The sequence below is a fragment of the Serinicoccus kebangsaanensis genome (assembly GCF_008919445.1).
GTDB classification, from domain to species: domain Bacteria; phylum Actinomycetota; class Actinomycetes; order Actinomycetales; family Dermatophilaceae; genus Ornithinicoccus; species Ornithinicoccus kebangsaanensis.
This window is the reverse complement of record NZ_VSLG01000011.1, coordinates 56,184-113,854: the sequence shown is the minus strand read 5'-3', so window position 1 is coordinate 113,854 and position 57,671 is coordinate 56,184. Positions and strand designations below refer to the sequence as shown.

Annotated in this window: 47 protein-coding genes (1 of these 47 only partly in view); 21 read left to right on the top strand and 26 right to left on the bottom strand. The window is 71.6% G+C overall.

From position 1 onward, the window contains the following. Positions 1-545 precede the first annotated feature (545 nt). Positions 546-839 carry a hypothetical protein gene (locus tag FXF60_RS12220; RefSeq protein WP_151526251.1) on the top strand — a complete coding sequence of 98 codons (294 nt, stop codon included), beginning with the start codon at positions 546-548 and terminating at the stop codon, positions 837-839. A 326-nt stretch (positions 840-1,165) separates the two neighbouring features. Here FXF60_RS12220 and FXF60_RS16980 read toward each other — a convergent pair whose 3' ends face one another. From FXF60_RS16980 to FXF60_RS12205, 3 genes are all read right to left on the bottom strand, one after another. Beyond that, entirely contained in the window at positions 1,166-1,504 is a 339-nt protein-coding gene (locus tag FXF60_RS16980; protein ID WP_151526250.1) for an SEC-C metal-binding domain-containing protein, read from the bottom strand. 1 nt (position 1,505) lies between these two features. Further along, entirely contained in the window at positions 1,506-2,315 is an 810-nt protein-coding gene (locus tag FXF60_RS12210) for a DUF6602 domain-containing protein (RefSeq protein ID WP_367889966.1), read from the bottom strand. 384 nt (positions 2,316-2,699) lie between these two features. Then, entirely contained in the window at positions 2,700-6,113 is a 3,414-nt protein-coding gene (locus tag FXF60_RS12205; protein ID WP_151526248.1) for a type ISP restriction/modification enzyme, read from the bottom strand. Between the two features lie 1,536 nt (positions 6,114-7,649). Between FXF60_RS12205 and FXF60_RS12200 the strand changes: the two genes are divergently transcribed. Next, positions 7,650-8,495 (top strand): sigma factor-like helix-turn-helix DNA-binding protein, encoded by an 846-nt coding sequence (locus FXF60_RS12200; RefSeq protein ID WP_238335837.1) that lies wholly within the window; start codon positions 7,650-7,652, stop codon positions 8,493-8,495. Positions 8,496-8,647: 152 nt separating this feature from the next. Here FXF60_RS12200 and FXF60_RS12195 read toward each other — a convergent pair whose 3' ends face one another. After that, a complete protein-coding gene (locus FXF60_RS12195) occupies positions 8,648-9,076 on the bottom strand; it encodes a hypothetical protein (protein ID WP_151526246.1) in 429 nt (142 codons plus the stop codon). 63 nt (positions 9,077-9,139) lie between these two features. Beyond that, positions 9,140-9,937, bottom strand: coding sequence for a GNAT family N-acetyltransferase (locus FXF60_RS12190; protein WP_151526245.1), 798 nt, complete (start codon positions 9,935-9,937; stop codon positions 9,140-9,142). A 128-nt stretch (positions 9,938-10,065) separates the two neighbouring features. Between FXF60_RS12190 and FXF60_RS12185 the strand changes: the two genes are divergently transcribed. Further along, positions 10,066-10,674, top strand: coding sequence for a PGPGW domain-containing protein (locus tag FXF60_RS12185; protein ID WP_202879625.1), 609 nt, complete (start codon positions 10,066-10,068; stop codon positions 10,672-10,674). Between the two features lie 23 nt (positions 10,675-10,697). On the opposite strand, the gene miaB is transcribed toward FXF60_RS12185, so the two are convergent. Continuing rightward, a complete protein-coding gene (miaB, locus tag FXF60_RS12180; RefSeq protein WP_151526243.1) occupies positions 10,698-12,233 on the bottom strand; it encodes a tRNA (N6-isopentenyl adenosine(37)-C2)-methylthiotransferase MiaB in 1,536 nt (511 codons plus the stop codon). 52 nt (positions 12,234-12,285) lie between these two features. Beyond that, complete coding sequence (locus FXF60_RS12175; RefSeq protein WP_151526242.1) at positions 12,286-13,032, bottom strand: sulfite exporter TauE/SafE family protein; 747 nt, start codon at positions 13,030-13,032, stop codon at positions 12,286-12,288. Between the two features lie 95 nt (positions 13,033-13,127). Between FXF60_RS12175 and FXF60_RS12170 the strand changes: the two genes are divergently transcribed. Together FXF60_RS12170 and FXF60_RS12165 are read left to right on the top strand one after the other, a co-directional pair. Then, positions 13,128-13,544 (top strand): hypothetical protein, encoded by a 417-nt coding sequence (locus FXF60_RS12170; RefSeq protein WP_151526241.1) that lies wholly within the window; start codon positions 13,128-13,130, stop codon positions 13,542-13,544. Positions 13,545-13,606: 62 nt separating this feature from the next. Next, positions 13,607-16,912, top strand: a complete 3,306-nt coding sequence (locus tag FXF60_RS12165) for a S41 family peptidase (protein ID WP_151526240.1) — start codon at positions 13,607-13,609, stop codon at positions 16,910-16,912. Between the two features lie 12 nt (positions 16,913-16,924). Here the strand turns inward: FXF60_RS12165 and FXF60_RS12160 are convergent, their stop codons facing one another. From FXF60_RS12160 to FXF60_RS12150, 3 genes are all read right to left on the bottom strand, one after another. Next, positions 16,925-17,539 (bottom strand): regulatory protein RecX, encoded by a 615-nt coding sequence (locus FXF60_RS12160; protein WP_151526239.1) that lies wholly within the window; start codon positions 17,537-17,539, stop codon positions 16,925-16,927. Next, positions 17,539-18,567, bottom strand: coding sequence for a recombinase RecA (gene recA / locus FXF60_RS12155; RefSeq protein WP_437440866.1), 1,029 nt, complete (start codon positions 18,565-18,567; stop codon positions 17,539-17,541). The genes FXF60_RS12160 and recA overlap by 1 nt, the downstream gene beginning before the upstream one ends. A 318-nt stretch (positions 18,568-18,885) precedes the next feature. Then, positions 18,886-19,968, bottom strand: coding sequence for an NYN domain-containing protein (locus tag FXF60_RS12150; RefSeq protein WP_151526237.1), 1,083 nt, complete (start codon positions 19,966-19,968; stop codon positions 18,886-18,888). 254 nt (positions 19,969-20,222) lie between these two features. On the opposite strand from FXF60_RS12150, the gene FXF60_RS12145 reads away from it, so the two are divergent. Next, positions 20,223-21,494 (top strand): aspartate kinase, encoded by a 1,272-nt coding sequence (locus tag FXF60_RS12145; protein WP_151526236.1) that lies wholly within the window; start codon positions 20,223-20,225, stop codon positions 21,492-21,494. A 14-nt stretch (positions 21,495-21,508) separates the two neighbouring features. Further along, positions 21,509-22,642: an aspartate-semialdehyde dehydrogenase gene (locus FXF60_RS12140; RefSeq protein ID WP_192796727.1), complete on the top strand. Its 1,134-nt coding sequence runs from the start codon at positions 21,509-21,511 to the stop codon at positions 22,640-22,642. A 24-nt stretch (positions 22,643-22,666) separates the two neighbouring features. Here FXF60_RS12140 and arr read toward each other — a convergent pair whose 3' ends face one another. Genes arr through FXF60_RS12120 form a run of 4 tightly spaced genes read right to left on the bottom strand, consistent with a single transcriptional unit; the run spans position 22,667 to position 24,651 of the window. Next, on the bottom strand, positions 22,667-23,101 hold the full coding sequence (arr, locus tag FXF60_RS12135) for an NAD(+)--rifampin ADP-ribosyltransferase (RefSeq protein WP_151526235.1): 435 nt from the start codon (positions 23,099-23,101) through the stop codon (positions 22,667-22,669). Then, the gene (locus FXF60_RS12130) at positions 23,094-23,486 is read right to left on the bottom strand and encodes a VOC family protein (RefSeq protein WP_238335836.1); all 393 of its coding nucleotides are present in this window, start codon (positions 23,484-23,486) and stop codon (positions 23,094-23,096) included. The genes arr and FXF60_RS12130 overlap by 8 nt, the downstream gene beginning before the upstream one ends. 12 nt (positions 23,487-23,498) lie before the next feature. Further along, the gene (locus FXF60_RS12125) at positions 23,499-23,720 is read right to left on the bottom strand and encodes a DUF3046 domain-containing protein (RefSeq protein WP_151526234.1); all 222 of its coding nucleotides are present in this window, start codon (positions 23,718-23,720) and stop codon (positions 23,499-23,501) included. A 10-nt stretch (positions 23,721-23,730) separates the two neighbouring features. Beyond that, positions 23,731-24,651, bottom strand: coding sequence for an AEC family transporter (locus FXF60_RS12120; RefSeq protein ID WP_151526233.1), 921 nt, complete (start codon positions 24,649-24,651; stop codon positions 23,731-23,733). Positions 24,652-24,716: 65 nt separating this feature from the next. On the opposite strand from FXF60_RS12120, the gene FXF60_RS12115 reads away from it, so the two are divergent. Continuing rightward, entirely contained in the window at positions 24,717-26,573 is a 1,857-nt protein-coding gene (locus tag FXF60_RS12115; protein ID WP_151526232.1) for a carboxyl transferase domain-containing protein, read from the top strand. A gap of 17 nt (positions 26,574-26,590) precedes the next feature. On the opposite strand, the gene FXF60_RS12110 is transcribed toward FXF60_RS12115, so the two are convergent. Continuing rightward, a complete protein-coding gene (locus tag FXF60_RS12110) occupies positions 26,591-28,540 on the bottom strand; it encodes an ABC transporter ATP-binding protein (protein ID WP_151526231.1) in 1,950 nt (649 codons plus the stop codon). After that, a complete protein-coding gene (locus FXF60_RS12105; RefSeq protein ID WP_151526230.1) occupies positions 28,537-30,492 on the bottom strand; it encodes an ABC transporter transmembrane domain-containing protein in 1,956 nt (651 codons plus the stop codon). The genes FXF60_RS12110 and FXF60_RS12105 overlap by 4 nt, the downstream gene beginning before the upstream one ends. A gap of 106 nt (positions 30,493-30,598) precedes the next feature. Between FXF60_RS12105 and FXF60_RS12100 the strand changes: the two genes are divergently transcribed. The 6 genes from FXF60_RS12100 to FXF60_RS12075 all read left to right on the top strand — a co-directional run bounded on the left by FXF60_RS12100 (position 30,599) and on the right by FXF60_RS12075 (position 40,419). Beyond that, positions 30,599-30,820 carry a hypothetical protein gene (locus tag FXF60_RS12100; protein WP_151526229.1) on the top strand — a complete coding sequence of 74 codons (222 nt, stop codon included), beginning with the start codon at positions 30,599-30,601 and terminating at the stop codon, positions 30,818-30,820. 39 nt (positions 30,821-30,859) lie between these two features. Then, complete coding sequence (locus tag FXF60_RS12095) at positions 30,860-35,830, top strand: Lhr family ATP-dependent helicase (RefSeq protein WP_202879624.1); 4,971 nt, start codon at positions 30,860-30,862, stop codon at positions 35,828-35,830. A gap of 27 nt (positions 35,831-35,857) precedes the next feature. Further along, a complete protein-coding gene (locus FXF60_RS12090; protein WP_151526228.1) occupies positions 35,858-36,751 on the top strand; it encodes a phosphotransferase in 894 nt (297 codons plus the stop codon). A gap of 107 nt (positions 36,752-36,858) precedes the next feature. Further along, the gene (locus tag FXF60_RS12085) at positions 36,859-38,565 is read left to right on the top strand and encodes an ATP-binding cassette domain-containing protein (RefSeq protein ID WP_151526227.1); all 1,707 of its coding nucleotides are present in this window, start codon (positions 36,859-36,861) and stop codon (positions 38,563-38,565) included. Beyond that, complete coding sequence (locus FXF60_RS12080) at positions 38,562-39,569, top strand: ROK family protein (RefSeq protein ID WP_151526226.1); 1,008 nt, start codon at positions 38,562-38,564, stop codon at positions 39,567-39,569. The genes FXF60_RS12085 and FXF60_RS12080 overlap by 4 nt, the downstream gene beginning before the upstream one ends. Continuing rightward, a complete protein-coding gene (locus FXF60_RS12075) occupies positions 39,562-40,419 on the top strand; it encodes a DNA-formamidopyrimidine glycosylase family protein (RefSeq protein ID WP_151526225.1) in 858 nt (285 codons plus the stop codon). Before FXF60_RS12080 ends, FXF60_RS12075 begins: the two co-directional genes overlap by 8 nt. 33 nt (positions 40,420-40,452) lie before the next feature. On the opposite strand, the gene FXF60_RS12070 is transcribed toward FXF60_RS12075, so the two are convergent. From FXF60_RS12070 to rimO, 5 genes are all read right to left on the bottom strand, one after another. Next, positions 40,453-41,823, bottom strand: coding sequence for a DUF6395 domain-containing protein (locus tag FXF60_RS12070; protein ID WP_151526224.1), 1,371 nt, complete (start codon positions 41,821-41,823; stop codon positions 40,453-40,455). A 28-nt stretch (positions 41,824-41,851) separates the two neighbouring features. Beyond that, positions 41,852-42,187 (bottom strand): helix-turn-helix domain-containing protein, encoded by a 336-nt coding sequence (locus FXF60_RS12065; RefSeq protein WP_151526223.1) that lies wholly within the window; start codon positions 42,185-42,187, stop codon positions 41,852-41,854. Between the two features lie 87 nt (positions 42,188-42,274). Next, the gene (locus FXF60_RS12060) at positions 42,275-42,772 is read right to left on the bottom strand and encodes a CinA family protein (protein ID WP_151526222.1); all 498 of its coding nucleotides are present in this window, start codon (positions 42,770-42,772) and stop codon (positions 42,275-42,277) included. Next, the gene (pgsA, locus tag FXF60_RS12055; RefSeq protein ID WP_151526221.1) at positions 42,769-43,377 is read right to left on the bottom strand and encodes a CDP-diacylglycerol--glycerol-3-phosphate 3-phosphatidyltransferase; all 609 of its coding nucleotides are present in this window, start codon (positions 43,375-43,377) and stop codon (positions 42,769-42,771) included. The genes FXF60_RS12060 and pgsA overlap by 4 nt, the downstream gene beginning before the upstream one ends. Further along, a complete protein-coding gene (gene rimO / locus FXF60_RS12050; protein WP_151526220.1) occupies positions 43,374-44,870 on the bottom strand; it encodes a 30S ribosomal protein S12 methylthiotransferase RimO in 1,497 nt (498 codons plus the stop codon). Before rimO ends, pgsA begins: the two co-directional genes overlap by 4 nt. A gap of 180 nt (positions 44,871-45,050) precedes the next feature. On the opposite strand from rimO, the gene FXF60_RS12045 reads away from it, so the two are divergent. Genes FXF60_RS12045 through FXF60_RS12030 form a run of 4 tightly spaced genes read left to right on the top strand, consistent with a single transcriptional unit; the run spans position 45,051 to position 48,469 of the window. Beyond that, positions 45,051-45,842, top strand: a complete 792-nt coding sequence (locus FXF60_RS12045; RefSeq protein ID WP_151526219.1) for a hypothetical protein — start codon at positions 45,051-45,053, stop codon at positions 45,840-45,842. 5 nt (positions 45,843-45,847) lie between these two features. Continuing rightward, positions 45,848-47,047 carry an SGNH/GDSL hydrolase family protein gene (locus FXF60_RS12040; protein WP_151526218.1) on the top strand — a complete coding sequence of 400 codons (1,200 nt, stop codon included), beginning with the start codon at positions 45,848-45,850 and terminating at the stop codon, positions 47,045-47,047. Positions 47,048-47,072: 25 nt separating this feature from the next. Next, positions 47,073-47,339 carry a hypothetical protein gene (locus tag FXF60_RS12035; protein WP_151526217.1) on the top strand — a complete coding sequence of 89 codons (267 nt, stop codon included), beginning with the start codon at positions 47,073-47,075 and terminating at the stop codon, positions 47,337-47,339. Beyond that, on the top strand, positions 47,336-48,469 hold the full coding sequence (locus FXF60_RS12030) for a dipeptidase (RefSeq protein ID WP_238335835.1): 1,134 nt from the start codon (positions 47,336-47,338) through the stop codon (positions 48,467-48,469). The genes FXF60_RS12035 and FXF60_RS12030 overlap by 4 nt, the downstream gene beginning before the upstream one ends. A 113-nt stretch (positions 48,470-48,582) precedes the next feature. On the opposite strand, the gene FXF60_RS12025 is transcribed toward FXF60_RS12030, so the two are convergent. From FXF60_RS12025 to FXF60_RS16580, 3 genes are all read right to left on the bottom strand, one after another. After that, positions 48,583-49,305 carry a maleylpyruvate isomerase family mycothiol-dependent enzyme gene (locus FXF60_RS12025; RefSeq protein WP_192796722.1) on the bottom strand — a complete coding sequence of 241 codons (723 nt, stop codon included), beginning with the start codon at positions 49,303-49,305 and terminating at the stop codon, positions 48,583-48,585. A 1-nt stretch (position 49,306) separates the two neighbouring features. Beyond that, positions 49,307-51,937 (bottom strand): FtsK/SpoIIIE family DNA translocase, encoded by a 2,631-nt coding sequence (locus tag FXF60_RS12020; protein WP_192796726.1) that lies wholly within the window; start codon positions 51,935-51,937, stop codon positions 49,307-49,309. 227 nt (positions 51,938-52,164) lie between these two features. Next, on the bottom strand, positions 52,165-52,314 hold the full coding sequence (locus FXF60_RS16580) for a hypothetical protein (protein WP_192796721.1): 150 nt from the start codon (positions 52,312-52,314) through the stop codon (positions 52,165-52,167). A 43-nt stretch (positions 52,315-52,357) separates the two neighbouring features. Between FXF60_RS16580 and FXF60_RS12015 the strand changes: the two genes are divergently transcribed. Together FXF60_RS12015 and FXF60_RS12010 are read left to right on the top strand one after the other, a co-directional pair. Continuing rightward, complete coding sequence (locus tag FXF60_RS12015) at positions 52,358-52,741, top strand: 2TM domain-containing protein (protein ID WP_151526214.1); 384 nt, start codon at positions 52,358-52,360, stop codon at positions 52,739-52,741. A gap of 14 nt (positions 52,742-52,755) precedes the next feature. Further along, positions 52,756-53,127: a 2TM domain-containing protein gene (locus tag FXF60_RS12010; RefSeq protein ID WP_151526213.1), complete on the top strand. Its 372-nt coding sequence runs from the start codon at positions 52,756-52,758 to the stop codon at positions 53,125-53,127. Positions 53,128-53,136: 9 nt separating this feature from the next. Here FXF60_RS12010 and FXF60_RS12005 read toward each other — a convergent pair whose 3' ends face one another. Then, positions 53,137-54,822 carry a ribonuclease J gene (locus FXF60_RS12005; RefSeq protein ID WP_151526212.1) on the bottom strand — a complete coding sequence of 562 codons (1,686 nt, stop codon included), beginning with the start codon at positions 54,820-54,822 and terminating at the stop codon, positions 53,137-53,139. Positions 54,823-54,888: 66 nt separating this feature from the next. Between FXF60_RS12005 and FXF60_RS12000 the strand changes: the two genes are divergently transcribed. Beyond that, positions 54,889-55,719, top strand: a complete 831-nt coding sequence (locus FXF60_RS12000; RefSeq protein ID WP_151526211.1) for a DMT family transporter — start codon at positions 54,889-54,891, stop codon at positions 55,717-55,719. Positions 55,720-55,745: 26 nt separating this feature from the next. Here FXF60_RS12000 and FXF60_RS11995 read toward each other — a convergent pair whose 3' ends face one another. Continuing rightward, positions 55,746-57,671: the 3' portion of an alpha/beta fold hydrolase gene (locus tag FXF60_RS11995; protein WP_151526210.1), read on the bottom strand. 39 nt of this gene lie beyond the right edge of the window; only the last 1,926 of its 1,965 coding nucleotides appear in the window; its start codon lies off the right edge, out of view; the stop codon is at positions 55,746-55,748.

Below are 57,671 nucleotides of genomic sequence, written 5' to 3'. Positions count from 1 at the left end.
CGCCGAGAAGGCGATCCCGCCGACGGGCGCACTCTTGCGCCGCTTGATTGCAGCGTGGTTCGATGATCCAGGTCGCCCTCCCGGGCCCTCCGTGACAACTGAAGATGGCTGATAAGGGCCGGCAGGAACGCAGGGCACCCCAGCGCCAAGCGCCAGGTGATGAGGACCCGAGTCCAACGATGGACACGGGAGCAAGCCAAACGGGGCAGCAGATCTAAACTTCGACCAAGCGCTCCCCGGTGGGTCGTGGAACTGACAAGGGACCACATCCATGCCTCCGAGCACAGCCATCTCTCCTGCCTGGCGACAGACCAGGCTCCCCGAAAGCGACCTACAGCGGCTCCTCCGCCTGCTGTTCACAGACCTCGGCGCTGCCCCCAACGTCCAGGGCTCGGGCTGGAAAACCCCGTGCACCACTGACCGGCCAGGTCCCAGTGATGGGCCTCCTCCTGCGCCCGATGAAGTGGCATCGGGGACCTCTCAGGTGCGGGCGGCGACGAGTCGTGTGGTCCCGCCAACCGCCCACACCTGAGAACGGTCGGCGCATGATCGCCAACGACATGCCCCTCGCCGAAGTCACCTGCTACCCGGGGACCGGGGCCCACCGGTGGCTCAACAACGCACTAGCCAACAGGCTCGATGGACATGTCTTCCTCATGGACCGGGACACCGAGCCGAGAGTCGAGTACCTCGTCGACGGCATCGAGCGGTTCCTGACCTACATCTTCGAACTAGGCGACCTGCAGCACGCGTCGATCTTCCTCGTCGCCGAGGTCGTCCAGAGGTCCGCCACCTCGATAACCGCCAGAGCCTGGCTCGCCATCCACAACATCGAGTGACCGGTGAGCTCGACGCACTCCTCGAAGGCGCCGAACTGCCGATACGCACACTCCCTCGCCGCCACCCAAGCCGGAGACCTCTTCGACACCAACCGCATGAAACTCCGCACCGAAGGGCGTTATGGCCTCCAAGCAATCCGCCCGCAAGCCTTGGCGGTCGTTTCGCTCAGTGATTGATCTCGCCAAGTACCTATGCGAGAACAGTACTGTCTGATCCGACCAGTATAGCAATTTCGAATAGGCATCGCTTTAACCGAAGCTGTCATACGTCCCGCCTTAACGCTTCGCGCCCTAATGCGATGTGGCGGAGGAACGCCTCAACAATTTCAGCTTTTGGCCCCCTCAACCGTATCATTGTATGCGTCACAAGATGAGCATTTGAGAACAGTTCCTTGAATCTGTTCAAGGTTGATACCCACAGCAAGCGGCGCGCCGCAGGCAGAACAATCGTAAGAGTATGACGTCTCCCTGCCCTGAAAAATCAGGCTACCACCCTCAGTTCGCTCAAAGACGGCCCGCGTGCCCGGATCCGGCTCCTGGATAAGCGTCAATCGGACATGGTCTTTGATAGGTGGTCTACGATCTTCATACTTCTTAAAGTGGCAGGCACCGTAGGTTGACCCACTGCCGCAGGGGCAGGGCTCCTCGTGCTCGATCCGCGGCACGTCACGACTCCCTACTAATCATGCGGTTGGATTCTGGATCTAGATAAACCCCGAGATCGGGTGTCCCCAACTTCATGCGCTCAAGCATGATCAATAGGTATACGAAGAACCGCCCGAAGGAGTCTTCCCCAAGAGAATCCATTTTTATGCTGAGGACTACGTCATCAACTTCTTCTCCGTTTCTGGTCTTCTTCTGACAGAGTTCAACTAGGTCCACGAACTCATCAGTGTCAAGAAGCAAAGACCGTCGTCCCGCGATAAGGTCAGCTTTCTGATAATGAATAAGACCTTCGCCCAAGACACATACCAAGTTCGTAAAGAAGTTGACGTCGTGAACATCGTCACACTTGGCAGCATAGTTCTCCCCTAGTGACTCCAGCGAATTGTCGGCAAACCCGTACGCCAACACAATGCCGAAAGGCCTTGATGGGCGATCTGCGGCAGCATAAGATCGCGTCTGGACCAGAAAGAGGTCTCGCGGCGCGAGGCGCTTGAAAGTCTCGATCTTGTTCATAGCGTCGAGCAGTTCACTCTTGGATAGTCGAGACTTCACCTCGATAATGCCGTAGACGCCCTCAACTGGCAGTACTGCCGTACGGCTTCTGTAGAGGACAGGGCAATTGAGAGCATCGTAAATGATGACATCGGCCGAATGGCTAAGTGTTCCTGACTTGGTCATGATTTGACCTTTTGTCACGCCATACCGATTCGGTAGGTGTCGCTCTAAGAAATCGACCAGGATTTGCTCGCGATTTTCGCCTCGATCTCCAGCATGTCCGACCACTCTGGACTGAGCGAACTCCGCCCGCATCGTGGTCTCTACGGCTCTCATAAATTCTGGCAGGTCCATGGCTCACTCATCCTCTCCGACGAAGACATGCAGGAAGCCTGTCAGCCACATCAGGCAGAGGCAATCTCAGCCGACTGGTGCTATGCCTGCGGCCAGGAGTGCGTGGTCAGCCTCCCCTGACACGCTCAGGTCGTGAAAGGTCTGAGGCCAACTAGGTTGCGGCAGCTCGAAGACCTCCTCGCAGGTCACCACCCGCTCACCAGCGGGGATGGCCGCCGCCAGGCAGTTGAGCATGCTCAAGTGCGCGACTGGCCATGGGTGCAGGCCTCAACCTCCATGCTCAGTCCGGATCGCGTGCAACACGTAGGTCCGCTCGACAGGCCGCGCCGCTACTCACCCGCCGGTTCACCCGTGTCTGACCACTTCGGACTCGCCGGCGTCCTGGTCCTGCGCTGCCGCGGGCATCGATCCAGGAAGCGGCCAGGACGAGAGCAACTCCTCTATGCGATCCTGCGTTTCGATCGTTTCTGTGAGGGCGTTGACGGTGCGAAGCAGGTGTTCCAACTCGTCAAAGGTCAGAGTGTCTCTAGCTCTTGCGTCCAACCACTTGTGCAGTACTCGGTGGCCCCCGATGTGGTACTCCCAGACATCTGCAGACACGCCTGTCACGACCTGGGGCCCGCCATCCTTGGCGCCCTCCAGGTTGAGGACGATGTGGCCGACACCGTCCTCACCCAACGCCCAGCGCGTCGACAACGGGATCTTGTCCACCAGGTTGCTCCCTGCAGACACTTCCGCCGGGCCATCATCAGCATCGCTGGCCTTCAGCGTGTGCAGCTCCCTCAGACGCCTCCCGTGAGCGCACACGGCCGCGAAGGTGTCGCGATCCGACGTGAATGGTATTCGAGGATAGTCCGACCGCAAGAATGCCTCGTACCGCAGTCTGTAGGTGCGGGAGTGGACGACCCCGTAGATGTAGTCCAGGACATCGTGTGGATTCGCCGTGGTGACGAGATCCCCGGGCGATCCGTCGCTGATCAACTCAAGACCAAGTCGCTGCATCAAAACCGTCACACAGGAGCCGAGATTGGGGCGAACCTCGGACTGGCCGTCGGCTAGAATATCCAGCGTTTCGGGCGCGTCTACCCCTGGCTCCGGGAACAACCACAGCGGGAAAAGCACAGAGCCCGTTGTCGCCTCGCCCGCCTTCACCTCTGTCATCAAGTCCGTCACATAGAACTGGTCTTGCACCGGTGATTTGTTGCTCCGGGCCGAGACGAGACCGAGGTTTGCGCCGTCGAGCATATGGCGCATCACGTCGTACTTTCGCGCATCGATGGCGTCTCGGTGATACATCACGAAGCGGTTGTCGAAGGGTCTATGCGTCATCGGCTTGATCGACTCGGCTCGTGCACTGTCCCGGATGAGAGATGCCCGACGATCGGACATCGACCAATCACGATTGTCCCCAGCTAGGTAGGTGATGCCAGTAGCGGTAGTGCGGGAATTCGTTCCGAAATACTTCGCGCGCACCTGAGCGTCGGTCTGCTTCGGGTCGCAGAAGTCCTTGAGTCTACCCAGGAGGCGGTCCCGACGTGTATTAACCGCGAAGTCATCACGATGCGTAACGATGCCTGTCGAGTACACCGGGAAAATCTCGGTGAGAGAAACTGCCGCGTCCCACTCGGCCCGGATGTCTTGGTCCTCCGGGCGAAAGCCATAGAAGGGCGATGTGGGCGTGAAAGACTCCCATTGAACGTCGCGGAAGTTCGTCTCTTCGAGCCATTCATATTTCGCCTTACGGCTACCCCAGGCATCCGTGTAGTGAATGGTGGCCAGGTCCTTGGAGTCGCTGCTCTTCACAAACAGAGCGATGGCCACACCTTGCTGAATGGCATCGAAGACGTTCTCGTCCACCCCGCCATCAGGGTTCACCTCCCTTCGACGCATCGACCCGTGTAGGTCCAGGACGTAGATGTCATCAAATGTTCGGAGCAAGCTAGCGCGCATCCCGCGGAAGGTAGGCGCGTCCAAATAAGTGTGATTGGTCACGTAGCTGAGGACACCTTGGCCGGTCCTCTCGATTCGGTCCTGACCGAGGCGGATGAATTTAACGTAGTCATCCTGTAGCCACTTCGAATTGACCTCTCCCAGGGGTGCGCCATCCACCGCATAATAGTCTTCGAGCAGAGTGCCAATCGCGGTCTTGACGGTCTTGTACTGAGCAGCGCCCTTGACGGTGCGCGAAAACTCGCGGCGAGTCGAAGAGTTGGCGGACTGGCCCTGGTAGGGTGGGTTTCCCATAACTACCATGATCGGCTTCTCGCTTTTCACCGCCGAAGCAGCGTTTGCTTCATCCGTAATGAACTTGCCCAATGGAAGAGTCGTATGCGCTTCAGCTGGATCCAGTGCGTTTGTTAGATAAACGCCGATGCGCTCATCCTTCGCGAAATCGTATTCGATGTCATGTCGCTCATCCCGGGGAAGGTCCTTGCCTCCCAACTGCAGGGCCAGCTTGAGGTGAGCGACGGCGTAGGGCGCAACCATCAGCTCGAAGCCGAACATGCGAGGCAGCAGGTGCTCCGACACATATGCCGACCAAAGAGAGGTGCGCTTGCGAGCGATGAACGAGTTCCTGATGCGCGCAATAGTGGCATATAGAAACGTCCCCGTTCCAGTTGCTGGGTCCAGCACTAACACCTTATGCTGGCCGTCACTCGTCCTCGACGTGTCTGCAATCCCATCCCGAAGCGCAAAACTCTCCTTCAGGACGTGGTCCACGTTCTTCACGATAAAGTCTACGACCGGCAGGGGAGTGTAGTAGACCCCGCGTATGTCCCGCAGCGAGGGATTGTATGCGCCTAGGAATGTTTCGTAGAAATGAACCGTCGGGTCGCCCTTTTCCGCACCGAACTTGCTGAGAATGTGGTCCACATCGGCATCGCTCAACAACTGCGCCAAGTCGTCGACCAAACCTGCGTACGGCTCGTCATTGAGGGCGGGCCCGACCAGATGCGCGAAGAGCCCGCGAACGAACGGATTCGTCCTGGGGATAAGGTGGGCTGCATCCGAGCGGGTAAAAGTGTCAGCCCCCGGCGCTTGCGCTCGCGCAGCGAACAGCCCGTAGGCAATTGTTTGTGCCAGCATATCCGAGAATTGTTCATCACTGAGGTCGGGAACAAGTGTGTCCTCGAAGGCGGCTTTGAGTCCCACGGTAGTATCCGACGCTGCCCCCTTTGTCAAGGACCGGTGCACCACGTCTTGAATAATCGCAGCAAGGCCAGCCATGCGGCGAGCCAGGTTTGGCGCAGACCGGATCCGTTCAGGATCAGCCTCCAGGAAGGCCTTCATCAAGGCGTCGATGGCCGCGATACCGTCCGCGTCCGGAATGATCTGCCCCTCAGCGATCGCTCCCAGCCTGGCGGTAGCTCGAAGATCACCACGCCGATACCAGCGAAACTCCACGTAGTCTGTCAGGAGAAGATTGGCGAAGGCGTTCCGGTACCTCTTCAGTTGACGCCCGTTGGCAGTTCTAGGGGTGTCCCTGTTGGAGTCATCTTCAATTGCTTTCAGCCCTGGCCGCACACCTACGTCCTTGGCCTCGATCTTTCCGATGGAGAGGGAACCGTGGCGTCGCTGCTTCTTGATATCGAAGTCCGGCGCGTTCGACTCTGATTGTTTGGGCTCGTTGGTCGCAGTCAGCTCGTCCTTGAACGACTCGGCCCATGCCTTAAATGCAGGCCTGTGACTGTGCTCGGTGGCATCACCGGCGGTCAGTGTAGAGTTCAGGGCCGCCAAGTACTCTCCGGTCGCGCTCACGGTCTCCCTTTCGTAGGCGTCCAGGGTCAACCTAACCTGCCCGCGGTCGTGCACGGGTGCGGACTCATGGCGAAAGCAGGAGTCGCTGCGTCTTCACGGACCACCTTCCACATCTCGCCCAATCCACCGGGGTGGGTACTTGCACCACGGCAGGCGGGGCCTCCGGAGGAGCCTGCTGTTGCATAGACACGACCGCAAGCTCCGAAACGTCCCTGCCGGCGGTGAGGTGGTCACTAACGCCCTTTCCTTCCCTTGCGTCGCGAACGTGGGCAGGGACGCCATGCTCGACGAGCGAGGCCTGGACGGATGCAGCATGAGCGAACCCTGGCTCGTCCTTGTCCGCCACGACAATCACGTTCGCGCCTGCGAGTTGCTGGGAGTACCCAGGGCGCCTCTCGATCGGCCCGGGGCCACAGCAGCCCCGTCGAAGTTGCACGTCGCCACAAGGCTCAGCGCCGAGAGCGCATCTACGCCCTTCGCCCTCAACCACGTAGACCGTCTCTCCGGCCTGCCCCGCCTCTAGCACCCTTGGCAGATTGTACAGCGGCGGAACAGTCAGCGACTTGAGCGCACCTGCGGGCGCAATCCTGAACGCCTTCAGTTGGAGCCGTTCCTTCCTGAACAGCTCCCGGCCAGCTGCGGGGGGGCCAGTACGTGCTGGACGCCCCGTTCAGCCAGTGGTCCGCATCGCTTCGACTTGTCTGCCGGCACGGCCAGACCTAGACAGACCTGCTACGTCGGTGGCCCCTCCACAGCCACCCTCGTAGCCGCCTCCCGAGCCCTTGGTGGCCCGTCGCTTCTGGGGAAGACGCGCTGGGCTCCGGACAGGGAGGCACCGCCGCCCCCACCATCCTCTTCGGAGTCGGGGCGGCGCTTCGCCTGCCTGCCTTAGCTAAGACCACTAGAGGTAGGGCTCGACCCGCCCCCGCAGCTGCTCACGTGCTTGGTCCCTCAAACCCCAGTGGATCAGCCACAGCCCGATCACAAGGAGGGCCAGCAGTCCGCCCACGGTCCGCAGCAGGTCCATCACAGGGCATCCACCACCAACGTGTTCATCACCAGCAAACCTATCTCACCTGCGCATTCATCATTGGTCCTCCGCTTCCCCTCACCGTGCTGCGCACCCCGCCCTCCCGGCAGCTCCCCAGCCAACTGTCTGGTCGATCCTGACACCGGCCCCGGGTGTTTGCCAAGGCCGCGCCTCCTCGCCGTCACTGTATGCCGTGTGCCGGGAGCGCATCAGCGCCCGCGTCCGAACCTGTGGACAACGTCCGTCGGCGGGTGCCTGGTCACCCCACGATGGACCGATGAGAGTCATGGTCACCAGGCGCCGGGAGGGGCGGGTGGAGCAGCTGTCCGTGCGTGCACCCGACGGCAGCACCGTCGAGGAGCTGATGGCACACGTGGGGTGCGTGGAGACCGACAGCGCCGGTGCGGCTCGGCCCGGGCGCACACCGCTGGAGCACGGGGCGGTGGTCGGGGACGCGGCCGGACGGTGGCCGACCCCCAGGACCGGTGGGGGTGCCGTGCCTGGTCGTGGCGACCGGCCCGGACGCAGGCGGCACCGTCCCGTTGCTCCCCGGGCGGTGGGTCACGGTCGGGCGCGATCCGCGGTGCGACCTGGCGATCTCGGACGCGAGCCTGTCCCGGCGGCACCTTCGGGTGCGGCAGGACCGGGAACGCGTGACGGACATCGACAACCTGCCGGGGTGGCTCACCACGGTGACCGTGCGGCTGTGCCTGGACCGGCTGCGCGCGCGCATACCATCGCCCGTCGACCCCGACGAGGTCCAGGCACCGGCCGCGCCGGACCCGGCCGACGACGTCGTGCTGGCCGACACTGTGGGGGTCGCGCTGCAGGCCGTGCTGGACCGGCTCTCCCCTGCCGAGCGGGTCGCCTTCGTGCTGCACGACAGCTTCGCCGTCGACTTCCCCACCATCGCCGCGATCCTGGGCCGCAGCCCGGAGGCCGCCCGCAAGCTGGCCTCGCGCGCCCGGGGCAAGCTGGCGCAGCCGGTCGACCCCGACGGCCGGGCGGACGCCGTGGTGGTCGACGCCTTCCTCGCCGCCGCCCGGCAGGGAGACTTCGCTAGCCTGCTGGAGCTGCTCGCCCCGGACGCGGTCGTGGTCGGCGACGCCGCCGCGGTGGAGGTGGGCACGCCGGCCCGGATCGAGGGACGGCAGGCCGTCGCCGAGATGTTCGACGGGGGTGCCGCCGCGGCGCTGCCGGTCTACGTCGAGGAGCGGCCCGGCGCGGCGTGGTTCCACCGGGGCCAGCCTCGCGTCGCCTTCGACTTCACCGTCCACGACGGGCTGGTGCACCGGATCGACTTCCGTGCCGGGCCGGAGCTGCTCGCCGGCCTGCGTCGCCGCCGGTCCTGAGGCATCACGGTGCTGGCAGCCGGTGGGGCGGGGGCCACTCCGAGCCGGTTCGTCAACTGACCGCCTCCTCGAGGAGGCTGTCAGCTGACCTCGAGGCTCTCAGTGGACGAGACGGCGCTCAGACGGGCCGCGCGTCGCCGAGGCAGCCCGGCTCAGGCGGGTGCGGGCTGGTCGCGGTCCTCCAGCCGGCCCATGAGGAAGGCCGCGACGACCGTCGCCACCCCCAGGACCAGCACCGTCCCGGCGAGCCACCAGGGAGCCAGCGGGAAGAGCGCGATGCCCAGCGGCACCATGAGGAAGTTGAACGCGATCGCCGGCGCCTGGGACCGCGGGTGGCGACGCCACAGGCCGAGCGCGGTGTAGGCCAGCCCGATGATGAAGACCACCATCGTCACCACCGACATGATGACGATCATCAGGTCCTGCCCCTCCCCCAGCGCCAGCTCGACCAGGTAGAACACCGCCAGACCGGTGATCACCAGGGCCTCGACGGCGACCAGCGCCGCGGCGAGCCGGCCGGCCCCGCGCTGGCGCGGGCTCGGGGGCGGCACCGTCGCTGGCGGGGTATGCCGTGCAGTCACCGCTCCATCGTAGGCGCCAGGGCAGGTCGTCGGCCCGGCACGTCGGTGACCCCGGCGCGCGGGTCAGGCGGTGACCGCCGCCGGGTCCAGCTCCCGGGTGTGGAAGCGGTGGGCCGTGGCATACCCCAGCCGCTCATAGAGCCTGATCGCACCGACGTTGTCGGAGAAGACGCTCAGCGTGGCGACTCCCGCCTCTTCCACGGCCCGGGCGGTGAGGGCCTCGGTCAGCATCGCCCCGATGCCCTGCCCGCGCCGCTGCGGGCGCACCACGATGCCGGCGAGATGGGGCATGCCGGAGCCGAGCTCGTGCAGCGCCCCGACGGCGACCATCCGGCCGACCTCGTCGCGCACCGCCAGCCAGAGCGAGGCGAAGCCGTGCCCGGGGAAGCCCATGTAGGGATCCTCCCCGTGGGTGCGGCCGAAGGCGTGCAGCAGGTCCGCGTCCTCCCGGTCGTCGAGCTCCACGACCTCCAGGCCCAGCTCGCCGAGCCCCGCGGGGACGGTCGCGCAGGTCTCCTCCTCGCACCACAGGAAGGACCAGCGCCCGGACCCGGTGCTGGCGTAGGCCTCCGGCAGGTCGAGCCCACGCCGGTCCTCGGTGGAGAACCACTCCAGCGCCACCTCGTCCCCGGCGGCATCGACGATCGCGGCCAGCGCGTCGGTCTCGGCCCGGGCCGGCGCACCGGCCTCCACGACCGCCGCACCGCCCCAGTGCCGCGACCCGGGGCGCCACGGACTCACGCACGCCCATCCGTGCGGCCCCGCCACGGCCAGCAGCTCGTGGCTGGTGGCGAAGCGGACGAAGGGGTCACGGGCGGAGTGGTGGAGCAGCTCGTCACGGTCGACCTGGCGCCATGTCACGGGCGGTAGCCTGCCACATCCGTTGTGGGCCGGGGCGGGGTGGACGGGCCAGGCCCCGGCGCCCGGTCGGAGCGGGCGGCGAAGTGCGCGGTCGCCGCGGCGCGACCGCTCGCCTACGCTTGACCCTTGTGAACGCCGCCAAACGGATCGCGCTGGAGACCCTGGGGTGGGTCGTCCTGGTGGCCGGCGTGCTCGCGCTCTTCCTGCCCGGCCCGGGCCTGCTGCTCACCTTCGCCGGGCTGGCCATCCTGTCCACGCAGTACGACTGGGCCCGCCGCTGGACCACCCCGGTGAAGATCCGCGCCCTGCGCGGCGCCGCCGAGGGGGTCGAGACGATCCCCCGCATCGCCGTGTCGGTGCTCATCACCCTGGTCCTCATCGGGGTGGGCGTGGTGTGGTTCATCTCGCCTCCCCCGCCCGGGTGGTGGCCGATCGCGGACCACTGGTGGCTCTTCGGCGGGCGCACCGTGGCGATCACCATGCTGGCCTCCAGCGCCATCGCGATCATCCTGCTCGTCTACAGCGTCGTGCGCTTCCACGGCAAGCCCGAGGCGCGCGCGGAGGTGGACCGGATGGAGGCCGACTACAAGGCCGAGGTCGCCAGGGCAGAGCGCGAGGACGCGCATGAGGAGCACCTGGAGGCCGAGCACGCCGCGCGCGAGGCGGCCGAGGCGGACCGGGTGGCGGACGCCTCCGAGGCGGCGGGCGGCCACTCCCCGGGCGGCACCAAGCCCTGAGCCGGGCCCTGGGTCCTCGCCGCTCAGTCCGTCGGGCAGCAGACGGGCGCAGCCACCTCGCGGGCCGGTGGCGCACCCACGGTCGGTATGCCCAGGCTCACCGCCGGCTTCCGCACCGCGCCCGGCGTCCCGCCCTCCTGCAGCGCCGCCCAGGCGTCCCCGCCCGCGGTGCGGCGGACGGCATACACCCCGCCGTGCAGCCCGGAGTCGGCGACCAGGTGGTGCGGCGCGCCGTAGCTGACCGCGACGCTCACCGCGTCCCCGGGCCGCGGCACCTCGGCACCCTCGGGCACCGCGAAGTGGACCAGGCGGTTGTCCCGCGCCCGCCCGGACAGGCGGTGCGTCTCGGCGTCCTTGCGGCCCTCTCCCGGCGCCACCAGGACCTCGAGCTCACGCCCCTCGAGCTCGCGGTTGCCGGCCCAGGAGACCTCCTCCTGCAGCTCGATGAGCCGGTCGAAGCGCTCCTGGACGACCTCCTTCGGCACCTGGTCGTCCATCTCGGCGGCCGGGGTGCCGGGGCGGATGGAGTACTGGAAGGTGAAGGCGCTGGAGAAGCGCGACTCGCGCACCACGTCGAGGGTGTCCTGGAAGTCCTGCTCGGTCTCTCCGGGGAAGCCGACGATGAGGTCGGTGGTGATCGCGGCGTCCGGGATCTGCTCCCGCACCCGCTCCAGGATCCCGAGGAACTTCGCGCTGCGGTAGGACCGGCGCATCGCCTTGAGGACGCGGTCCGAGCCGGACTGCAGCGGCATGTGCAGGCTGGGCATGACGTTCGGCGTCTCCGCCATCGCGGTGATCACGTCGTCGGTGAAGGCTGCGGGGTGCGGGCTGGTGAAGCGGACCCGCTCCAGCCCCTCGATCTCCCCGCAGGAGCGCAGCAGCTTGCCGAAGGCCAGCCGGTCGCCGAACTCGACGCCGTAGGTGTTGACGTTCTGCCCCAGCAGGGTGATCTCGACGACGCCCTGGGCGACCAGCGCCTCGATCTCGGCGAGGATCTCGCCGGGCCGCCGGTCCTTCTCCTTGCCGCGCAGCGCCGGGACGATGCAGAAGGTGCAGGTGTTGTTGCACCCGACCGAGATCGACACCCAGCCGGAGTAGGCCGAGTCGCGCCGGGTCGGGAGGGTGGAGGGGAAGGTCTCCAGCGACTCCAGGATCTCGACCTCGGCGGCCTTGTTGTGCCGGGCCCGGTCCAGCAGGGCGGGCAACGAGCCGACGTTGTGCGTGCCGAAGACCACGTCCACCCACGGCGCACGCTCCACGATCGTGGACCGGTCCTTCTGCGCCAGGCACCCGCCGACCGCGATCTGCATGTCCGGGTTGGCCTGCTTGGCCGGGCGCAGCTGACCGAGGTTGCCGTAGAGCTTGTTGGCGGCGTTCTCCCTCACCGCGCAGGTGTTGAAGACGACGACGTCGGCGACCTCCGGCCGCTGGTCACCGGGCAGGCTGGTCAGGTCGACGTAGCCCGCGGTCTCCAGCAGGCCGGAGAGGCGCTCGGAGTCGTGGACGTTCATCTGGCACCCGTGGGTGCGGACGTCGTAGGTCTTGGTGCTGGTCGTCATCGCACCCTCCAGGATACGTGCTCCGACGCCGCCCGGTGTCCCTCCGTCGGCCTCAGCCCAGCCAGCCCACCAGCCCGCGCACCAGCGCGATCGCCCCGCCGGCGGCCGCCACCGAGATGGCCACCCGCCGGGCCGTCTGCGTCCTGACCCGACCGCTCACGACCGACCCCAGCACGATCCCGACCGGCACCATGGCGCACGCCACCCACCAGGCCCACCACGGCACCACCCCCGGCTCGGGCATGGCACCCAGGGACAGCTTGGTGATCACCGAGGCGACGTTGGCGAGCAGGAAGATCGGCTGCAGCGTCGCGGCGAAGGAGCGGTGCTCCCACCGCGAGGCGACGGCGTACACCGCCATCGCCGGACCCGCGACCCCCGACGTGGTGTTCATGAAGCCGCCGACCGCGCCGGAGACGAGCACGGCGCCCCGTCCGGTCACCCGGATCCGCTCCTGCAGACCGAGCACGGCCGCGATGGCGATGAGCACGCTCGCCCCGAGCACGATGTCGAGCGCAGCGGTGGAGGTGTGCCGGACCACCAGCGCGCCCAGGACCGAGCCGAGCACCAGCAGCGGCGCCAGCGTCCAGAACCGCCGCCAGTCCACGTCGCCGCGCAGCAGGACGGCCAGGATGGCGGCCGCCACGATCGCGGTCACGTTGGAGACCGTGACCCCCGCCACGGGGCCCAGCAGCACCGACGCCACCGGCGCCACCGTCATACCCAGGCCCATGCCGGCCACCCGCTGCAGCGCCGCCCCGACGGCGACGGCCAGCACGACGAGCAGGGCGGTGGTCACACCGCGCAGTCTGTCGCACGGCCCGCTCCGGCTGCCGCACCGACCCTCCCGGCGCTACTGTGTGCTCCATCGGGCGTGAGCGAAGGAGCACCGTCATGAGCGACCAGGCCGATCGCGAGACCATCGGCGACGACCTCGGGGTGTGGAGCGTCGACGCCGAGGACCAGCTGCAGCCGGAGGACACGCTCGACGGGGAGGGCGACGTGCTGGACCGCGGCTACAGCAGCGGTGAGCACTACTGGGGCTCGAGCGCCTTCGGCGTCACCGCGGACGAGCAGTCACGGGTGGAGAGCATCGCCCAGCGGGAGCGTCAGGAGGAGTCGCCGCGGTATGCCGAGCGGCACCGCCCGGACCACGAGGCGCGCGACATCGCCCGCGAGTGCCACACCACCAGCTGGGACTCGCCCGAGGAGTCGGCCATGCACTACCACGACCCGGACTCGAGCCGGGAGGAGCTGACCGAGGTCGAGTGGCAGCCCTCGGACGAGGAGCCGCGCAGCGAGGACGAGTAGCCGGCCGCGGCCGGACGAGAACCGTGGTGCGTTCGGCCGCCCCGCGACGTAAGGTCGGCCGCGTGAGCACCGGATACCTGCGCTACCCGCACCTGCACGACGACCTGGTCACCTTCGTCGCGGACGACGACCTGTGGATCGCCCCGGTCGACGGCGGTCGGGCCTGGCGGCTGACCGCGGACCACGAGCCCGCACGCACTCCCCGCTTCTCGCCCGACGGCGCGCACATCGCCTACGTCAGCTATCGCGACGGCCACCCCGAGGTGATGCTGGTCGAGGTGGCCACCGGTGCCGCCCGACGGCTCACCTGGTGGGCCGGCTCGGCGACGCTGGTCCTGGGGTGGAGCGCGGACGGCCGGGTCCTGGTCGCGAGCAACGCCGGTGAGAGCAACATGCGCCACGCCGTGGTCAAGGCTGTCGGGCTGGACGGCGCGGTGGAGCGTATGCCGTGGGGCAGCGCCTGGGGGGTCGCCGTCCGGGGCGACGGCACGGTCGCGCTCAGCACGGTCGGTAGCCGCGTCCCGGCGCAGTGGAAGAGGTACCGCGGCGGCACCGCCCCCCGGCTGTGGCTGGACGACCGCGGCCGCGGCGAGTGGACCCAGCTGCTCGCCGACGAGTCCGCGTCGCTGGTGGACCCGATGTGGGTCGGCGACACGCTCCTCTTCGTCTCCGACCGGGCCGCGACCTTCCCCGACCGGGCGCACGAGCAGGCCAACCTCTGGGCCTGGGAGCGGCCGGGCGGGACCACCGGCCGGCTGCGCCGGACGGCGACCGGGCCGCGCCAGCTGACGACGCAGGACGAGAGCGTCGGCTACGTCCGCGACGCCAGCACCGACGGCACCCGCGTCGTCTGGCACAGCCGCGGCGAGCTGTGGCTGCTCGACTCGCTCACCGCCACCCCGCGCCGGATCGAGGTGAGCCTGCCGGTCGGGCCGCCGGCCAGGCATACCGTGCCCGCCCCGGAGCGGCTGGACCACCTCAGCGTCGACCACGGGGGTGACGCCAGCCTGGTCGGCACCACCGGCGCGACCTTCTGGGCGAGCCACCGTGCCGGGCCGGTCCGGGCCCTCGTCGCCGACTCGGCGGTGCGCACCCGGGAGCCCGCCTTCCTCGGACGCGACGGGGCGCGTGCGGTCCTGGTCACCGACGCGGAGGGCGAGGACGCGCTCGAGGTGCACACGCTGGACGGGTCGGAGGCACCCCGGCGGGTCGCCGCCGGGGACCTCGGCCGGGTGCTGCACCTAGCTGCGTCGCCGGACGGGTCGCGGGTCGCCACGATCAGCCACGACGGGACGGTCCGGCTGCTCGACGTCGCCTCGGGCCGGACGCGTGAGGTGGGCCGCTCACCCCAGGGTGAGGCGCTCACCCCGCGGTTCTCCCCGGACAGCCGCTACCTCGTCTGGAGCCAGCCGACCAGCGGGGAGGGCGAGCACCACCAGCTGATGCTGCTGGACGTCCCCGGCGAGGGCGACGCGGTCGCGCTGACCACCGGTCGGTACCACGACCGCGACCCGGACTTCACCCACGACGGGACCGCCGTGGTCTTCCTCTCCGACCGCACCTTCGACCCCACCTACGACGCGCACGAGTTCGCCCTGAGCTTCGCGGGGGCCACCCGCCCGTGGCTCATCCCGCTGGCCGCCGACGAGCCGGCCCCCTTCGGGCCCAGCCTGCAGGGGTGGCGGATCAGCGAGGCGCAGGAGGACAAGCCGGCTGCGGAGCGGTCCGGCACGGCCGGGGAGTCCGACGGCGGGGACCCGAGCGGCACACCCGCCCAGCCCCCTGCCAGCCCGGACCTCGACGCCGCAGGTGCCGAGCAGCGGATCACTCCCTTCCCGGTGCCCTCGGCGGACTACCGTGACCTGCGCGCCGCCAAGGACGGTGTCCTCTGGGTGCGGGTGGCCGGCGAGGCCGGCGTGCTGGGCACGCGACGCTCCGGCGTGGAGGGTGAGGGCGCCAAGGACTCGCTGGAGTTCTACAGCTTCCTCAAGCGGACCCTCACCACCGTCGTCGACGCCGTGGACCACTACCGGGTCTCCGGCGACGGCGAGCGGGTCGTCGTCCAGCACGAGGAGTCGCTGCACGTGCAGCCGGCCGACCGGAAGCCCGAGGAGGGCGAGGAGGGTGCGGCCGACCGGGTGAAGGTCGATCTCACCCGGGTCCGCGTCGAGGTCGAGCCGCGGGTGCAGTGGCTGCAGATGTTCGACGAGAACGCACGGATCATGCGGGACCACTTCTGGCGGACGGACATGGACGGGGTGGACTGGGCCGCGACCACGGACCGGTGGCGCCCGCTCGTGGCCCGGCTGGCGACCCACGACGACCTGCAGGACGTCCTGTGGGAGACGGTCGGTGAGCTCAACACCTCGCACGCCTACGTCACGCCCCCGCACCCGCCCGGCGACCTGGACCGGCGGCTCGGCCTGCTGGGAGCGGACCTCTCGGCGGCCGCAGACGGCTGGCGGATCGACCGGATCCTGCCTGGCGAGTCCAGCGATCCGAACGCGAGGTCGCCGCTGCAGGCGGCCGGCGTGGGGGCCCAGGAGGGCGACGTCGTCGTGGCCGTCGACGGCCGGCCCGTCGACCCGGCGGCCGGCCCCGCGCCGCTGCTCGTGGGGGCCGCCGACAAGCCGGTGCAGCTCACCCTGCGCCGGAACGGCGAGGACCGGCAGGTGGTGGTCGTCCCCGTGCCGGACGAGGAGGTTCTGCGCTACCAGGACTGGGTCGCTTCGCGGCGCGACTACGTGACCGAGCGGTCCGGCGGACGGCTCGGCTACCTGCACATCCCCGACATGATGAGCGTGGGCTGGGCCCAGCTGCACCGCGACCTGCACCACGCCACCCGGGCCGAGGGGCTGGTGGTCGACGTCCGCTACAACCGTGGCGGCCACACCAGCCAGCTCGTCCTGTCCCGGCTCACGGCCAGGGTCGTGGGGTGGGCCCCGGCGCGCTACTACGAGTCCGCCGGCCGCTACCCGGAGCAGGCACCCCGAGGCCCGGTCGTCCTGGTCGCCAACCAGCACTCGGGCTCGGACGGCGACATCGTCAACGCCGGGGCGCAGGCCCTCGGTCTCGGCCCCGTGGTCGGGGTCCGGACCTGGGGTGGCGTGGTCGGCATCGACGGGAGGTTCGACCTGGTCGACGGCACCCAGATCACCCAGCCGCGGTATGCCTTCTGGCTGGAGGGCAAGGGGTTCGGCGTGGAGAACCACGGCGTCGACCCGGACATCGAGGTGGTCCACTCCCCCGCCGACACGGCTCAGGGCCGCGACCTGCAGCTCGACCGTGCCGTCGACGAGGCGCTGGAGCTCCTCGCCCAGCGCCCGGCGGCCACCCCGCCGGAGCTGCCGGAGCCGAAGGTCCGCTGAGCCAGGAATCCCTCAGTCGCGGTGGTTCTCCGGCAGGTCGGAGAGCGCCTCCTGGATGACCTGGTAGGACACCCCTGAGCTGTAGCCCTTGCGGGCCAGGAACCCGGCGAGCCGACGGGTCTGCACCTCGCGGTCCAGACCACGCATGGTCCGGAGCCGGCGCTCGGTCAGCGCACGCGCCTGCTCCTTCTCGTGCTCGGGGTCGATGTCCTCCAGGGCGCTGTCGACGACCTCGTCGGCGACCCCCTTCTTCCGCAGCTCCTGGCGGAGGGCACCGGCGGCCAGGCCCTTGGTCTCCTGCTTGGAGCGGACATACATCTCCGCGTAGGCCTCGTCGTCGACGAGACCGACCTCACTCATGCGGTCCAGGACGCGCGACGCGACCTGCGGGTCGCACCCCTTGTCACGCAGCTTGTCCGCCAGCTGGCTCCGGGTCCGGGGGCCCATGGCGAGCTGGCGCAGCACGATCTTGCGGGCGACGGCCTGCGGATCGGGCTCGCCGTCAGCGTCTCCGACACCAGTGCCAGGGGCCCCCGGTCGGCCTGGCGCCAGGCCGTAGGCGCTGGCGGCGTCCTCGGCCGCCGCCAGCGCCTGCCGGGCCGCAGACAGCCTGTCTGCGCCGGCCATCAGAAGTCGACCGAGACCTCACCGGTGACCGGGTCCACCCCGTCCGGGAGGTCCTCGCCGGCCGGTGCGGCGCTGACCCCGATGCCCAGCTTGGCCTTGATGTTGCGGTCGATGGTGTCGGCGATGTCCGGGTTGTCCTTGAGGAACTGTCGGGCGTTCTCCTTGCCCTGCCCCATCTGCTCGCCCTCGTAGGTGTACCAGGCGCCGGACTTGCGGACGAAGCCGTGGTCGACACCCATGTCGATCAGCCCTCCCTCACGGGAGATCCCCTGGCCGTAGAGGATGTCGAACTCGGCCTGCTTGAACGGCGGGGACACCTTGTTCTTGACGATCTTGGCGCGGGTCCGGTTGCCGACCGCGTCGGTGCCGTCCTTCAGCGTCTCGATCCGACGGACGTCGATCCGCACCGAGGCGTAGAACTTCAGCGCCTTGCCGCCGCTCGTCGTCTCGGGAGAGCCGAACATCACGCCGATCTTCTCGCGCAGCTGGTTGATGAAGATCGCGGTGGTCCCGGTGGAGTTGAGCGCACCGGTGATCTTGCGCAGCGCCTGGCTCATCAACCGGGCCTGCAGACCGACGTGGCTGTCGCCCATCTCCCCCTCGATCTCGGCCCGCGGCACCAGGGCCGCCACCGAGTCGATGACGATGATGTCGAGCGCACCGGAGCGGATCAGCATGTCGGCGATCTCCAGCGCCTGCTCGCCGGTGTCCGGCTGGCTGACCAGGAGCGCGTCGGTGTCGACACCGAGCTTCTTGGCGTACTCCGGGTCGAGCGCGTGCTCGGCGTCGATGAAGGCGGCGATCCCGCCACCCCGCTGCGCGTTGGCCACGGCGTGCAGCGCGACCGTGGTCTTGCCGCTGCTCTCGGGGCCGTAGATCTCCACCACGCGTCCGCGCGGCAGGCCACCCACACCCAGCGCCACGTCCAAGGCGATGGCGCCGGTCGGGATCACCTGGATCGGCGGCCGCTCCTCGTCACCCAGCCGCATGACCGAGCCCTTGCCGTGCTGCTTCTCGATCTGGGCCATCACCGTGTCGAGAGCCCTCAGCCTGTCGTTGTTGACCCCGGGTGCGCTCGTGGTCTTGCTTGCCTGTGGCATGTGCCTGCTCCTTCGTCTCGTGGCGGGCGCGCCTACCTTCGACCGACCTGCGGACCACCCTGGAGGGGTGATCCACCGTCTGCGTCAGACGCTAGGCGCCGCCACCGACACACCTCGGCCTCCACCACAGATCTGTGGACGACCGCGTCGACGGGCGACACCATGTGGACGACGGTAATCGAAAATCTGTACGACACGCGGGAGCGGCCCTGGGCGTGTCGGACCACACCCGTCCGGGAGCCGCTCTCAGGGGGCGGTCACGACATACCCGGAGCCCTGCCGTCGCAGCTGCACCAGGCCGGCGGCGTCCGCGCCCTTGGCGAACTGCAGGAAGGAGCCGTAGCCGAGCGGCTTCTCGGAGAAGCCCTCCCGCCGGGCACGCAGCTGGTCCTTGAGGCCGGAGAGCGCGACCCCGGACCCCTCGTCCAGCTCGCCCACCGTCTGCCGCAGCAGCGCGAAGGCGTCCTGCCGCCCGCCCTCCTCGGGCAGGGTCACCTCCGGGTCCCCCTTGGCGGGACCGGCGCTCAGCTCGATGATGTCGCGTCCGGCGAGGTGGTCCAGCAGCTCCCCGAAGGCGCGGAAGCCGTAGGCCGCCTCGGAGAAGGTCGAGTCCTTGCGCACCAGGGTCCGCTTCAGCACGGACGCGGTCACCGCGCCCCCGGAGCTGCGCTGCAGCCCGGAGACCGTCTGCGCCACCAGGGCCGCCAGGTCGGGTGTGGACTCGCCGTTGTCCTCCGTCGAGGGCTCCGGCTCCTCCACAGGAGCCGCGGCGGCAGCGCCCTTGCCGGTGGACCCGCGACCACGTCCCTTGCGCGCACCAATCCCCTTCTCGGCCGCCGGGACCGCCTCGGCCGGCACCACGCCGTCCAGGTCGTCGTAGTAGAGGAACTCGTCGCACGCCGGCGGCAGCATGGTCGAGGTGGAGTCGCGCACCCCGAACCCGATGACCCGCTTGTTGAGCTCGCGCAGCTTGTGCACGAGCGGGGTGAAGTCGCTGTCGCCGGTGCAGATCGCGAAGGTGGTCAGGTAGTCGCGCTCGTAGGCCATCTCGACGGCGTCGACCGCCATCTTGATGTCGGCGGCGTTCTTGCGGGAGGCGCCCATGCGCTGGGTCATCTCGATCAGCTCGACGTGGTTGCGGGTGAGCATCCGCCGGTCGTCGTCGAAGTAGGACCAGTCGGCGTAGGCACGTCGCGTCACGACCCGGCCCCGCTCGGCGAGCGCGTCGGCCACGGGTCGCAGGTCGAACGGCACCCCCAGGTGGTCCCGCGAGCCCAGCGCGAGGTTCTCGTAGTCGATGAGCAGCGCGATCCGGTCCTCGTCATCCATGACCACGAGGGTATGCCGCACACGGGCCGGCAACCACGCGCGACGCCCGGTGGACCGCACGACAACCATTCGCGACGCCCGGTGGACCGCACGACAACCATTCGCGACGCCCGGTGGGAGGCGGGTCGTCGACGGGGTGGATTCCCCGGCGTCAAGGACAGCCCCCGGCGACCCCTAGACTGGATCCTCAGACCTCCGGTCGGGACGCCGCCGTCCGACGACCACCCACCGGCACACCCTGCACAGGAAGATACATGGCTCTGCTCGTGATGAAGTTCGGCGGCTCGTCCGTCGCCGACGCCGAGGCGATGCGCCGCGTCGCCCAGCGCGTCGTCGCCGCCCACCGGGCGGGCGACCGGGTGGCCGTCGTCGTCTCCGCCATGGGTGACACCACCGACGACCTGCTGGACCTCGCCGGCCAGATCTCCCCCGGCACGCCGCCCGAGCGGGAGATGGACATGCTGCTCTCGGCGGGCGAGCGCATCTCGATGGCGCTGCTGGCGATGGCGATCGAGCAGCTCGGGGTGCCCGCCCGCAGCTACACCGGCGCCCAGGCCGGGATGCGCACCGACACCGCCCACGGCCGCGCCCGGCTGCTGGACGTGCAGCCGGACCGGGTGCGGCGCACCGTGGAGGACGGAGCCGTGGCGATCGTGGCCGGCTTCCAGGGCATCTCCACCGACGACGACATCACCACCCTCGGCCGGGGTGGCTCGGACACCACCGCGGTCGCCCTGGCGGCGGCGCTGGGCGCCGACGTCTGCGAGATCTACACCGATGTCGACGGGCTCTACACCGCGGACCCCCGCATCGTCCCCAGCGCCCGCCGCGTCACCCGGATCACCATCGAGGAGACCCTCGAGATGGCGGCGCACGGCGCCAAGATCCTGCACCTGCGCGCGGTGGAGTACGCCCGCCGCTTCCAGGTGCCCCTGCACGTCCGCAGCAGCTTCTCCGACCAGGAAGGCACCTGGATTCTGGTCGGGCGACCCCTCACGGAGGACACCATGGAAGAGCCGATCATCTCCGGCATCGCGCACGACACGTCGCTGGGCAAGGTCACCGCGGTCGGGATCCCCGACCGCCCCGGCGCGGCCGCCGCCGTCGTCGGTGCCGTCGCCCAGGCTGGGGTGGCCATCGACATGATCGTGCAGAACGTCTCGACGTCGAACGCCGAGACCTCCGACATATCCTTCACCCTGCCCGAGGCCGACGGCCGGACGGCGGTCGCGGCGGTGCGGGCGCTGCAGGAGCAGATGGGCTTCGCGGACGTGCTCTACACCAGCCACGTCGGCAAGCTGTCGCTCGTCGGCGCCGGCATGCGCTCCAACCCCTCGGTCGCCAGCAGGCTCTTCTCCGCGCTGGCCGACGCCGGGGTCAACATCGAGATGATCAGCACCTCGGAGATCCGGATCTCGGTGATCTGCGACCAGAGCGACCTCGAGGAGGGGGTCCGGTCGGTGCACACGGCCTTCGACCTGGACGCCGAGGAAGAGGCCGTGGTCTACGGCGGGTCGGGGCGGTGAGCGCGGTGAGCGCGGTGACCGGCACCCCGACCGGCGGGCCCGAGGGCGGTGCCGACGACCGGCGGCTGCACGTGGCGATCGTCGGGGCCACCGGCCAGGTCGGTGCGGTCATGCGGCGGTTGCTCGCCGAGCGCGACTTCCCGGTGGCCTCGGTGCGCTACCTCGCCTCCGCCCGGTCGGCCGGGAGCGAGCTGGAGTGGGCCGGGTCGGCCCGCGGCGCGGAGGGGTATGCCCACGCGCGCCAGGTCGTGGTCGAGGACGTCGCCACCGCGGACCTGACCGGCATCGACGTCGCGCTCTTCTCCGCCGGCGGTGGTGCCAGCAGGGAGCACGCGCCCCGCTTCGCCGCGGCCGGTGCCGTCGTGGTGGACAACTCCTCCGCCTGGCGGATGGACGACCGGGTGCCGCTGGTGGTCAGCGAGGTCAACCCCGACGACCTGGGGCTGGCGACCGGCGAGACCGGCCGGCGGATCGTCGCCAACCCGAACTGCACGACCATGGCGGCGATGCCCGTCCTCCGCCCGCTGCACGACCGGGCGGGCCTGGAGCGGCTGCGGGTCGCGACCTACCAGGCCGTGTCCGGCTCCGGCCTGGCCGGGGTGAGCGAGCTGGCCGACCAGGCGCGGGCCGCGCTCGGCGGCCAGCTGCCGGTGGAGGCGCTGACCCACGACGGGAGCGCGGTGGAGCTGCCGACCCCGTCGGCCTACGTCGCGCCGATCGCGTTCAACGTCCTGCCCCTGGCGGGCGACCTGGGCGCGGACGACGAGACGACCGAGGAGGCCAAGCTGCGCCACGAGTCGCGCAAGATCCTGGGCATACCGGGCCTGGCCGTCTCCGGCACCTGCGTGCGGGTGCCGGTCTTCACCGGCCACAGCCTCGCGGTGCACGCGGAGTTCCGCGACCCGATCACGCCCGACGAGGCACGCGAGGTCCTGGCGGGCGCCCCGGGCGTCGAGCTGACCGACGTGCCGACCCCGCTGGCCGCCGCCGGCAAGGACCCCTCGCTCGTGGGACGGATCCGGGTGGACCAGTCGGTGCCCGACGGGCGCGGCCTGGTGCTGTTCATCTCCGGTGACAACCTGCGCAAGGGCGCGGCCCTCAACACCGTGCAGCTGGCCGAGGTGCTGCTGGAGCGCGAGCTCGTCTGAGTCCCCGCGCCCGGCAGTCCGGGCTCAGTCCTCGATGACCGCCTCACCGCGGCGTCGGAGCTCGGCCAGGCCGTCGCGCATCGCCTGCAGCAGCTCCGGCGGGTGGCCCACCCAGTCGGTGAGCTCCCCCACCACGCGGACGGGTTCGCGGGAGCGCATCGACCGCGTCGGGTTGCCGGGGAACTTCTTGTCCGTGACGTTGGGGTCGTCCTCGAGCTCGCCGGTGGGCTCCACGACGTAGATGCGCCCGCGGCCCTCCCCGACCGCCAGCTCGGCGCCCCAGGTCGCCGCGTCCAGCGTCTCGGTGACGTAGACGTAGTTCATCGTCCGGCCCTCCTCGAAGTTGGACCCGCGGCCGGGGACGAGGAGGTCGCCGACGGCGAGATCCGCCTTGGTGCCGTGGAGGTAGACCCCCTCCTGGTAGACCTCGAAGGGCACCGGCTCCGCAGGCTCACCCATCGGTCGGCTCGTCGAAGTACTCCGGGTAGGGCTCGAGCAGGCAGAACTCGTTGCCCTCCGGGTCGGCCATGACGTCGTGCGCGACCAGGTCACCCTCCCGGACGGTGTGCAGCAGTCGCGCACCCAGCGACTCCAGCCGCGCCCGCTCGGTCTCCCGGCTCACGCCCTGGGCGGGCAGCAGGTCCAGGTGCAGCCGGTTCTTCACCGTCCGCTCCTCCGGGACCGGGCCGAAGCCGAGCCGCTGCGGTCCGTCCGGGTCACCGATCGTGGCCCAACCGGGCTCCTGCTGGCGCAGGTCCCAGCCCAGGGCGTCGGCCCAGAAGCGGGACAGCGCGAGCGCGTCCCGGCAGTCGAACACGGTGTTGTAGAGCCGCAGCGTCGACACGGTCCCAGCGCCTCAGAGCTTCCGGGGCTCGCCCGGCGGGAAGTGGTGCTCGGGCGGCACGTCCATGTCGCGGCAGACCGCCTCCCAGACCCGACGGACCGACTCGCCCTGGTGCAACGCGTCCTCGGCGGTGCGACCACCCAGACTCCCCAGCACCTGGGTCCGCGCCACGACGGCGCCGTAGCCCGAGCCGAACTCCTGCTCCACCAGCTCCCAGAACTCGCTCAACCGCATACTCGCCAGGCTAGTCACCGAGCAACGCCATGACCAGCAGCATCACGGGCAACGACAGAACCGTGGTGAGGAAGACGGCGTCCCGGGCGATCCGTTCGCCGTGCCCGTAGGCGAGGGAGAGGACGTAGACGTTCTGCGCCGTGGGCAGCGCGGCCATCACCACGACCGCGAGCACGGCGGTCGTGTCCAGGTGCAGCACCGGGCCGGCCACCACCCCGGCCACCACGGGCATGAGCACCATCTTGACCAGCAGCACCGTCAACGGCTCGGCCAGCGCCTCCCGGCCGGGCAGCGGCGCGAGCCGCAGCGAGAGACCGAAGGCGATGAGCATGCACGGCACCGCGATCCCGCTGACCAGCTCGACGGGGGCGAGCAGCAGGCTCGGCGGTCGCCAGCCGGAGAGGTTCACCGCGAGCCCCGCGACCGTCCCGAGCGTCAGCGGGTTGGTGAACGGCGAGCGCAGGACGCGGCGCCAGGACACCCGGCCCACCCGGGTGGCGTCCAGGGCCGCCAGCCAGGCGGGCTGCAGGCAGAGCAGCTGCATGAGCAGGACCGGGGCGGCCCAGGAGGCGTCACCCAGCACGTAGATCGCGATCGGGATGCCGAGGTTGTTGGTGTTGACGTAGCTCGCCGCCATCCCGCCCATGATCGCGTCGGCCCACCGGCGGCGCAGCAGCAGCCGCGCCAGGAGGAGGTATGCCGTCGCGCACACCGCGACGGCGACCACGGTCGCCACGAGGAACCCGGAGAAGATGACCTCCACCGCCGTCCGCGACACGATGAGGAAGAGCAGCGCCGGCGACCCGACCCAGAAGGTGAGGCGGGCCAGCATCCGCTGCTCCTCGCGGCCGAACAGCCCGGTGTGCGCCAGCAGCCACCCCACGGCCATGACCGCGGCGATCAACGAGAACCCCTCGAGCACGGCCACCACGGGCACCCATTATCGGCCGTGGCCGTCGCGGGATCGACACCGCCCGGCTGCTAGCGTTCGACCTCATGGCCGATCCCCGCGAGAGTCGCGACGCAGCGGACCCCGATCTCGACGTCGACGACGTCTACGGAGAGGGCGGCGTCACACCCGACCTGCTGGACCGCCGCCCCGTCGTGCCGCGCACCGTCGCCAGCCTCTACGAGTCCCGCCCCGGCCTGAACCCGACCCAGGCGGTCACCCGCTTCATGGAGGCGGTCAACCTCCAGGAGCGGTTCGGCCACCTGCGCGTCGTCGACGACCTCATCGGGCTGCAGCGCCGCGTGGGCGACACCATCGAGCGCTACACCGACAAGCTGCGCAACGCCGAGGCACGCTCCGGCACGAGCGAGTCGGCGCGTTTCGGCATCGGGCAGTTCGGCGGCGAGCGGGCGGTCGTCTACGTCGTCGACTGGTCCTTCTTCGCCGGGTCGCTGGGCGAGGTGGCCGGGGAGAAGTTCGTCCAGGCGGCCGAGCTCGCCGAGCGCGAGGGGCTGCCGCTGATCAGCATGGGCGCCTCCTCCGGCGTGCGTCAGCACGAAAACGTCCTCGGCCTGGTGCAGATGCAGCGGATGGCGGCGGCGGCCAACAAGTTCCAGCACACCACCAACCGCCCCTACATCTCGGTGCTCGCCGGACAGGTGTGGGGCGGCATGTCCGCCAGCGCCGTGCCGGTGGCCGACCTCATCGTCGCGCTGGAGGGGACCGATTACGGCTTCGCCGGGAGGCGGGTCATCGAGACCTTCGAGGGCCGGGAGGTCCCGCGAGGGCTGCAGAGCGCCGAGGCCAACTACCTGGACCGCAACGTCGACGTCCTCGTCAAGGACGTCGACGAGCTGATCGCCTTCGTCGGCCAGGTGCTCAGCTCCGGGCGCACCGGCAACCGGCTGCGGGTCAAGGAGTCCCGTGAGGAGCTGCCCGAGTCCGGTTCCCGCACGGTGACCGCCGGGCCCGAGGGCTTCTCCGCGGCACTGTGGGACCGCCAGCAGGTCGAGGACCAGGTCGAGATCCCCCGCGAGCGTCGGGACCGCGACAGCGCCACCCCCCGCGACTCGCTCATGGCGCGCTACAACGAGATCGCGGCGGGCGCCGGACGGCTGGACACGGAGTACCTGCTGCGGCACGTCTTCGACTCGGCGGTGCCGTTCTACAACCACGTCCGGTTCGAGGACCAGAAGACGTATCCGAGCATCATCGCTGCCCTGGCCTCGCTGGCCGGCCAGTCGTTCATGGTGATCGGCGACCAGCCGTCCTACTCGATCTCCGGCGGGTATGTCGGGAAGCGCCCGGCCAACCCGAGCCCGGAGGACTTCGAGTACGCCGTGCGGATGATGACGGCGGCCGAGCGCTGGGACCTGCCGATCGTCTTCTTCACCGACACCCTGGGCGCGATGCCGTCGATGGCCGCCGAGCGGCGCGGCCAGTCCCGCGCCATCGCGCAGAGCATCAAGCGCGCCGCGTCGCACCCGTTCGCCACCATCTCGGTCATCACCGGGGCGATGGGGTCCGGAGGTGGCCTGGCCACGACGCCCTTCGGGCGGGAGACGATCATGCTGGACAGCGCGCTCGGCTTCGTGTCCGAGCCGCGCTCGACCGCGTCCATCCTCTACAGCGTGGCCAACCCGAGCGTGGAGCAGGTCGGGATGACGCTGGAGACGATGAAGGCCTCCGCCCTGGACCTCAAGGCGCAGGGCCTCGTGGACACGATCGTGCACGACGCCGACAACCCGGAGGTCACCGTGCGCGAGCTCCGCGGAGCGATCGTCAAGGGCTACAACTCCCAGCACGGCCTGAACCCGCGGCGGCTGCGCCGGCAGGCCGACGACCGGCTCCGCCCGCGCACCCTCGGCAAGCTGGCCACGACCGAGGACAAGACCGAGGACTGACCGCTTAGAGCGGGCACTCAGCTGGTCCAGGCCCGCCAGAGCGCGGCATACTCCCCGCCGGCGGCGATCAGCTCGTCGTGGCTGCCCAGCTCGACGATCCGCCCGTCGGTGACCACCGCGATCCGGTCCGCGTCGTGCGCGGTGTGCAGCCGGTGCGCGATCGCGACCACGGTCCGACCGGTGAGCAGGGCGTTCATCGAGCCCTCCAGGTGCCGCGCGGTCCGCGGGTCGATGAGGCTGGTCGCCTCGTCCAGCACCAGGGTGTGGGGGTCGGCCAGGATCAGCCGGGCCAGCGCGATCTGCTGGGCCTGCGCGGGCGTCACCTCGTGGTGGCCCGACCCGAGGACGGTGTCCAGGCCCTGTGGCAGCGCCTGGACCCAGTCCAGCGCGTCCACGGTCGCGAGGGCACGCCAGACCCCGTCCTCGCCGGCGCCGTCCCGGGCGAGCTCGACGTTGTCCCGCACCGACCCCCGGAAGACGTGGTGCTCCTGGGTGACGAGCGCCACCTCGGTGCGCAGCAGCTCCAGCGGCAGCTCGGTCAGCTCCACCCCGCCGACCCGGACGGTGCCGCCGGTCGGCGCGTGGATGCCCGAGATCAGCCGGCCCAGCGTCGACTTGCCGGACCCCGAGGGCCCGACGATCGCCAGCCGCTCCCCCGGCTCCAGCCGCAGGTCGATGCCGTGGAGCACGTCGTGGCCGGGGCGGTAGGCATACCGCAGCCGCTGCCCGACGAGGGTGCTGCCTTCGGGCCGGTCGTCGCCCGCGGTGCGGTCCGGCGGCACCTCGGCGATCCCCAGCAGACGGGTCGTCGAGGCGACGCCGACCTGGAGCCGGTCGATGGTGCCGACCAGCCGGTCGAACGGGCCGTAGAACGTCTCGATGTAGAGCATCGCCGTGGTGATGTCGCCGATCGTCACCGCGTCGCGGGAGTAGAGCCAGGCACCGACGACCAGGGTGATGACCCGCGGCAGCGAGAAGGCCATGTCCATCACCGCGAAGAGCACGTTGCGCAGCACCAGCCCGTAGCGCTCGGCCTGCGAGGACACCTCGATGTCGTCGACGCCGGCGGAGCGCCGGTCCTGCTGCATCCGGTATGCCTCGACCGTCCGCGCACCCTCCACCGTCTCGGTGAGCGTGGTGTTGATGTCGCTGTAGGTCGCGCCCTCCAGCAGGTAGCCGGCCGGCGCCTGCTGCAGGTAGCGCCGGATCTGGAACAGCGACAGCGACGCGGTGACCAGGGTCGGCAGCGCCAGCGCCCACGAGTTGAGCACCATGAAGACCACGGTCAGCAGCACCGTGACGACCCCGATGATGAACTCCGGCAGCGCCCAGCGCACCGCCCCGCTCATCGAGCCGACGTCACGGGTCACGCGGGTGACGAGGTCGCCGGTGCTGGCCGACTCGACCTTGCCGAGCGGCAGCCGCAGCACCGCCCGGATGACGTGCTCGCGGGCCTGCGCGAGCACGCCCTGGCCGAGCACCGCCGCGAGTCCCTTGGCGGCGTAGGTGAGGACCGCCTGCGCCACCAGGACCACGACGACGAGCAGCACGAGGTCGCGCACCACGCCGACCGCCGGGTCGCCGCCGGAGAGGTCCACGGCGTCGACGAGACGCCCCAGCAGCAGGGGCACGGCCAGCCCGGCCGCGGCCGCCAGACCGTTGGCGAGGGTGACGAGCACGACGAGCCGGGAGCGCTCCCGCAGCAGCCCGCGCAGGTAGTCCACGACCGTGCGCGACCTCGCCACGGGCAGACCGCGGTCCGGGTCCAGCGCCGTCATGAGGTGCGCCTGTGCCCGCTCGCGACGCAGCGCGTGCCGCTGCCAGAGCAGACGGTGCCGGTCCCGGAGCCCGGTGGTGCCGGGGTCCGGTGGGTGCAGGAGGTCCGGCACGACCGGAGGTCGGTCGTCCGCGTCGCGCCAGGTGCGCGCGGACCGCGCGCGCAGCTCGGGGTCGAGCAGGTCGCTCACGGGGTCACCTCCTGGGTCGTGCCGTTCGTGGTCGTCGTGGTTGTCGTCGTGCTGCCGGCCGGCGCGGCCTCGGCGTCGCCGCGCAGCACGGTCGAGCGGTATGCCGGGTGCCCGGTCACGAGCTCGTCGTGCGTGCCGGTGGCCACCACCGCGCCGTCGACCAGGAAGGCCACCTCGTCGGCGTGGTGCAGCAGCAGCGGGGAGGCGGTCATCACCACGGTCGTGCGGCCGCGCCGGTGCGTGGGCAGCCGGTCGGCGATCCGTGCCTCGGTGTGGGCGTCCACCGCCGACGTCGGCTCGACGAGCACGAGCACCGGCGGGTCGGCCGCGAGCGCCCGGGTGAGCACGAGTCGCTGGCGCTGGCCGCCGGACAGGCCGCGGCCGCGCTCGTCGAGCACGCCCTGCCAGCCGCCGGGGAGGATGTCGTAGACATCCTCGGCAGCGGCGGCGTGCAGCGCGGCCTCGGCCTGCTCGCGGCGCAGCGTGCGGTGCGGGTCGACGGCGTCCTGCAGGGTGCCGGCGAAGACGTGCGCGGCGGTGTCGCTCACGAGCACCCGGGAGCGCACCTGGTCCAGCGGCAGGTCGGCCAGGTCGGTGCCGTCCAGGGTGACTCCCCACGCGCCCTGTGCGCGCTCGGCGTCACGGCTCTCCAGGTCGGCGCGGACCCGGGAGCGCTCCGCGGCGGCCCGGCGGGCGGCGCGGCCGGTGGCCTCGTCGTCGCCGGAGGGGACGGTGTCGCCGGCGGGCAGGTAGCGGCCCAGGCGGTCGGCCAGGCGGGCGCTCTCGTCGGGCAGCGCGCTGACGACCATCGTCAGCCGGCCGGGCCGCACCCGCAGCCCGGAGGAGGCGTCGACGAGCTCGCCCTCGGCCAGGGCGCGGAGCTGGTCGGGCTCGAGCGGCGCCCGCTCCGGCCACGGGTCGGTGGTGCCGAAGACCCCGATGGTCTTGCGCGCGGAGACCACCGAGCGGGTGATCTGCTGGGCCGCCTCGAAGACGACGCGGATCGGCTGGACCAGGAAGAGGGCATACCCGAGGAAGGTGATGAGTTCGCCGATCTGGAGGTCGCCGTCGCGCACCCGCTGCACGCCGAGCACCATGAGCGCGACGACGAACAGGCCCGACAGAAGGACGCCCACGGCCTCGACGAAGGCGCCCCACGACCCGGCCTGCACCCCGGCCTGGCGCACCCGCTGGCTCTGCCGGGCGTAGTTGGCGCCGAAGATCCGCTCACCGCCGATCCCGCGCAGGATGCGCAGGCCCGCGACGATGTCGGTTGCCATCGAGGTCAGCTCGGAGTCGCGGCTGCGCTCCCGGGTCTGCGCGGCGGCCATCGGGCGGAGCAGGACCGAGGAGACGAGCGCCAGCACCGGCGCCACGAGCAGCACGACGAGGCCCAGCGGCACCGAGATCTGCAGCACGATGACCGCGACGAGGACGTAGGCGACGACATTGCCGACCAGGCGGGAGAAGATCTCGATGAAGTGGCCGAACTGGTCGCCGTCGCTGCCGTTGACGCTCAGCACCTCACCGGTGGGCGCGCGCCGCGGCATGACGTGCCCCAGCCGGGTGACCTGGTGGGTGACCAACCGGGTCTGGCCGTAGGCGGCATACAGCCAGGAGCGCACGACGACGGTGTGGTAGAAGACGCCGCTGCTCGCCCCGACCAGGGTGATGAGGAGCAGCACGCCGCACCACAGCGCGGTGCGACCGGCGTCGCCGGCGCGGATGCCCTCGTCCACCGCCTGCCCGAAGACCCACGGGGTGAGCGCCGTGGGCAGCATCCAGAGCAGGCTGCACAGGCACCCGGCGAGCACGAGGTCGCCCTGCTGGCGCAGCAGCCACCACAGGAACCGCAGCGGACCACGGGTGTCGGGTACGCCGATCCCGGCCTGGTGACCGGCCCCGTCCCGGGCATCGGTCCAGGCACTGACCTGGGGTGGGAAGTCGCGCATGGCGTCGCTCAGCGTAGAACGGCCCTCCGACACCCCACCACCGAATATCGGCTCCGGATGAGAGGATGAGCCCGAGCATCCCGTCCCGGCGTCCTGGAGGAACCACGTGAGCACTGGTCAGAACCTGGCCTGGTGGCAGAAGCTGCTCGTCGCGCTGAAGCTGTGGCGTCCCGAGCACCGGACCGACCACCACGCCAAGAAGGAGCTCGAGCGGCCGGAGATGCCCCCGGTGACCGGGGCCTACGGCAACCGGGTGGTCACCGAGACGCGGCGCCGGTTGGTGCCGCAGCGGCGGGACGACCGCCCGATCACCAGCACGATGGACTGAGGCCGCAGGGCTGTCGGCGGTGCGTGGCACAGTGACCCTGTGACCGACGCCGCCCCCACGTCGAGCGAGGTGCTCGACCGCTTCTCCGCACCGACGCGGGCCTGGTTCGAGGCGTCCTTCGCCGGGCCGACTCCCGCGCAGCTCGGTGCCTGGGACGCGATCAGCCGCGGGGAGCACACGCTCGTGGTCGCGCCGACGGGGTCCGGCAAGACGCTGTCCGCCTTCCTCTGGGCGATCGACCGGATCACCGCGCACCCGCGCGACGCCGGCACCGGCCGCGGGCGCGGCGAGGGACGGTGCCGGGTGCTCTACGTCTCCCCGCTGAAGGCGCTCGCGGTCGACGTGGAGCGCAACCTGCGCAGCCCGCTCGTCGGCATCGATCACGCGGCCCGACGCCTCGGCGAGCAACCCCGGGACGTCGCGGTCGCGGTGCGCTCGGGTGACACCCCCGCCGCCGAGCGCCGTGCCTTCGCCAAGGACGGCGCGGAGGTCCTCATCACCACCCCGGAATCGCTCTTCCTGCTGCTGACCTCGCAGGCACGCAGCGCGCTGACCGGGGTGGAGTCGGTCATCGTGGACGAGGTGCACGCCGTGGCCGGCACCAAGCGCGGGGCGCACCTGGCGCTGACCCTGGACCGGCTGGACCACCTGCTGGAGCGGCCGGCGCAGCGCATCGGCCTGTCCGCGACCGTCCGGCCGGTGGAGGAGGTCGCGCGCTACCTGGCCGGCGGTCGCCCGGTCTCCACGGTGCAGCCGCCCTCGACCAAGAGCTGGGACCTGCAGGTCGTCGTGCCGGTCCCGGACATGGCCGACCCCGGCGCCGCCGAGCGGCCGGACGGGCGCGCAGACCCGCCCGCGCACCGGGCCTCCGCCGGAGCGGAGCCGGACGACTGGGCCGACGTCGCCGGCCCGGGTCCGGTGCTCCCCGACCTGGACGGCGCCGGGGACGACGACGCCGACGGCGACGCGCAGGTGTGGGCACCCGCACCGGACCCGGAGGAGAGGGCATCCATCTGGCCGCACGTCGAGCGACGGGTCACCGACCTGATGGCGGCGCAGACCTCGACGCTGGTCTTCACCAACTCCCGCCGGGTCGCCGAGCGGTTCACCTCCCGCCTCAACGAGGAGTGGGACGCGCGGCACCCGGACGATCCCGACGATCCGGACGAGAGCGCCGCGCACGAGGGTCACGACGCCGGCGCGGAGCCCGGTGGGGGCGGCGACGACGGTGAGCCGGTCGGGGGTGCTCGCGGCCACCGGCGGCAGACCCGGACCCCGGCCCAGGTGATGGCGCAGTCGGGTGCCGGAGGCGCCGCGCCGCCGGTGCTCGCGCGTGCCCACCACGGGTCGGTGAGCAAGGAGCAGCGGGGACAGATCGAGGACGCGCTCAAGTCCGGCCGGCTCCCGGCCGTGGTCGCGACCAGCAGCCTGGAGCTGGGCATCGACATGGGTGCGGTCGACCTCGTGGTGCAGGTGGCCAGCCCGCCGAGCGTCGCCTCCGGGCTGCAACGCGTGGGGCGCGCCGGGCACCAGGTGGGTGCGGTCAGCCACGGGGTGTTCTTCCCCACGCACCGTGCGGACCTGGTGCAGAGCGCGGTCGTCGTCGACCGGATGCGCCAGGGCGCGATCGAGCAGCTGGCGGTGCCCACCAACCCGCTGGACGTCCTGGCGCAGCAGGTCGTGGCCGTCCTGGCGATGGAGGACTGGTCGGTCGCCGACCTCTTCGCGCTGGTGCGCCGCAGCGCCTCCTACGCCGCTCTCCCCCGGTCCCTCTTCGACGCCGTGCTCGACATGCTGGCCGGCCGCTACCCCGGTGAGGACTTCGCGGACCTGCGCCCACGCATCGTCTGGGACCGCGTCACCGACACGCTCAGCGCCCGCCGCGGCGCCCAGCTGCTCGCCGTCACCTCCGGCGGCACGATTCCGGACCGCGGCATGTATGCCGTGATGCTCGCCACGGGTGACGGGCCCGGCCGCCGGGTGGGCGAGCTGGACGAGGAGATGGTCTACGAGTCGCGGGTGGGTGACGTCTTCACCCTCGGCACGACCAGCTGGCGGATCGAGGACATCACCCACGACCAGGTCCTCGTCACCCCGGCGCCGGGCCAGATCGGCCGGCTGCCGTTCTGGAAGGGCGAGTCGCTGGGCCGCCCGGCCGAGCTCGGGGCGGCGGTCGGCGAGTTCGTGCGACGGACCGCCGCCATGTCCCGGGGGGACGCGGCGGAGCACCTGGCGGACCGGGGGCTGGACCGGTTCGCCGCCGACAACCTGCTGACCTACCTCGCCGACCAGCGCGAGGCGGTGGGTCACCTCCCGGACGACCGGACCATCGTCATCGAGCGGTTCCGCGACGAGATCGGCGACTGGCGGGTCGTGGTCCACTCGCCCTGGGGCAGTCCCGTGCACGCCCCCTGGGCGCTCTGCCTGGCGGCCCGGATGCGCGAGCGGTTCGGCACCGAGGTGCAGGCGCTGGCGGCCGACGACGGCATCGTGCTGCGGCTGCCGGACCTGGGAGGCTGGGACGACCCGGGGGACGGCGGGGAGCAGACCCCGGGAGAGGGTCGCGGCGGCTCCGCCGACGCCGCGCGGCTGGACGCCGAGATCGCCGAGCTGCTCACGCTGGATCCGGACGAGGTCGCCGACCTGGTGACCACCGAGATCGGCGGCTCCGCGCTCTTCGCCTCGCGGTTCCGCGAGTGCGCCGCCCGCGCCCTGCTGCTGCCGCGACGCAACCCGGGTCGCCGCCAACCGCTGTGGCAGCAACGCCAGCGGTCCGCCCAGCTGCTGGAGGTGGCCGCCCGCTACCCCACCTTCCCGATCGTGCTCGAGGCGGTCCGAGAGTGCGTGCAGGACGTCTACGACGTCGATGCCCTGCGGGAGCTGATGCGCTCTCTCGCCTCGCGCGAGGTGCGCCTGGTGTCGGTCGCGACCCCGCGCCCCTCGCCGTTCGCCTCCTCCCTGCTGATGGGCTACATCGCCCAGTTCCTCTACGAGGGCGACTCCCCCCTGGCCGAGCGGCGGGCGGCGGCGCTGTCCCTGGACGCGGGCCTGCTGGCCGAGCTTCTCGGACGCGGCGAGGGTGCCGCGCTGCGCGACCTGCTCGATCCGGACGTGGTGGCCCGCACCGAGGCCGACCTGCAGCGGCTGGCGCCAGAGCGCCGGGCTCGCGACCCCGAGGAGGTCGTCGACCTGCTCCGCGTCCTCGGGCCGCTGAGCCGGAAGGAGGTCGCGGCCCGCACCACCGACGAGCAGCAGGATCAGGTGGAGGGCTGGATCTCCTCGCTCCTCGAGGCGCGTCGGGTCATCGAGGTGCGGGTCGCGGGGACGGACCGTGTCGCCGACGCCCAGGACGCCGCCCGGCTCAGGGACGCCCTCGGCGTGGCCATGCCGGTGGGCGTGCCCGCCGCGTTCCTGGAGGCGGTCGAGGACCCGCTCGCGGACCTGGTGGTGCGGCACGCGCGCACGCACACCCCGTTCCGGATCGAGGATCTCGCCTCCCGGCTGGGCCTCGGGACCGCCGTGGTGCGTGACGCGGTCCGGCGGCAGGTGTCGTCCGGCCGGATGGTCATGGGCGCCCTGGCGCCCTCCGGCACGGGTGAGGACGACGTCTGCGACGCGGAGGTGCTGCGGCTGCTGCGTCGCCGCTCGCTCGCGGCGCTCCGTCAGGAGGTGGAGCCGGTCGGCCAGGACGCGTATGCCCGATTCCTGCCGCGCTGGCAGTCCGTGGGGGAGCTGCGCGGCCTGGACGGGACGGTGCGGGCGGTGGAGCAGCTGGCGGGGGCGCGGGTGCCCGCGTCCGCGCTGGAGTCGCTGGTGCTGCCCGCCCGGGTCACGGACTACTCCCCCGCGCTGCTGGACGAGCTGATGAGCTCCGGTGAGGTGCTGTGGCAGGGGCACGGTGCGCTGCCGGGGGACGACGGGTGGGTCTCGCTGCACCTCGCCGACACCGCGCACCTCACCCTCGTCGCGTCCCCGGCCCAGACCGACGATGAGGGCGACGGAGTCGAGCAGGCCGTGCTCGAGGTGCTGGGGCGCGTCGCCGGAGGCGCCTACTTCTTCCGCGCCCTCAGCGACGCCGTGGGGTCGATGGACGACCAGCGGCTCGCCGCCACGCTGTGGGACCTGGTCTGGTCAGGGGCGGTCGCCGCCGACACCTTCGCGCCGGTGCGCGCGCTGCTGCAGGGCGGTCGCACCACGCACCGCGCGCGACGTGCCCGCAGCGGTCCCGGGCGCTGGTCCCGGACCTCGGTGGGCCTGTCCGGCTCGGGCAGCCGCGGCACCGGGTCCCCCGGTCGACCCTCACGCTCCGGCCCGCCGACGACGGTCGGCAGGTGGTCGGTCCTGCCCCCGGTGGAGACCGACCCGACCGTGCGCGCCCTGGCCGGTGCGGAGCAGCTGCTGGACCGCTACGGCGTCCTCACCCGAGGCGCGGTCGTGGCCGAGGGGGTGCCCGGAGGCTTCGCCGGCGTCTACCGCGTGCTCTCCGGCGCCGAGGAGGCCGGACGGGTGCGGCGGGGATATGTCGTGGAAGGGCTGGGTGCTGCGCAGTTCGGCAGCGCCGGCGCGATCGACCGGTTGCGGGCGCTGGACCGGCAGCGCTCCGACGGCGCCGGCGAGGCCGAGGTGGTGCTGCTCGCCGCCACCGATCCGGCCAACCCCTACGGCGCCGGCGTGCCGTGGCCGGTGCGCGAGGACGTGGAGGGCTCGCACCGACCCGCCCGGAAGGCGGGTTCGATGGTGGTCCTGGTGGACGGTGCGCTCGCGGTCTACCTGGAGCGGGGCGGGCGCAGCGCGCTCACGTTCGCGCCCGCCCCCGAGGCCCAGCCCGAGCAGGTCTGGCGAGGCGTCGGGCAGGCCCTGGTCACCGCGGTGCGCCGGGGCACCCTGGGAGGCATCACCATCGCCCGGATCGATGGCGTGGGCGCGCTGTCCACGACCCACCCGCTGGCCGGCGCGCTCGCCGACGCGGGCTTCCACACCGCTCCGCAGGGTCTGCGCCTGCGCCGGTGAGGCGCACCGCAGCCCTACCCTGTGTCGATGCACGAGGAGCCACGCGGAGTCACCACGGAGCAGGTGCTGGACCGGGTGCGTGACCTGTGGGACCCGTCGGTCGACGCGCTGACCCACCTGCCGATCGGGTTCGGCGCCTGGCACTGGCGGGCCGACGTCACGGGCGAGCCGCGCTACTTCGTCACGCTGGACCCTCCGCTGTGGCACACCGCGCAGACGCTGGAGGCGACGTATGCCGCGGCCGCCCGGCTCGCGGCCTCGCTCCCGGCGGTGCACGCCGGCCTGGCCACCACCGAGGGTCGCTTCACCAGCCCGTTGGCCGAGGGGTGGCTGAGCTGCACGCCCTGGGTGCACGGCAGCCGACCCGACGCACTCGGTCCCGACGCGGTGTCGGCGGTGCGCGCCCTGCACGCCACCCCGCCGCCGGAGGGCGTCGTCACGTGGGTGCCGCTCGTCCGCCCCGATCTCGTCGAGGAGCTGGACGCGTGGTCGACCTCCCCCTGGGACTCCGGCCCGCACGGCGAGGCGGCCCGCACGGCCATCCGTCGGCAGGCCGCGGACGTCGCGCGCGGGCTGTCGGCATACCTGCGGCTGACCCACCGCCTCGACCCCTCGAGCTACGTCCCGACCCACGGCGAGCCCGGCCTGCACAACCTCTGGCGCGCCGACGACGGACGCCTGCTGCTCCTGGACTGGGAGACCCTGCGGCTGGCGCCGCGCGAGCGGGACGTGCTCGACGGATACGCCTCGCTCGTCCCCCACGACCCGGACCTGCTGCGCCTGTTCCGTCTCGAGTGGCAGCTCGGCGAGGTGCGTTCGTACGCCGACTGGCTGCGCGGTCCGCACGACGACGACGGTGACACGAGGACCGCGCTGGGCGGGCTGCGCCACGAGCTCGGTGGGCTGGGCGAGACCGCGTAAACGCGTCGCGGCGAGCCGGGCCGGCGCGTAGGCTGCGCCTCATGTGGATCTCCTGACGGCTGCCCGACACCGTCGCGCGCCCCCGCGCCCCCGACCCAGGAGACCCAATGCCTTCCCTCCCTCCCCTGCCCTCCTCCGCCGCCTCCGGACCGGAGCATCTCCGGCTCGACGGCGTCTCGGTGTCCTTCCCCGACCGCCGGGTCCTGACCGACGTCTCGCTGGTCGTGTCGTCCGGCGAACGAGCCTGCCTCATCGGCGAGAACGGGTCGGGCAAGTCGACCCTGCTGCGCGTCGCCGCCGGGCTGATCGATCCCGACACCGGATCGGTCCGCTCGCCCGGCACCGTCGGCCTGCACCACCAGCAGGCACCCTTCGACCTGTCCCTCACCGTCGACGAGGTGCTCACCAGGTCGACCGCTGCCGTCCGGGACCTGGTGACCCAGGTGGAACGCGCCGGCGAGGCACTGGCGCGGGAGGAGCCCGGTGCGGGCGCCGCCCTCGACGCCGCGCTGGAGGCGGCCCGGCGGCATCGTGCCTGGGAGATCGACCACCGGGCGGACCAGGTGGCGCACGGTCTGGGTCTGGCCCGGCTCCCCCGTCGACACCGGGCGGCGGAGCTGTCCGGCGGGCAGCTGTCCCGGCTGTCGCTCGCCTGGACGTTGCTGCGCACCCCGGACACGCTGCTGCTGGACGAGCCGACCAACCACCTCGACGACGCCGGGACCGAGCTGCTGACCGAGCTGCTCCGCACCTGGACCGGGCCGGTGCTCGTCGCCAGCCACGACCGGGCCTTCCTCGACGAGACGGCCACCACCCTCCTGGACCTGGATCCGGCACCCCTGGCCCACGCCCAGGTCGGCGCCGACCACGACTCCCCCGGCTCGGGATTCGGGCTGACCCGGTTCACCGGCAGCTACACGGCATACCTGGAGCAGCGTCGGGAGGAACGGCAGCGGTGGGTGCGCCGCTACCGCGACGAGCAGCAGGAGCGGGAGCGCCTGCGCCGCAGGGTCCACGCGGACCACACCGTCGGTCACGGCGACCGTGCGCCGCGCACCGAGGCCCGGGCCAGCCGGAAGTTCTACGCCGACCGCAATGCCAAGGTGGTCTCCCGGCGGGTGAACGACGCCAGCACCGCCCTGGCCCGGCTCGAGCGGGAGCAGGTGCGCCGGCCACCGGACCGGCTGCGCTTCCGCGGTCTCCCGGCACCCGCCCGCACCCGTCCGCACGGCCCGGGGCCGATCCTCACCGCCACCGGCGTGGCCGTCGCCGGGCGGTTGCACCCCGTCTCGCTCGCCGTCGGCGCCCGCGGCCGACTCCTCGTCACCGGCCCGAACGGGTGCGGCAAGTCCACGCTGCTGGCGCTGCTCGCCGGGCACCTCCACCCGGACCGCGGGTCGGTGACGTCGACCTCACGGCTGCGCGTCGGCCTGCTCGCCCAGGAAGCCGTGCGCCGCGACGGCTCCCTCACCACCAGGCAGGCGTATGCCCGCGCCGTCGGGCGGGAGCTCGCGGAGCAGCACCCGCTGGCCACCCTGGGTCTGATCGCCGGACGGGATCTGGACCGGCCGGTGCGCGACCTGTCGGTCGGCCAGCGACGGCGGCTGGACCTGGCGACGGTGCTGGCCGACCCGCCCGACCTGCTACTGCTGGACGAACCCACCAACCACCTGTCCCTGCTGCTCGTCTCCGAGCTCGAGCTCGGCCTCGCCGACTACCCGGGGGCCGTGGTCGTCGCCAGCCACGACCGGTGGCTCCGCGAGGACTGGGTGGGCGAGCGGCTGCAGCTCAGCGGCGAGACACTGGAGCGGTGAGCCACCCCCCGACCACCCGCCGGACCGGGCTGAACCGGACGGTGCTGCTGCGTCCCGACGCGCCGTGGCACGGCCGGCGTGCGGGGCGGGTCCTCGGCGCGAGCGGGCTGAGCGCCCGGGTGGCCCGGGCGGCGCCCGACCCCACCATGACCCACCCCACCGCCCTGCTCCTTGCGCTGGACCGGGCGCTCTCGCAGGCGCAGCCATGGGCCGAGGAGGTCGCCGCGGAGTGGGTGGACGCCGCGGCCGAGCTGCTGCGGACGCTCCGGAGCCCGACCGCCGCCGACCGCGCGTGCCGCACGGAGTGGGACGAGCCCGACTGGGCCCGCTGGGCCGCGGTCGACCGGATCGTGCTCGGCGGAGGTGTCGTCGCCGGATCGCTCGGGACGCGGGCGGCCCAGGACCACCGGCTGGTGGAGCACGGCGCGGAGCTGGCCCCGGACCCGGCACGCGGCCCTCTGCTCGGTCTCGCCTCCGGGCCACCGCCCGTCGGTCCGTGCCTGCTCCTCGACCTCGGCCACTCGTCGGTCAAGGCGGCCGTCCTGGCCCGGGGCGGGGTGGGACCCACGGTCGCCGTCCGCGTCCCCTGGCAGCCGTTCGACACCACCACCTGGCCGGGCTCCCGCACCGTGCTGGACCTCGTCGTGCGGGCGGCCGGAGAGGCCCTGCTGGGCGTCGACGGCACTGCGGTGCCGGGGCGGGATGGGACCACGACGACCGACGACGGCCCCGTGGAGGTGCGGGTCGCGATCGCCAACTACGTGGTGGACGGGGTCCTCGACGACGACCAGACCTACGGCACCCTGAACCGCCCGGGGGCCGACCCCTCCGCCGTGCTGGCGGAGGCGTTGACCACCGGTCTGGGACTCCCCTGCACCGTGAGCATGCTCGTCAACGACGGCGCCGCGGCGGCGCTCGGCGTCACCGGCGCGGCCGGCCGTCGCGGCACCGTCGCGGTCATCAGCATCGGGACGTCCCTCGGGCTGGGCTTCGCCGATGCCTGAGGGAGACGCCGTCTGGCGGACCGCGCGGCGGCTGCACCAGGGCCTGGCCGGACGCCTGCTGGAGGGCTCGGACCTGCGGGTGCCGGCCCACGCCACCGCCGACCTCGCGGGCAGGCGCACCCTGGAGGTCGTGCCCCGGGGCAAGCACCTGCTGCACCGGGTGGAGGGTGATGTCACCGTGCACAGCCACCTCCGGATGGAGGGGTCCTGGCGGGTGCACCCGGTGGCGCGCCGGCACGCGCTCGGCCGACGGCATACCGTCCGGGCGCTGCTGTGGACCGGGACCCGGGTCGCGGTGGGCGACTCCCTCGGCATGCTCGACCTGGTCCGCACCAGCGAGGAGCACCGCGTCGTGGGACATCTCGGCCCCGACCTGCTCGACCCGGGCTATGACCCCGTGCTCGCCCTGGCCAACGTGGTGTCGGACCTGACGCGGACCATCACCGAGGCCTGCCTGGACCAGCGCAACGTCGCCGGGATGGGCACCATCTTCACCGCGGAGCCCCTCTTCCTCCTGGGGATCAACCCGTGGACCCGTGTCGGCGAGCTCACCGAGGAGCAGGTCGGCGACCTGCTCACGACCGCCCGCCGCCTGCTGGTGCTCAGCTGTCGCGCCGGTCGCACGACCATCACCGGTCGGGGCGACGTCAACGAGGACGACGCATGGGTCCATGGCCGGGTGGGGCTGCCGTGCAAACGGTGCGGCACGACGGTCAGGGTCGCACCGATCGGCGTGCAGCCGCAGCAGCGGGTGATGTTCTCCTGCCCGACCTGCCAGGGTGGCCGCGCACCGACGGACGACGGGCGCCCCCAGTCCCCGCTCGGGCACCGGCGCGAGCGCAGCTCCTGAGCCACGTGTCGAGGCAGCCGGCCGTCCGCCCTACTACCCCCGGGAGAAGGTGCGGCGCAACCGCGCCCGGGCGACCCGACGCGCCCGCCCGACGGCCCGCCGGGCGAGGTCCTGGGGCGGGTGCCCGGCGAACCACTCCTCCAGCCTGGCCTGCGCCCGGGTCCGGTCCAGCGCACGCACGTCGTAGGCCCGGACGGTCTGCTCCTGCGCCCGGGTCATGGGGGGCGCGATGCGATGCAGCCGTGCGGCCACCTCGTCCCGGTAGCCCTCGGGGACCAGCTCCAGCGCCGGCTCGTAGGAGCGCTCCAGCCACTCCAGCGGGTCAGGGCCGGTCTTCTCGGCCACGAGTCGCAGCAGCGTGCTGTCGCCCCCGGCCGCGAGGTAGCGGTGGACGGTGTGCGCGACGACCGGCTCGACCTTGATCGGGTCGGCGAGCAGGTGGGCACGGGGTTCCTCCCCCCGCCACTGGCGCTCCAGCGCCTCCGCCGTCGGCCACCGACCGGTCACGGCACCGGCCAGCAGGGTCTTGCGGGCGCACTTGGCGCACCGACCGCAGGGGCGACCCAGCCGACGACCGCGGACGCACGACTGGGCTGCCTCCCCCAGGGCGTGGGCGTGCACGATCCGGCTGGTCACCACCTCGGACACGCCGGCGACCGGCACGCAGACGTCCAGCCCGACGGCGGCGAAGACGCCACCCCACTCCCCGACGAACGGGGAGTCGGCGAAGTCCCGGTAGTAGCCGCGCTGCAGCCGGTAGGTGGCCTCCAGCGGAGCCCCCCACGCCACGGCGTCGAGCTGGTCCCGGTCGGCGTGGAGCAGCAGCGGCACGGCCGTGGTGAAGTCGTGCGGGAACCCCATGACCTCGCGGAGGTACTCGACGTCGCTCGTCACCACGTCGACCTGCCGGCCGTGCCGCCGCACCACCGCGCACGACTGCCGCGCGGCCCGGGTGTTGAGCATCGTGGCCCGGCGCTCCCCGGCGGGAGCCCGCCGGAGCAGGTGGTAGGAACGGGTGCGGTCCGGCATGACGGCGAGCGTCGCGACACTGTCCGTGCCACCGCTGAAGCAGAGGCCGGGTGACCCCGACGCCGGTCGGGCGCGCGGCTCCAGCTGCGGGTCCACCGAGTCCAGCCGGAGCCCCGGACCGCCGCGCAGGGCCCGTGCGAGCAGCGCCGACCCCGGCACCGAGCAGGTGATGGGCGTGCGTCGCCGGATCCAGGGGCGTGCGCACAGGACCGCGGACAGCACGAGCAGGTCGGGGTGGACATCGCCCGGGGGGATCTCGACGAAGAAGGACGCGGTATGCCTGACCAGCCCGACCTTGCGGCTGTCCGGCTCCCCCTCGCCCGGTCTCAGGGTGACCCCGACACGGCCGGGCTCGTGGTCGATGTCCAGGTGCATCGGCGAGGCGTGCCTACGCCGCCATGGCTCAGGCGGCGGAGACGACCGTGTCTCGGCGGGTGACCCGGCGGGTGTCGATCGTGGTGGCCAGGCCCTCGGTGAGCACCGTGGTCATCTGCGTCTCGGCCGCCTCGGTCAGGCTCACCCGGTCGGCCACCGTCGAGAGCATCTGGGACAGCGGCACGTCGAGCGCCCGGCAGATGGAGGCGAGCAGCTCGGAGCTGGCCTCCTTCTCCCCGCGCTCGATCTCGGAGAGGTAGCCGAGGGAGCAGGACGCGGACGCGCTGACCTCGCGCAGGGTGCGGCCCTGGGTCTGGCGCGTCTCACGGAGGGCGTCACCCAGCTCACGTCGCAGCAGCACCATGGTCATCCCTCCTCGCTCCTCTCGGGTCCGTCGTCATCCGCTTCTCGTCCGTGCCACCTCGGGGTGCCGTGGCGGCAGGTCATGGTCCTACCGTACCCCGTCCCGGTGACCATCCCTCGTCAGCCCGCTCCGCAACAGGTCCAGCGCGGCCGCCACGGTGGCTGCACGGATCTGCTCACGGTCACCATGGAGGGTCAACACCCGGTGACCCACCGCCTGTTCCCGGTCGGCCAGCGCGACGTGGACGGTGCCGACCGGCCAGCCCTCGCTCGGCTCCGGACCGGCCACCCCGGTGGTCGCCAGGCACCAGTCGGCCCCCAGCGCCCTGGCGCCGCCGACCGCCATCGCCTCGGCACACTCGCGCGAGACCGTGCCGTGGTCCCGCAGCAGCTCCTCCGGCACCCCGAGGACCTGGGCCTTGACCTCCGGCGCGTAGCCCACCACGGCCCCGCGCACCACCGCGCTCGCGCCCGGGACCTCGGTCAGCGCCGCGCAGAGCAGCCCTCCGGTGAGCGACTCCGCGGTCCCGACGCTCTGCCGCCGGTCGCGCAGCACCCCCAGCACCCCGGCGACCGGGTCGCTCATGCGCCGGTCGTCGGCCGGCCGAAGGCCTGCCGGACGTAGTCGATGCCGGTGACGACGGTGACCAGGGTCGCGACGTACATGACCCAGACACCGAGGGCGTCGAAGACCCCGCCCAGCGGGGCCAGCACCATGGCGATGCCGATGGCCTGCAGCACCGTCTTGAGCTTGCCGCCCCTGCTGGCCGGGATGACGCCGCGGCGGATGACGACGAAGCGCATCAGGGTGATCCCGATCTCGCGCACCAGGATGACGACGGTCACCCACCACGGCAGCAGGTCGAGCCAGGACAGGCCGATGAGGGCCATCCCGATGAGCGCCTTGTCGGCGATCGGGTCCATGAGCTTCCCGAAGGCCGTGATCAGCCCGTGCTTGCGGGCCAGGTGCCCGTCCACCCAGTCGGTGCCGATCGCGACGAGGAAGACGAGCAGGGCCGTCCAGCGCAACCCCCGGTCCTCCCCGCCCCCCGCGAGCAGCAGCCAGCCGAAGAGCGGCACCAGGGCGATCCGGAGCACGGTCAGGGCGTTCGGCACGTTCCACGACGACACCCGCTCGGGCACCGCCGCGGAGGCGATCTCGGGCCCGTCGGGGTCGTGCGGGCCGATCACCGCTCCGCCCCGGACGGCTCGGGCACGGCCACCAGGTCCACCCCCTCGGTGCCCACCACCCGGGCCACCACCAGGTCGCCGACGGCGAGCGGGGGCATACCCCCGTCCTCGCCGACCAGGTAGGTCACGCCGTCCACGTCGGGTCCCTGCTGCCCTGCGCGCCCGACGAGCCGAGGCTCGTCCTCGTCGTCCTCGACCTCCTCGACGAGCACCTCGACGCTGCCGCCGACCCGCTCGGCGGCCCGCTGCGTCGTGAGCTCCTCCACCAGGCCCTGCACCTGCTCGACCCGCTCACGCACGACGTCCTCGTCCACCTTGTCGGCGTAGCCCTCGGCCTCGGTGCCGTCCTCGTCGGAGTAGCCGAAGACCCCCACCACGTCCAGTCGCGCCTCGGCCAGGAAGGCGGTCAGCTCGGCCAGGTCGTCCTCGCTCTCCCCCGGGAAGCCGACGATGACGTTGGTCCGGATCCCGGCCTCGGGGACCCGCGAGCGCACCTGCTCGAGCAGGGCGAGGAACGAGGCGCGGTCGCCGAACCGACGCATCCGCCGCAGCAGCGGCCCGGAGGCGTGCTGGAAGGAGATGTCGAAGTAGGGCGCCACCCCCGGGGTCGACGTCATCGCGTCCAGCAGGTCGGGGCGGATCTCCGCCGGCTGCAGGTAGGACACGCGGACCCGTTCGATCCCGGGCACCCGCGCGAGCTCCGGCAGCAACGCGTCGACCAGGCGCAGGTCGCCCAGGTCCTTGCCGTAGGAGGTGGTGTTCTCGCTGACGAGGAAGACCTCCTTGACCCCCCGCTCCCCCAGCCAGGTGGCCTCGGCCAGGATCTCCTCCGGGGTGCGCGAGACGAAGGCGCCACGGAACATCGGGATCGCGCAGAAGGCGCAGCGCCGGTCGCAGCCGGAGGCGATCTTCAGCGGAGCCCAGGGGCGACCGTCCAACCGTGCGCGCACCACCCGGGGACCGGTGGCGGGAGCGACCTGCTCGAGGGGCACGCGAGGGCTGTCCCTGCCCGGCGTCGCCTGCTGGTGCCCGGGGAGTGCGATCCCGGCGGCCGAGGTGTGCCGGTCCCGCGGCGAGATGGGCAGCAGCCGCCGGCGGTCGGAAGGGACGTGCGACGGGACAGAGCGCCCGTCCAGGACGGCCCGCAGGTGCGTGGACATGTCGGTGTAGGAGTCAAAGCCGAGCACCGCGTCGGCCTCGGGCAGCTCGGCGGCGAGCTGCTCGCCGTAGCGCTCGGCCATGCACCCGACCGCGACGACCTTCTGGGTGCGCCCGGTGCGCTTCAGGTCGTTGGCCTCGAGCAACGCGTCGATGGAGTCCTTCTTGGCCTGCTCGACGAAGCCGCACGTGTTGACGACGGCGACATCGGCCTCGGCGGCGTCCTCGACCAGCGTCCACCCCTCGGACGCCAGACGCCCCGCGAGCTCCTCGGAGTCCACCTCGTTCCGGGTGCACCCCAGGGTCACGACGGCGACGCTGCGGCTCATCGACATGAGGAGGAGTCTAGGTGCGCGGCCGCGTGGCACCGCGCCCGACGCACCCACGGTGGGGTCAGGGGTCGAAAGGCCCACGTCGGCGGGTGGACAGAGGGACCAGGAAGGGGCCCTCGGACCCTCCCGTCGGGACCTCCCGCCTGGCTAACGTCGAGCCATCGATGAGGAGGAGGCGCTGGTATGCGGGTCTGGACCCAGATCGCAGGAGTGCTGCTCGGGGCTGCCCTGCTGGCGTCATGCGCCAGCACCCAGGGAGAAGGGACATCCCCCAAGGACAGGGACACCCCCGGCGCCTCCTCCTCGTCGTCGGCGTCGGACACGACGTCCGAGGGCGCGGCCGGGGCGGAGCAGGAGGGGGCCCCGGCCACGCCCAGCACACCCGTCGCCGGCTCGAACGCGCCCGACGGCTACGTCGAGCTCCGTGGTGAGGGCGCGGACGCCCATGCCGCGATGACCGACGGCGACGGAACGGCGGAGCCACAGCTGCTGCGCGAGCCGCCGCTGCCGGAGGCCTACGAGACTGTGGAGGCGGACGGTCCGAAGTTCGTCCAGCAGATCTGCGGGGTCCAGCTGGACCCGGTCGAACCGAGCGACGCGGCACACCGGCGGTGGGGCGACGAGTCCACCTTCACGCAGGTCACCAGCGAGGTGCATACCTTCGCCGACGACACCGGCGCACAGGTCGCCGAGCAGGTGACCGACGCGGTGCAGGGCTGCGCAGGGTATGCGCTGACCGAGGACGGCGAGGAGGTCGAGCTCGGTGCCGGCGCCTACGACGTCACCGTCGAGGCCGGGCCGGTCGAGGTGGACGGCTGGACCACCTGGACCGAGCGCACCGAGGGCGTCGGCCAGGTCCGCCACTACGCCTTCCGCGCCGTCGACGGGGGCTGGCACTGGGTGGGCTACGGCAACACGACCGGCGCACCGCTGGACCTCGAGCTGTTCGCGTCCGTGCTCCGGCAGGCCGGGTAACCGCCATGAACATCCTCCAGCGGCTGCTGCGGTGGCTGAGAGCGTCCGGGGAGCGCGGTGCGGGGGCGCTGGAGTATGCCGGGATCACCTTGGTCGCGAGCGCCCTCATGGCCTCCGCGGTCACGGCGGTGGCACTCACCCGCCCGGACGTCCTGGGACCCCAGGTGTCCTACCGCATCTGCACCGCCTTCGAGAAGCTGCCCGGAGGCAGCCTCGGCTGCACGCCGCCCGAGGACGTCGTGGCCGGCACCGGTCCGGGTGGCACACCGGTCGAGGAGGACGTCCCCTACGAGGACCACCCCTGGACCTACGACGAGATCACCAGCGGCCCGATGGTCTTCATCGGGGACAGCTACGGCTCCGGGGAGGGCGCGGGCGACTACGACGAGGACACCGACCAGGACCCGTCGTGGTGGGACGAGCTCTGGGGCGACCCGGAGCACAACATGTGCCACCGGTCCGACAACGCCTGGGGTGTCGGCATCGGCGACGAGCACTGGCCGGACAACTACAGCTTCGAGGCGTGCTCCGGCGCCACCACCGAGCAGGTGGAGGGCGACAACCCGGGGAACGACGGCGAGGGCCCGCAGATCGAGAACGTCGACGAGGACACGGCGATGATCTTCGTGTCCATGGGGGGCAACGACGCCGGCTTCTCCGACGTCCTCAAGGAGTGCATCGCCACCGTCTTCGCCAACAACCTGGCGGCCGGCAGCGGCGGCGGGATGCCGATGCCCGGGTCCCGGATGACCTGCGGCGACTACTACGACGGCGACGACCCCGACCACCCGGGTCAGACCCGGCGGGAGGCGATCCTGGCGCACGTCGAGGAGCAGATCCGGCAGATGTACCAGGACCTGCGCGAGGAGATGGAGGACGGCGCGCACATCGTGCACATGGGGTACCCGCAGCTCCTCGACCCCGACTACGTCGGCCTGTTCGAGCCGGACGACGTCGCCTACCTCAACGAGATGAGCAACGACCTCAACGCCGTGATGGCGCGGATCGCCCGCGAGGAGGGGGTCCACTTCATCGACCCGACCGAGGCCTTCGAGGGGCACGGGGTCGGCAGCGACGACCCGTGGATCCTCGGTCTCGGCTTCGGCGACGAGCGGTCGCTGCCACCGGAGTCGTTCCACCCCACCGCGGAGGGCCAGGCGGCGATGCAGGCCCTGGTCCAGGAGTACCTCGACTCGCTGCCCTAGAGTCCTCGACCGCAGAATAGGCGCCATGGACCACCGCACCGCACGCACGATCGCCCTGCTCGCCGGCGCGCTGGCGCTGGCCCTCGTCGGGGTCGCGACGCTGAGGGGCTTCATGCCCGGTGACGCCGAGGGCGCCGCGCGGATGAGCGGGGCGCAGGACACCGGTCTCATCAGCGCTGCCCTCGGCCTCGCGGCGCTGCTCCCGCTGGGTTGGTTCCGGTGGGTCCTCGCCGGGGGCGCCGTGGTCTTCCTCGCCCTGGCCTCCGGCTTCTACGCGGGTCTGTTCACGTGAGCACCCCTGCCCGCGGCACCGTGGCAGACGCCCATCCCGTCCTCGACGGCCACAACGACCTGCCGTGGGCGCTGCGCGAGCTCGTCGGTGCCGAGCGCGCGCTGGACGTGGACCTGCAGGCGGACACCTCGGGACGCGGGCTGCACACCGACCTCGACCGGATGCGGCAGGGCTCGGTGGGGGGGCAGTTCTGGTCCGTCTACGTGCCGTCCTCCCTGCCCGAGGCGGACGCCCTGGTGGCCACCCTGGAGCAGGTCGACCTGGTGCACCTGATGGTCGGACGGTATGCCGACCGGCTGGCCCTCGCGACCAGCGCCGACGAGGTGGAGGAGGCGATGGGGCGTGGCCTGGTCGCGTCGCTGCTGGGCGCCGAGGGTGGGCACTCCCTGGCCGGCTCGCTCGGGGCGCTGCGGTGCCTGCACCGGCTGGGGGTGCGCTACCTCACCCTGACGCACAACCACAACACCGCCTGGGCGGACAGCGCCACCGACCTGCCGGAGCACGGTGGGCTGACCGGCTTCGGCCGCGAGGTCGTGCGGGAGATGAACCGGCTGGGGATGCTGGTCGACCTCTCGCACGTGGCCGCGACCACCATGCGGGACGCGCTGGCGACCTCCACCGCCCCGGTGATCTTCAGCCACAGCAACGCCCAGGCGCTGTGCAGCTCGCCGCGCAACGTGCCGGACGACGTGCTGGAGCAGCTGGCCGCCGGAGGCGGTGTGTGCATGGCGACCTTCGTCCCGCAGTTCGTCGCGGAGGCGTGCTGGGCCTGGAAGGTCGACTCGCGGGAGGCGGCACGGTCCGCCGGCATCGACCCGAACGACCACCCGGCCATGACGGCCTTCAGCCTGGCCCGCCAGCAGGAGCACCCGCGACCGCAGGCCACGCTCGCCCAGGTCGCGGACCACCTGGACCACCTTCGCGAGGTCGCCGGGGTGGACCACGTCGGCCTCGGGGGCGACTTCGACGGCACCGAGCAGGTGGTGCTCGGGCTGGAGGACGTCTCGACCTACCCCGCGTTGCTATCCGAGCTGGGCCGGCGCGGCTGGTCGTCGGCCGACCTGGCCGGGCTGACCCACGGCAACGTGCTCCGCGTCCTGCGCGCCGCCGAGGCGGTCGCGCAGGGCTGACGGACCCGACACCGTCCCGACGACACGCCCGCCGCGAACGGCTCAGGTATGCACGTGCGTACCTGAGCCGTTCTGGCACGGCGTGTGACCGGACGCGAGCGACCGGACGGCGGTCAGAGCCAGGCCGGCAGCTCCGGGAGGGCCTGGCCGTCCGTCCGCGACGGCGGCGACGTCGTCGGGCGGCCGGTGACCCACGCCGCGAGGGCGCGGACGTCGCCCACCACCACCGGTGCGTCCGGGCCGGGCCGCCCGATCTCCCAGCATGCGTCGCCGGCCTGCTCCCGCAGCACCAGGCTCGGGTGGGTCTCGTCGCGCGAGCGCTGCCTGCTCGCGTCCTCCACGAGGGCGCTCGCGACATCGCGCGGGAGGTCCTCGTCGGTCGCGGCGCCGTCGAGGTCGAGGGCGTGCAGGTAGACCTCCCGCACGCGCAGCCAGGGGACGACCGAGGCGGGGATCTCGGTGCCCTGCCGCACCCGCACCCGGGCCTCCCAGTCCTGCTCGCCCAGAGCGGCGAAGGCGTCGTCCAGCTCGCTCGCCGCCCGCTCCGAGCGGGCGCGCACCAGCTGCGCGTCAGAGGCCGCGAGCTCCTCGATGTCGGCGTCCCGCGCCTCGGGCGAGGCATACATCGGGGTCTCGACACCGGTCCTGGCCCAGGTCAGCAGGTTGAGCAGCGCCTCGGCGTTGAGCGCGACGTGCGCCACCACGTGGGAGCGGCTCCACCCGGGCAGGGCCGAGGGTGCGGCCAGGGCCGGATCCTCCAGCGCGGCCAGGGTCGCCTCCCAGAGACGTGTGCCCCCGGTCACCCACGCCAGCGAGACCCCGCGCGAGGGGGCCACGTCAATCCCTCCCGGTGAGGTCCCAGGCGTCCTCGCTGTCCGGCTCGTCGTCGTCCTCGACGTAGCTGCCGCTCACCGGGTCACCGTCGTAGCGGTCGTCGCGCACCGGGGCCGGCCGCGGCCGGTCGCGACCGTCGTCGGCATACCGGCCCTCCTCGCCCTCGTCGCGGTCGTCGACCTCGCTCGGGTCGGCGTCGAAGGGCGTGGTGTCGGTCTCGACCTCCGGTCGTGGGGGGTCCTGGCCCTGCAGCAGGGCCAGCGTCGACTCCAGGTCGTCGGGCTTGACGAGCACGTCGCGTGCCTTGCTGCCCTCCGAGGGCCCGACGATGCCCCGGCTCTCCATCAGGTCCATCAGGCGTCCGGCCTTGGCGAAGCCCACCCGCAGCTTGCGCTGCAGCATCGACGTCGAGCCGAACTGGGTGGTGATGACCTGCTCGGTGGCCTGCAGCAGGAGGTCGAGGTCGTCGCCGATGTCCTCGTCGATCTGCTTCTTCGCCGGGGTCGCGATGACCTCCTCGACATACTTGGGCTTGAGCTGGCCGGTGACGTGCGCGACGACGTCGTGGATCTCGGACTCGGTGACCCAGGAGCCCTGCACCCGCATCGTCTTGCTCGCACCCATCGGCAGGAAGAGCGCGTCACCCATGCCGATGAGCTTCTCCGCGCCGGGCTGGTCCAGCACGACCCGGGAGTCCGCGAGCGAGGAGGTCGCGAACGCCATCCGGCTCGGCACGTTGGCCTTGATCAACCCGGTGACGACGTCCACGCTGGGTCGCTGCGTCGCCAGCACCAGGTGGATGCCGGCGGCCCGGGCGAGCTGGGTGATGCGCACGACCGACTCCTCGACGTCGCGCGGGGCGACCATCATCAGGTCGGCGAGCTCGTCGACCACCACGAGAAGATACGGGTAGGGCGTCAGCTCGCGCTCCGACCCCGGCGGAGGGGTCACCTTGCCGGACCGGATGGCCTTGTTGAAGTCGTCGATGTGCTTGTAGCCGAAGGTCGCGAGGTCGTCGTAGCGGTGGTCCATCTCCTTGACCACCCAGGCGAGCGCCTCGGCCGCCTTCTTGGGGTTGGTGATGATCGGGGTGATGAGGTGCGGGATGCCCTCGTATGCCGTCAGCTCGACCCGCTTGGGGTCGACCAGGATGAGGCGCACCTCGTCGGGGGTCGCGCGCATGAGGATCGAGGTGATCATCGAGTTGACGAAGCTCGACTTGCCCGAGCCGGTGGCGCCCGCGACCAGCATGTGCGGCATCTTGGCCAGGTTGGCGATGACGTAGCCACCCTCGACGTCCTTGCCGACCCCCATGACCATCGGATGGGTGTTGTTGCGTGCCGTCTGGCTGCGCAGCACGTCGCCGAGGCTGACGTTCTCGCGGTCCGCGTTGGGGATCTCGACGCCCACCGCGGACTTGCCGGGGATCGGCGAGAGGATCCGCACGTCGGCGCTGGCGACGGCATACGCGATGTTCTTGGACAGCGCGGTGATGCGCTCGACCTTGACCCCCGGGCCGAGCTCGACCTCGTAGCGCGTCACGGTCGGGCCACGGGTGAAGTCGGTGACCTGGGCGTCGATGTTGAAGTCCTCGAGCACGCCGGTGAGGGCCTCGACGACCTTGTCGTTGGCGTCCGAACGCTCCTTGTGCGGGCTGCCCGCCTTGAGCAGCACGGACTCCGGGAGGGTGTAGGTGACGTCGCCGGCCAGCTGCAGCTGCTCGACCCGCTGCGGGAGCTGTGCGGTGGGCGGTGCCTCCAGGTCCGTCTTGGTCGCCTGCTTCGACTTCTCCACCACGCTCGGCGCCGCGGGACGCTTCTCGCCGGGGCGCAGCGCGGGGATCTCCTCGGTCGACTCCCCGTCCGTGCGCTGGGCGCGGCGCCTGCCGCTCGGCGCGGGCACGTCGCCCGTCGCGTCCGGGTCGGTCGTGGCCCGCCTGCGCGACCTGGAGGAGTCGGCACGCCCCGCCCGGCGCGGCCGGCCTGCGCCGTCCACCTGGGCGGCCTGCTCGAAGGCGACGTCGCCGTCACGCGGTCCGTCGACGTCACCGGCGCCCCGTCGGCCGCGCGGCAGCGGGTTGCCGTCGGCATCGACACGGTCGAAGCGCGCCGAGTCGAAGAGCTGCTGCTCCACCTCACGGATGCGGTCCGGGATCCGGTGCACCGGGGTCCGGGTCAGCACGAGCAGGCCGAAGATCCCCAGCAGGCTGAGCACGATGTAGGCGCCGGTGACCGTGATCGCGGACGCCGGGATCGAGGAGGCGATGAACCCCAGGATGCCGCCCGAGCGCTGCAGCACGCCCGAGCCCTCGGCGTAGTCCGGGTTCCCCGTGGCCAGGTGGGTGATGCCGCTCGCGGAGATCAGCATCGCGGTGGTGCCGATGCTCATCCGGTTCGTGGCCTGCTGCTCCCCCGGGGCGCGGAAGAGGCGCACGGCGAAGAAGAGCAGCACGGCGGGCAGGACCAGCGCGACCCGACCGAAGGTGCCTGCGGCCGCCACGTGGATGACGTCACCGACGTAGCCGTCCAGGCCCCACCACTCTCGCAGCGCCACGACCAGCGCGAGCGCCAGGAGGAGGAATCCCGCTCCGTCACGGCGGTGCTCTGGCTCGAGGTCGTGCGCCGTGTCCGTCATCGCCCGGACGGTGCCCCCGGTGACGCCGGCGATGCCGCGGATCGCCCGACCGGGCAGCGACGGCTCGCCGCCCGCCCTGGCGGATCCGGCCTTGGCGCGGTTGGCGCCCGAGCCGTTCCGGCCCTTGGCAGGCGTCGACCGGCTCGCGGGGCGCCGTGAGGCACCGCCGGAGCCGGCGCGGGTCGTGGAGGTCGCAGTCTTGGCCACGATCGCACCGTACCCAATCATCACGTGCGCCACAGACGTCCCACGCCCGTCGGCATGGATTTCGGTGCCAGCGCCTGCTGCCGGCGGCCTGCCGCTTTTAGACCTCTCTTCTGCACGCCATGGCAGAAGAACCAGTCGTCGAATTCGGTGTCATCCCCGATCTCTGACACCTGTCACTGTGCGGCCTCCCCCGGTGCGCCTAGCGTCGTGGGCATGAACAGCTACGGATCCACGTCGACGCAGGCCCAGCCCGCTGCGGACGGTGCCACCGGGCCGACCGAGGCCTTCGCCGTCGCCCCGCCCCTGCCGACGCCGGGCACGGGCGGGGTCGAGGAGTTGCCCCGCACCGAGCAGCACCCGGACCGCCAGGCGGGTGCCGGCTGCGGTCCGGCAGGGCGCAGGGGCGGCCTGGCGGCAAGCCGGTCACGGGTGGTCAGCTCAGCCCTGCTGATGGGCATGCTGGTCGCCGTCTGGGCACTGAGCGGCGGGGGGCACTTCTGGCCGGTCTGGGCGATGATCGGGTGGAGCTGGTGCCTCCTGCCCGACCTCACCCGCATGGTCGAGGCGCGCTCCGCACCTCGTGCCGCGACCCGGTGAGTACGCTGGCACCCGTGACCCAGCCACCGGACGGACCCCACGACCCCGTCGAGGGGAGCTTCCCGCTCCAGCCCTACCGCCCCAGCACGGAGCTGGACCCGGAGATGCGCAAGCGCGCGCTCGCGCGGATCGAGCAGCGCAAGGAGTTCCGGCAGCACCTGAGCATCTACCTCATCATCATGACGATGCTCACCCTCATCTGGCTGGTGACCTCGGGCTGGGGCGAGTACTTCTGGCCGATCTGGCCGATGATGGGGTGGGGCGTCGGCGTGGCGATCCACGGCGCCTCCCTCGCCCTCGACAAGGAGCCGACGGAGAAGGAGATCGCCGAGGAGGCCGCCCGCCTGCGCAAGCGGCTCGGCCGCCCGGACCACCCCGAGGACTAGGAGCGGGGCTCAGGCGTCGATGACGATGGGGATGATCATCGGGCGCCGACGCAGCTTGTTGCCCACGAAGGAGCCCACCGTCCGGCGGATCACCTGCTGCAGCTGGTGCGTGTCCTGGACACCGTTGCTCCGGGCCTCCTCCAAGGCTGCGACCAGCTTGGGCTGCACCCGCTCGAAGACGTCCTGACCCTCCGCGAACCCTCGGGTCTGGATCTCCGGGCCGGCGGCGATGGCGCCCGTCGAGGAGTCGCGCACCACGATGATCGTGACGAAGCCCTCGTCCCGCAGGATGCGCCGGTCCTTGAGCATCGTCTCGTCCGCCGCGCCGACGAGGGAGCCGTCGACGTAGACATACCCGCAGTCGACGGCGCCGGCCACCCGCGCCCTGCCGTCGACCAGGTCGACCACCACGCCGTCCTCGGCGAGCACGACGTTGTCGCGAGGGACACCGGTCTGCACCGCCAGGTCGGCGTTCGCGACCATGTGCCGCCACTCCCCGTGGACCGGCAGGACGTTGCGCGGCCGGACGATGTTGTAGCAGTAGAGCAGCTCCCCGGCACTCGCGTGGCCGGAGACGTGCACCAGGGCGTTCTCCTTGTGCACCACGTCCGCGCCGCGACGGGTCAGGCCGTTGATCACGCGGTAGACGGCGTTCTCGTTGCCGGGGATGAGGGACGAGGCGAGCAGGACCGTGTCGCCCTCGCCGACGTCGATCTTGTGGTCACCGTTGGCCATGCGGGACAGCGCCGCCATCGGCTCGCCCTGGGAGCCGGTGCAGACGAGCACCTGGTCCTCGTCCGGCAGCTGGGTGAGCCGGTTGAGGTCGATCAGTACCCCGTCCGGGATGCGGAGGTAGCCCAGCTCCGCGGCGATCCCCATGTTGCGGATCATCGAGCGCCCGACCATGGCGACCTTGCGGCCCGACTCCTCGGCGGCGTCGAGCACCTGCTGCACCCGGTGCACGTGCGAGGAGAAGCACGCCACGATGATCCGCCGGCTGGCATTGTGGAACACCCGCTCGATCGCGGGCGCGATCTGCCGCTCCGGCGTGGTGAACCCGGGGACGTGGGCGTTGGTGGAGTCCGTCATGAACAGGTCCACGCCCTCCTCCCCCAGCCGGGCGAAGGCGCGCAGGTCCGTGATCCGGCCGTCCAACGGGAGCTGGTCCATCTTGAAGTCGCCGGTGTGCAGGATGGTGCCGCCAGCGGTGCGGATGAAGACCGCGAGCGCGTCCGGGATGGAGTGGTTGACGGCCACGAACTCGCAGTCGAAGGGCCCCAGCTGCTCGCGACCGCCCTCGGTCACGCCCAGCGTCAACGGGGTGATCCGGTGCTCCTTGAGCTTGGCCTCGATGAGCGCGAGCGTGAGCTGCGACCCGACCAGCGGGATGTCCGGCTTGAGCCGCAGCAGGTAGGGCACGGCGCCGATGTGGTCCTCGTGGCCGTGGGTGAGGACGATCGCCACGACGTCGTCCAGCCGGTCCTCGATCGGGCTGAAGTCGGGAAGGATCAGGTCGACCCCGGGGTGGTGCTCCTCCGGGAAGAGCACGCCGCAGTCCACCACGAGGAGCTTGCCGGCGTGCTCGATCACGGCCATGTTGCGCCCGACCTCACCCAGCCCGCCGAGCGGGATCACGCGGACGCCCCCGTCCTGCAGGGGCGGGGGCGCGGTCAGCTCGGGATGGGGGTGACTCATGGCGCACAGGGTAGCCGGAGGGGTCGGCGTCGCCCGCAGGGCGTGAGGTCTGCCAGGCTCCTGCCCATGGGTCTGCTCCTGGCGCTGGGCGCGGCGGTCGCCTACGGCCTCTCCGACTTCGTGGGCGGCGTGGCGTCCCGGCGCAGCTCGCCGTGGCCGGTCGCGGTCATGTGCGCCGTCGGTGGGCTCCTCGGGGCGATCGCGATCGCCGTCCTCACGAGCGGGGACCCGACCGCGCCGGACCTGGCCTGGGGCGCGCTGGCGGGGGTCGGCAGCGGGCTCGGTGGCGCGTTCCTCTACCGCGGCCTGGCCACCGGACGCATGGGGGTCGTGGCACCCATCTCGGCGGTGGGGGCGGCGGTGCTGCCGGTGGCCGTGGCGCTGGTCTCGGGCGAGCGACCCGGCGTGCTCGTGTGGTGCGGCATCGTCGCCGCCCTGCCGGGCATCTGGCTCGTGAGCCGCGAGCCCGGGCACGGGCGACGGCTCGCCGGCGGGATCCTGGACGGGGCGCTCGCCGGTCTCGGGTTCGGCCTGCTCTTCGCCGCCATCGGGCAGGTGCCCGACGGCGCGGGCTACTGGCCGTTGGCGGTGACCCAGGCGTTCGCCCTGGTCAGCGTGATCCTCGCGGCCTCGTTGCTGCGCGGGAGCTGGAGGCCGAGGACGAGGGTCGAGGTCGGAGGAGGCCTGCTCGCCGGCGTGCTGGCGACGCTCGCCGCCCTGGGGTTCCTGCTGTCCACCCAGGCCGGCCTGATGACCGTGGCCGCCGTCCTGACCTCGCTCTACCCGGCGGTCACCGTCCTCCTGGCGGCCGCCGTGCTGCGGGAGCGGATCGGCACCGGCCAGGGCGTCGGCCTGGCCTTCTGTGCCCTCTGCGTGGGGCTCGTCGCCGCCGGTTGAGCTAGGTGGCCTGCGGCCCTCACTGGTCAGCCGGAGGGCCGGTGGCTGCCCTCGCGGTTGGTGGTCCAGCGCAGCTCACGCTCGGGGGCGTAGCTGCAGTAGAACCCGGTGTGGACCGAGTGGCGCAGGTGCCTGCCGAGGGCAGGATGGGACTTCTCGATTCGACGCAGTGCATCGGTGACCCGGCGGTAGATCGCCTTGCGCGCCCTCTCCGCCGGATCGTTGATCGTCCGCGAGCGTCCCCCGATCCCGTAGGCAGCGGTGAGTTCGTGGACGAGCCAGTCGCGTTCCTCCACGAGCCGCTCCGGCGAGCCACCACTCAGGCGGGCCTCCCCGATCGACTCATCGAGCTGGACCAGCCTGCGTCGGTAGCGAGAGCGGGCCTCGTCGTCGATCACGGGTTGTGCCGTTCCGGACGGTGTGGTCATGACACCGCCCTCCTGCGGCCGGCCGGCCTCGTGCGCCCGGCCGGCGTGGTGCGGCCCCGCCCAGAGGTCGAGCACGTGCCGCTCTCGACCTGGGTCCGAGAGCAGCACGCCGAGGTCGTGCATCCCCTTGCTGTCGCGCACGGCCACGACCTGGTCCTCGAAGGCGAGCGTCCAGTACTCGCCATCCTGTCGGAAGATGTGCTCTGGCTCACCCGTGGCCGCGGTCGGCGCATCAGCGGGCGGCTCCAGGGCGACCGTGGTGACGAAGATCTCCTCGGTCTGCCCCGTCAGGAGCACCCGGCGTTCATCGATGAAGGTCATGCCCGACCCAGGCACGACATCTCTGACGGTTGCGGTGGCCGCGACGTGTCCGGGTTCGACGTGCTGGAGCAGCGCGCCAGGGACGTGCGACGCGGACCCACCGACAGCCTGACCCCCGATCTCGCACTCCCCTGTATGCACCGCGGCTCGCAAGACCATCTCGGCCTCTCGCGCAGCGTCGACGAGGTCGAGGGCGCACCGCACCGCGTGAGTGGCCGAGTCGAAGCGGACGACCACCTCTCCCGTCATCGTGGTGGCCTCCGTGCCGCGCCATCGCCTGGCGTAACGCCTGACCATGGCTGCGGCCTGCTGCCCGTGCGCATCCGTGGCGAGCAGGGTGACCACACGGTGATCCACCAGCACGTGAGGGACCGGGACATCGAGGAAGTCGCGCATCGCTTCCACCACGGACGCGGCATCACCGATGTAGGGCAGGTGGCCCACGCCGGGGAGCTCCACCAGACGAGCATCCGGGATGCTCGAGGCTATGCGTCGGGCGCTGCTGGTCGGCACGACGGAGTCGCCGGACCGGTGGAGCACCAGTGTCGGCACCTTCACCGCGGGCAGGAGCTCGCTGATGTCGTAGCGCGTCGCCGTCTCCATGAACTGCACCACCGCGTCCCGGCTGAGCGAGAGCCGCTGCTGCCTGGCGAACCACGAGATGTAGTCGGCGTCACCGACGGCTGACGGGGCGATCAGCCGCACCTGAGCCACGGCTCCTTGTTCGGTCCCCCAATGGTGGAAGACCGGACCGAAGGCCGCCTCGTACTGCTCGGCATCGAAGATGCCCCACGGGTGGGCAGTGTCCCGGAGCAGACGCGAGATACCCCCGTAGAGGATGAGCTTCTCGGTGCGACGGGGGTGGAGAGTGGCGAACAGGGCGGCCAGGGCACAGCCCTCGGACACCCCGAACAATGAGGCGCGCGGCGAACCGACGGCGTCCAGCACGGCGAGCACGTCCTGGACCCGCTCGTCCAGCGTCGGCGAGAGGTGGCGGTCGCCACGATCGGACAGGCCGCACCCACGCCGGTCGAACAGGATCAGCCTGCTGAAGCCGGAGAGCTGCCCGAGCATGTCTGCCAGCGACGGCTGCTCCCACTTGACCTCGAGGTGCGTCATCAACCCGAACGCCCACACGAGGTCGACCGGGCCGGTCCCGAACGTCTGGTAGGCGATCTCGGCGTCCCCGGCGCGCGTGTAGTG

Excerpts from the sequence above, each read along its gene's own strand:
- FXF60_RS12220 (WP_151526251.1), top strand. The coding sequence starts at position 546 with ATGATCGCCAACGACATGCCCCTCGCCGAAGTCACCTGCTACCCGGGG.
- FXF60_RS12210 (WP_367889966.1), bottom strand. The coding sequence starts at position 2,315 with ATGCGGGCGGAGTTCGCTCAGTCCAGAGTGGTCGGACATGCTGGAGAT.
- miaB (WP_151526243.1), bottom strand. The coding sequence starts at position 12,233 with ATGACGACCAGCACCAAGACCTACGACGTCCGCACCCACGGGTGCCAG.
- FXF60_RS12170 (WP_151526241.1), top strand. The coding sequence starts at position 13,128 with ATGAGCGACCAGGCCGATCGCGAGACCATCGGCGACGACCTCGGGGTG.
- FXF60_RS12160 (WP_151526239.1), bottom strand. The coding sequence starts at position 17,539 with ATGGCCGGCGCAGACAGGCTGTCTGCGGCCCGGCAGGCGCTGGCGGCG.
- recA (WP_437440866.1), bottom strand. The coding sequence starts at position 18,567 with ATGGCCCAGATCGAGAAGCAGCACGGCAAGGGCTCGGTCATGCGGCTG.
- FXF60_RS12150 (WP_151526237.1), bottom strand. The coding sequence starts at position 19,968 with ATGGATGACGAGGACCGGATCGCGCTGCTCATCGACTACGAGAACCTC.
- FXF60_RS12145 (WP_151526236.1), top strand. The coding sequence starts at position 20,223 with ATGGCTCTGCTCGTGATGAAGTTCGGCGGCTCGTCCGTCGCCGACGCC.
- arr (WP_151526235.1), bottom strand. The coding sequence starts at position 23,101 with ATGGGTGAGCCTGCGGAGCCGGTGCCCTTCGAGGTCTACCAGGAGGGG.
- FXF60_RS12125 (WP_151526234.1), bottom strand. The coding sequence starts at position 23,720 with ATGCGGTTGAGCGAGTTCTGGGAGCTGGTGGAGCAGGAGTTCGGCTCG.
- FXF60_RS12115 (WP_151526232.1), top strand. The coding sequence starts at position 24,717 with ATGGCCGATCCCCGCGAGAGTCGCGACGCAGCGGACCCCGATCTCGAC.
- FXF60_RS12105 (WP_151526230.1), bottom strand. The coding sequence starts at position 30,492 with ATGCGCGACTTCCCACCCCAGGTCAGTGCCTGGACCGATGCCCGGGAC.
- FXF60_RS12090 (WP_151526228.1), top strand. The coding sequence starts at position 35,858 with ATGCACGAGGAGCCACGCGGAGTCACCACGGAGCAGGTGCTGGACCGG.
- FXF60_RS12085 (WP_151526227.1), top strand. The coding sequence starts at position 36,859 with ATGCCTTCCCTCCCTCCCCTGCCCTCCTCCGCCGCCTCCGGACCGGAG.
- FXF60_RS12075 (WP_151526225.1), top strand. The coding sequence starts at position 39,562 with ATGCCTGAGGGAGACGCCGTCTGGCGGACCGCGCGGCGGCTGCACCAG.
- FXF60_RS12070 (WP_151526224.1), bottom strand. The coding sequence starts at position 41,823 with ATGCACCTGGACATCGACCACGAGCCCGGCCGTGTCGGGGTCACCCTG.
- FXF60_RS12065 (WP_151526223.1), bottom strand. The coding sequence starts at position 42,187 with ATGGTGCTGCTGCGACGTGAGCTGGGTGACGCCCTCCGTGAGACGCGC.
- FXF60_RS12060 (WP_151526222.1), bottom strand. The coding sequence starts at position 42,772 with ATGAGCGACCCGGTCGCCGGGGTGCTGGGGGTGCTGCGCGACCGGCGG.
- rimO (WP_151526220.1), bottom strand. The coding sequence starts at position 44,870 with ATGTCGATGAGCCGCAGCGTCGCCGTCGTGACCCTGGGGTGCACCCGG.
- FXF60_RS12045 (WP_151526219.1), top strand. The coding sequence starts at position 45,051 with ATGCGGGTCTGGACCCAGATCGCAGGAGTGCTGCTCGGGGCTGCCCTG.
- FXF60_RS12040 (WP_151526218.1), top strand. The coding sequence starts at position 45,848 with ATGAACATCCTCCAGCGGCTGCTGCGGTGGCTGAGAGCGTCCGGGGAG.
- FXF60_RS12035 (WP_151526217.1), top strand. The coding sequence starts at position 47,073 with ATGGACCACCGCACCGCACGCACGATCGCCCTGCTCGCCGGCGCGCTG.
- FXF60_RS12020 (WP_192796726.1), bottom strand. The coding sequence starts at position 51,937 with ATGACGGACACGGCGCACGACCTCGAGCCAGAGCACCGCCGTGACGGA.
- FXF60_RS12015 (WP_151526214.1), top strand. The coding sequence starts at position 52,358 with ATGAACAGCTACGGATCCACGTCGACGCAGGCCCAGCCCGCTGCGGAC.
- FXF60_RS12005 (WP_151526212.1), bottom strand. The coding sequence starts at position 54,822 with ATGAGTCACCCCCATCCCGAGCTGACCGCGCCCCCGCCCCTGCAGGAC.
- FXF60_RS12000 (WP_151526211.1), top strand. The coding sequence starts at position 54,889 with ATGGGTCTGCTCCTGGCGCTGGGCGCGGCGGTCGCCTACGGCCTCTCC.